The following is a 57,671-nucleotide window of genomic DNA, read 5'->3' on the forward strand; positions in this document are numbered from 1 at the left end:
ATTATAAAAAACCCCCATTCATATTAACCCCCCTTTTCGCCCGCCCCCCCCTCAACACCGCGCGTCTTATAAAAAAAAAAAACCCCCCCCCCCGTCTTTGGGCGGGCGCCCCCCCCCCACGACTGTTCTATTTCTATTTGTTCAATTGAAGAAAAATTTCGGTCAACACTGCCTTGTCGTCAAACGGCGCTTTCACGCCGCAAATTTCCTGGTAATTCTCGTGGCCCTTGCCCGCGACGAGCACAATGTCGTCGGCGCCGGCCAGCTCCACGGCGGCCCGGATGGCGGCGCGGCGGTCGGGCACGGTGCGCACCTTGGCCGCGTCGGGCGCCGTAACCCCGGCCTGCATTTGGGCCAGAATGTCGTCGGGGTCCTCGAAGCGCGGGTTGTCGGCGGTGAGAATGACTTTATTGGACAAACGCGCCGCCAGGTTGGCCATGATGGGCCGCTTGGCCGCGTCGCGGTTGCCGCCGCAGCCCACCACGGTAATGATTTGCTGGCTCGGCTGGCGGATTTCGAGCAGCGTCTGAAGCACGTTTTCCAGGGCGTCAGGCGTGTGGGCGTAGTCGATGATGCCGGTGACGCGCTGGGTGGCCGACACCACCGGCTCGAAACGGCCGGGCGCGGTGGTCAGGCCCGAGAGGATGGTGAGGCTTTCGGTGGGGTCCTCGCCCAGCAGCACGGCCGCCCCGTACACGGCCAGCAGGTTGTAGGCGTTGAACACGCCGATGAGGCGGAACAGGATTTCACGGCCGTCGATTTCGAGGTGCAGGCCGTGCACTTCGTTGGCCACCAGCTTGGCCCGAAACGTGGCCGCCCCGCGCAGGGAATAGGTTTCGCGGCGGGCGGCAGTGTTCTGCAGCATCACCGGCCCGCGCTTGTCGTCGGCATTGGTGAGGGCGAAGGCGGTTTTGGGCAATGTATCAAAAAAGGCTTTCTTGGCTTTCAGGTAGTTATCGAAGGTGCCGTGGTAGTCGAGGTGGTCGTGGGTGAGGTTGGTGAACACGCCCCCCGCGAAGCGCAGGCCCGTGACGCGGTGCTGGGCCACGGCGTGGCTGCTCACCTCCATGCAGGCGTGGGTGCAGCCGGCGGCCACCATGTGGGCCAGCAGCGCGTTCAGCCGGATGGCGTCGGGCGTGGTGTGGGTGGCGGGAATAATTTCCTCGTCAATCTGGTTCTGCACCGTGCTCAGCAGGCCGGCGTGGTAGCCCAGCTCGCGCAACAGCTTGTGCAAGAGCGTCGCGCACGAGGTTTTGCCGTTGGTCCCCGTAATGCCAACCAATTGCAGCTGCCGCGACGGGTGGCCGTGGTAGGCGGCCGCCACGTGGGCCAGCGCCACGGCGCTGTCGGCCACCCGCACGTAAGCCGTGGCCGGATTCAGCACCGCCGGCAGCTCTTCGCAGATGACGGCAGCCAGACCTTGCGCCACGGCGGTTTCGATGAACTTGTGGCCATCGGTGGCCGTGCCGCGCAAGGCGCAGAACGCCACGCCCGGCGCCGCCTCCCGCGAGTCGAGCGTGAGGCCGGTGATGGCCACGTCGGTAGGGCCGTGCTGGGCGAGCACGACCACGTCGGTGAGCAGGGAAAAGAGCGGCAGGGAAATCATTAGTCGAGCGGTCAGGCTTTGGTAGCAATATTTCAGACCAAATGCGCTGACGGGCAAAAGGGCGTTAGGCGCGGCGGATGACGGGTTTGGCCGGGTCCGTGGGCTTTTTTGAATGCTTGGGTGCTGGTTTGGCGGCGGCTTTGGTCTTCGCGGCGGCGCGGCTGGCGGCCGGGGCCGCCCCCTTGGCTTTGGCCGGGGCCGGCCGGGTAGCTGAGCTGACGGGCTTGGCTGCGCCCTTGGGGCCGATGCGGGCAGCAGCGGCCGGTTTGCTGCGGGCAGGCGCCATTGCCCGGGCCTTGGCGGCGGTAGCGAACGGCTTTGTGGCCAGTGGCTTCGCCAGCGGCTCGGGGTCGGCGGGGGTCAATAACTTGTTCTCGGCCAGGTCGGTGTGCTCGGGCTCGGGCAGGGCTTGGGGCGCGGCCAGGCGCGGACCCACTTCCGCCAAGGTCAGGGCAATAACCTCGCCCCGCTTGATGGGCGCCCCCACCGGCAGCGACTGCTCGCGCACCCGGCCCGTGCCCGAAGCGCGCACGTGCAAGCCCCGGTTTTCGAGCAGAAACAACGCATCCCGCAGGGTCAGGCCCCGTGCCTGCGGCACCCGGCCGGTGCGCACGGGGTTCACCACCAGCGCCACCGTGCGGGCGCGAAAAGCCGTGTCGGAAGCGGCCCGCACCCATTCTTCGCCGCCCGTGGCCTGGGTGTTGCCGGCCAGGCCCAGCTTCTGGCACACCAGGGCCAGCTCATCCTGCATGCCGGCGCGCACCAGGGGCACGCGGCTTTTGTTCAACCGGGCCTTGGCCAGCAGCGGGCGCTGGCTGAGCAGGTCGCGGGCCATGCACTTGTCGGCCACTTCCCGGAACACCGGCGCGGCCACGTCGGCGCCGTAGATGCGGCCGTTGCGGGGCGAGTCCACCACCACGATGCAGCTGTACTTGGGCTTGTCGGCTGGAAAATAGCCGCAGAAGCTGGTGGAATACGTCTTGGTGTACTGCCCGTTCTTAAACTTCCAGGCCGTGCCGGTTTTGCCGGCTATCGTGTAGTCCTTGGGCTTGATGCCGCGGGCCGTGCCTTCCTGCACCACGCCTTCCATCATGGCCTTCACCTTGGCCAGCGTGGCGTCGGTGCAAATTTTGGGGTTCAGCACCTTGGTTTCGTTGCGCTGCAGCACCTTGTCGGCCTGCTTGATTTCCTTCACGATGAGCGGCTGCACCTTCACGCCGCCGTTGGCAATGGCGTTGTAGAGCGCCAGCGTTTGCAGGGGCGCCAGCTTCAGCTCGTAGCCGATGCTCATCGTGGTGAGCGAGGTGCGGCTCCAGCTGCGGTCGGTGGGGTCCTTCACGTAAGGCCGCGCCTCGCCGGTCATCTGGAAGCCCAGCGGCTTGTCCAGGCCAAACTTCTTCAGGTAATCAGTATACTCCGAAGGGTTTTTGGCGAAGTTTTCGTGTACCAGCCGTGCCACGCCGATGTTCGACGACTTCTCAAACACCTGCTGCACCGTGATGCGGCCGTAGCCGTGCGAGTCCGACTTCACAGCCCCACCCACCAGCATCCGCCCGTTGCCAGTGTCCACGATGTCGTCGAGCTGAATTTCCGGCCGCGCCTCAAGCAGGGCCATCATCGAAGCCAGCTTGAAAGTGGAGCCCGGCTCGGTTCGTCCCTGGTCGGCAAAGGCGTAGTTGTAGTCCTCCTTGTACGTGCCGTCCGAGGCCTTGCCCAGGTTGGCCACGGCCTTGATTTCGCCGGTGGCCACTTCCATCAGAATCACGCAGCCATACTGGGCGTTGTTGTCCACCAGGGATTTGTACAGCGCGTTTTCGGCCACGTCCTGCAGGTTGATGTCGAGCGTCGTCTTCACGTCGTAGCCCGGCAGGGGCTTAACCTCGGTGCCGTCGTACACGGGCTTCACGCCACCCGGCACCCGCTCAAACAGCGCCTCGCCGGCCTTGCCCGCCAGGCTCTGCTCAAAAGTGTACTCCAGCCCGGCGCCGTGCCGGTCCTCGTTCACGAAGCCGATGGTGCGCTGGGCCAACCCACCGAAAGGCCGAAAACGCTTGTCCACCTTCTCAAAAATGGCCCCGCCCCGGTTCCGCTTGGCCCGGAAAATTGGCCAGTGGGCCAGCATTTTCTTCTCCTGAAAATTAATCTGGCGCGAGTTGAGGCGGATGTAGCGCAAAGCCGGCTCTTTGGCGCGGCGCGCGTTCACCAGGCGGCGGCGGTACTCCTGCACGCTGCGGTCGCCAAAAAAATGCGACAGGTGCCACGCCAGCGAATCCACGCCGGCCTTGAACACGGCGTCGTCCACCACGCCCGGGTCCCAGGCCACCCGGTAAAACGGCAGCGACGTGGCCATAATACTCTCGTTATCGGAGTAAATATTGCCGCGCGTGGCCGGCACCGGCTGGTAGCTGATGCGCCGCTCCTGCTCCAGCGCGCGCCACCTATTGCCCTCCTGGTACTGGATTTTAGTGGCCTTCCAAAAAATGGCGCACGAAAACACCGCCACCCCCAGAAAGGCCAGCCGCACCCGCGTCACAATCGACTTCTTAACGTTGCCTTTCATCGGGAATGAGGCTTAACGCCCTGCTTAGCTTTTACTTTACTCTTGGGCGAACTTATACTTTTTTGTGCTTTCCCTTTTCTGTTGGGCTTAGCTGGTCGAGCCTTTCTCTGTTGATTATTCGCCGCGGGCCTGGGAGCTGCGGCGCTAGCCGACGACGATGCAGCGCGGGGCGCCGGAGCAGTCCGCAGCACCGGAGCTTCGCGGGCGACGGTGTCACCGTTCAGGGGCTGGGGCGGGGCGATGATTTCCGGACCGGCGTCCACGTCGGCGCCATTGGGAGCAGTTCGCCGCCGGCCGGCCAGCACGTCGGCTCGCTGCGCCGCGGCGGAGTCGCGGGCGGCGCGGGCGGCCAGCGTGTCGGCCGTGAGCACGGGCATCAGCTCCAGTTCGGCCGCGTCGAGGTGGCCGGCGGGCACCGTGATGCGGAAGGGCGGCGAGGAGCTTTCGACCAGCCCAAAAGCCGCCACTTTGCGGGCCACCTCGCTCTGCTTGCTGGCTTCCATGTAGTCCGATTTCAGCGTGGTGTAGTCGGCTCGCAAGTCTTCGGTTTCTTGCTTGAGGCGCTGAATGTTGCGGTTCATGCGGTTGCCGTAGTGGGTGTTGCCGATGTAGAGCAGCGTGAGCAGCATCGCAAACAGCAGGTGCGGCAGGTAGCGCACCGGCAAGCCCTCCCGAAACAGCCCGTCCACGCTCGTGACGCGGTCCAGCAATGAAAACAGGCTCCATGAGCTGCGGGGGCGGGCGGGCGCCACGGGTCGGCGGGGCCGCTTTGCACGGATTGGCTCCGGCTCGGCCACCGGCACTTCCGCCACCACGGCTTCCGGCAGCGGCTCGGGCGCCGGCACCTCGCGGGGCACGTTGGCCCGGCGCGGAACGTCGGAAGGCTTGAGCGTGTTGGTGGCCATTTTTCTCTAATTAAAAATTATGAATTAAAGATTAAAGGACAGGCGCTTAGCTTAACATGGCCCATTTTCTCACTGGCCACCCCAGCCCCACCAGTTGCCGCCTGGGCAGCACAGATGGTACTCCGGGAGTTTATCAAAACAGAAAGCACATTCAAGCAAGGGCTCATTTTTAATTCTTCATTTTTAATTTTTAATTCCTCACCGCAACCCGCAATTTAGCACTTCGGGCGCGGCCGTTCAGAGCCACTTCAGCGGCGTCGGCTTCTTCGGGCTTGCGGTTCACCGCCTCAAAAGGTTTGCTCTCATTGCCAAAGAAGTCCTTTTCGACGGCGCCAAAAAACTTGCCCTTGCCGATAAAATTTTTCACCAGCCGGTCTTCCAGCGAGTGGTAGCTGAGCACAACCAGCCGCCCGCCGGGCCGTAGCACCTCGGCCGATTGCAGCAACATCTCCTGCAAGGCCTGCATCTCCTGATTCACCTCAATACGCAGAGCCTGAAATACTTGAGCGAGGTACTTGTTCTCCTTGCCGCGCGGTGTGCACGGCTGGATGGCTAGCTTGAGTTCCGCAATGGTTGCGAGGCGGTGGCCCCGGCGGGCAGCACCAACGGTATTAGCCAGGGTGCGGGCGTTGGTCACCTCGCCGTACATCCCAAAAATGCGGTGCAGGTCCGCTTCCCGGTAGTCGTTGAGAATGTCGGCCGCGGTGAGGGGGCCGTCGGGGTCCATGCGCATGTCCAGCGGCCCGTCGAAACGCGTGGAAAATCCCCGCTCCGGGGTATCGAACTGGTGCGAGCTCACGCCCAGGTCAGCCAACAGCCCATCCACGGGAACGGCATTAAGCTGCTGCAAATCAACCGCTAAGTTCCGAAAGTTTGCCTTTACAAATGTAAACTGGGGCCGCGCCAGCTTATGCGCTTCGGCCTCGGCATCAGCGTCTTGGTCGAAACTGTAGAGGTGGCCAGTGGTCAGCTTTTCCAGGATGCGGGACGAGTGGCCCCCGCCGCCAAACGTGACGTCGACGTAGCGGCCATCCGGTTGCAGGTCGAGCGCGGCCAGGCACTGGGCCAGCATTACCGGGCGGTGGTAGGCGCTATCGTTGCCGTACTCGCTCACGCCGCGGCGCCGCCGAGCGGCGGGGTTTCGACCGATAAAAATTTTTGCGCCAGCTTGCTAAAGCTCTGCTGGTCCTTGATAAGGAACTCGTCGTAGCGGGCCGGGTCCCAGACTTCGCAGCGGTTGCCCAGGCCCACGATGATGGCCTCTTTCTCAATGCCAGCGTAGCGTAACATGCTGCGCGGCAACATAAACCGGCTGATGGTGTCAAGCTCTACTTCGGTCATGCCCCGGAAGAAATTCCGCTGAAACTGCCGGTATTCCTCGTTGAACTCGTCCAGTGCCATCACCTTCTCGTGGATGATGCGCCACGCGGCCCGGGGGTACAGTACGAGGCAGGGCTCGAAGCCGCGCACCAGCACCAATTGGTTGCCCGACTGCTCGGGCAAATTGCCCTTCACTTTGGCCGGCAACACAAGCCGCCCCTTGGGGTCAAGCTTGCATTCGTATTCGCCGGACAACAGATTCATGGGCAGGCCGCCGGATGAACGGGAGCGGCACTGGCAAATGTACGGGAAGGCATTTATAAATCAACCACGATTTACCATTTCTTACCACAAATACAAAACCGCGTTCACGGTAGCATAAGGCCATTTTTAACCTGATTGACAAGAAATTCGGGTCATCTAGTCGATTGAACAGGGTGGTTTTTGCCAAAGTGGCAGAACAACGGGAGCCCTACCGAGGGGGTGGAGAGGAAATTGATTTTGACGGGATGCTGCACCCTCCACACCCTTTTTTCGGTACGCCTCGCCCCTGGCCCGGCCGTATCTTTGCTTTAGCTATGGCTTCTCATTCCATTCCCCGTCGCTTCATCAGCCCGTTACTAGCCGTACAGGCGTTCACCGCCTCGGTGGGTCTCACGGTGCAGCGAGCTGGGCTTCCTGCCGAATGATTGGCCGCAGCGCGGGGGACATAGAAATGGCCGTGCAAGGCCACGCAAGTTTGCTAAGTTGTTTCAATCAATTAATTACAGCCAATTCAGTTACTAAAAAATAATTGCGGTGATTAAAGTAGCCACACACACAACTTTTCGGCGTCAGCGCACGAACCGGTTGCACAGGTTACTGTACCGGTGCCGGACGAATTACTGGCGATTGCAACGCTCACCATTGCGTGGCCGCTAGCAGTTTACGGAGGCACCTTGGTGCCAGGTCCGCGCTGGCTTGCCGCCGATTCAGCGCCACCGCGAGGCGGACGAGGGCCATTGGCGTCTGGCTGTACCCTGGTGGCCTAGGGGTTTCTGACGCAGCCCTTGCCGCAACAACGGGACGTGACAGACGCTGCGGCGGGCGGCCTTTGTTTCGGAAATTCTTAACTTACAGACGATATGAGACCCCCTTGCGGAAAATTCACTCCGCTTCTTTTTACTATCATCTCACTGGCCGGACTGCTACCCGGCCGGGTACGGGCGCAGTCGGCAACCATTGCCCCGGTGCGGGGTGAAATCACGGAAGCCGGCAAAGCCACTCCCCTGCCCGGCGCGCTGGTGCGCTGGCTGCCTGACACCCCCGACGCCACCGCGCCGGCCATCACGGCCGTCTCCGACGCGGGGGGTAACTTCACCCTGGCCCGGCCGGCGCGGGCCGCCTCCCGCCTCGTGGTGCAGGCCCTGGGCTACGGGACCGACACATTGGCCGTGCCCGCCACCGGCGCGCCGTACCTGCGCGTGGCGCTGCGCGCGGGCCAGGAGCTGGGTGAAGTAACCGTGACGGCCCGCGGGCCCGCATACTCGGCCCTCACGCCAGCCAACGTGCAGGTGATTTCGGCCCGGGACCTGACCAAATCGGCCTGTTGCAACCTGGCCGAAAGCTTCGAAACCAACGCTTCCGTGGAAGTGACGACGAGCGACGCCGTGTCCGGGGCCAAGCAAATCCAATTACTGGGCCTCGACGGCAGTTATTCCTTGCTGACCGTGGACAACCAGCCGGCCCTGCGCGGGCTGGCCGCCCCGTACCGCCTCGGCTATCTGGCCGGGCCCTGGATTGAGAGCATCGAAATCATCAAGGGCACCGGCTCGGTGGTGAACGGCTACGAGGCCATCTCGGGCCAGGTGAACGTGAAGCTGAAGGAGCCCGAGAAAACGGACCAGCTGCTATTCAACGTCTACGGCAACGACCTGGGCAAATTCGATGTCAACCTCAACTCCTCGGCTCGCCTCAGCCCGAAATGGAGCAGCGTGCTCCTGCTCCACTCCGACCACCTGGGGCGGCGCGTGGACCGCAACAAAGACGGTTTCCTGGACTTGCCGCTGGCCACGCAGTTCAACGCGTTTAATAAGTGGAAGTACTTGTCCGGGCGCGGGCTGGTGAGCGAAGTGGGCGTGGGCGCCCTGCGCGAAACCCGGCAGGGCGGGCAGCTCGGTTTCCGCGAATCCGGCGACGGGGCGTTTGCGCAGCACTACGGCACCACGCAGGCCACCACCCGCTACACGGGCTACGCAAAAACGTCGTACACCTGGCCCTCCCGGCCCTTCCAAAGCCTGGGCTTGCTGCTGAGCGGCACCAACCACGCTTTTGCCTCCAAGTATTCGTACGGCTACCGCAGCGGCCAAGACCCGCAGGGCAACGAGCTGACCCAGCGCACCATCCGGCGCTACGATGGCACCCAACGCACGGGGCTGGGCACGCTGCTGTTTCAAAGCGTCCTCGGCAACACGGCCCACGTGTACCGCGCCGGGTTGAGCTTCCTGTACGACGATTATCAGGAGTTGCTCAGCGACGGCCGCCGCTACAGTTTCGAAAGCCCGGCCGACGCGTACGCCCGCGAAAACCGCACCCGGCGGGAGCTGGTGCCCGGCGCCTTCGCCGAATACACCTACCAGAACAGCCGCAACCTAACCGTGGTGGCCGGCCTGCGCACCGACCGCCACAACCTCTACGGCTGGCAGGTGACGCCCCGGCTGAACCTGAAATACGACGTGGCCAAAAACACCGTGCTGCGGGGGGCCGCCGGCCGGGGCTTCCGCGTGGCCAACCCCGTTGCCGACAACGCCGCCCTGCTGGCCAGCGCCCGCGAATTCGTCGTCGCCACCAACCTGCAGCCGGAGCGGGCCTGGAACTTCGGCGGCAGCGCCACCCAGTACTTCACGGCGCTGGGCCGGCCGGCCACATTCATCGTCGACTACTACCACACCAGGTTTGACAATCAGGTGGTGGCGAACATGTACACGGCCCCGCGCATCCTGAGTGTTGACAACCTGGAGCCCACGGGCCGGTCCTTTGCCCGCAGTTTTCAGGGCGAGGTGCAGCTGGAACCGGTAAAAGGCTTGCAGATGAAGGGCGCCTACAAGTACCTCGACGTGCGCACCACCTACGACGGCGTGCTGCTGCCCAAGCCCCTCACCCCGGCCCACCGCGCTTTCGTGAACCTGGGCTACGCCAGTGCTTTCGACAAGTGGCGGGGCGATTTCACGGTGCAGTGGTTTGGGCAGCGCCCGCTGGCGCACATCACCAGCGAGCACGAGCACGGCACCGGGCTGGAATACGACCCCGAACTGGCCCCCCGTTATGCCTTGCTCAACGCCCAAATCACCCGCGGGTTCAAACGCCTGGAGGTGTACGCGGGCGTGGAGAACCTGACCAACTACCGCCAGCTCAACCCCATCGAAGGCGCGACCAACCCATTTGGCCGGGATTTTGATGCGGCCATGGTGTGGGGCCCGGTGTACGGCCGCCTTAGCTACGCGGGCCTGCGCTACCGCATCGAGTAGCACCTGGCTCGTTCCGTTTGCTGTTCCTGAATCAACTTTTTTCAGCAGCAATTTTGTTGTTGCCGCTGATTAGCATCCTTCTTCTGACTCAATCCATGAAATTCCTCCTCGCCCTCTCGACACTGGCGCTGCTGAGCGGCGGCGCCCACGCGCAAACCACGCCCGTTAAAGCCGGTTCTGCCACCACCCAATTCAAAACCTCCGCCGTGTGCGACATGTGCAAAGCCCGCCTCGAAAAAAGCATGGCCTACGAAAAAGGGGTGCAAAGCGCTAACCTTGACGTAGCCAGCCAGGTCCTGAGCGTAACCTACCGGCCCGACAAAATCACCCCGGCCGCCTTGCGCACTGCGGTTCAGAAAACCGGCTACGACGCTGACGACCAACCAGCGGATGCCCGCGCCTACGGCCGGCTCCCGGACTGCTGCAAGAAAACCAACGCCGTACACTAGCCTGCGGTCAGTTTTTCGTTTGCCACAGGCGCCACCACGGGAGGTAGGGCTGGTCGTGATGCTCGTAGTGGTAGCCGAAAAAATAACAGCTCACAAAAGCCCACAAGTGGTGCCGAAACTGGCTGCGCGCCTTATGCGGGTTTTCGGGCGCGTGCTCGCCCCGGTGCGGCAGATAGGTGCCGAAGAAGAAGAGCTGGAGCGTGGCCAGTACCGCCGGCACCATCCAGAAAGCAACGACGTTGGCCTGCGGAAAGTAGTGCTTCAACACGTTGTAGGTCACGGCCATCAGCAGCACTTGCCACCACGTCACGTAGTTCCAGGCGAAGCGCAAAAACCACGGCAGAAAGCCGGGGTGGTGGCCGTCGTGGTAATCCGGGTCGTCCTGGGTGCCCACGTGGCGGTGGTGCGCGTGGTGCTTGGGCAGCTGCCCATGAAACCAGTTGAAGGCAAACAAGCCGGCAGCCAGGGTGCCCAGCGCATTATTCAGCCGCCGGTTCGGGCTCACCACGCCGTGCATGGCGTCGTGCGCCGTGATGAAAAGGCCGGTGTAGAGGTGCGTTTGCAGCAGCGCCAGCAAGTAGGGCGCCGGGCTGTGCCAATCAGGGCGGTACCATTTGAGGAGAAACGCCAACAGGCTTCCCCACGCCACCAGCACCACCAGCGCCACGGCGGCCCCGGTTATACCGACCGAAGCAGGGGCAACTTTCTTGGCTGAGGTAAAAGAAACGGTGGGGGTCACGCCGAATGCCGAATGATTAAAGCGCCAGAAGCCGGTCGCGCACCTGCTCCATCAGCCACATGGGCGTGCTGGTGGCCCCGCAAATGCCCACCGACTGGCCCGGCTGGAACCAGTTGGGCTGAATCTCGCCCACGTTGGAGATGAAATGCGTTTGCGGATTGGTTTCCAGGCACACTTGGTACAGCACCTTGCCGTTGGAGCTTTTGGTGCCCGATACAAACACAATCTGGTCAAACTGCGCCGCAAAGCGGCGCAGGTCCTTGTCGCGGTTGCTCACCTGCCGGCAGATGGTGTCGTTGGCATTCACCTGGTAGCCCCGGCCCTCCAGCTCGTTTTTGATGTTGTAAAAGCTGTTGGTGCTTTTGGTGGTCTGGCTGTAGAGGGTAATGTTCTCGGGCAGCTCGTGGCTCAGCAGCTCGGGCAGGTTTTCAAACACCACGGCGTTGCCGCTGGTTTGGCCAAGGAGGCCGAGCACTTCGGCGTGGCCGTGCTTGCCGTAAATAAAGATTTTCTCCTGCTTATCGTAGCTGGTTTTGATGCGGTTTTGCAGCTTCAGCACCACGGGACAGCTGGCATCAATCAGCGTCAGGTTGTTGGCCATGGCCATCTGGTAGGTGGCCGGCGGCTCGCCGTGCGCCCGGATGAGCACGGCTTCGTCGCGCAACTCGGCCAGCTGCTCGTGGCAGATGATGCGCAGGCCGCGGGCTTCCAGGCGCTGGACCTCTTCGTCGTTGTGCACGATGTCGCCCAGGCAATAGAGGTAGCCTTGCTCATCAAGCAAGTCTTCGGCCATCTGAATGGCGTAAATCACGCCGAAGCAGAAGCCGGAGTTGGGGTCGATGCGAACGCTGAGGTGCAAAGGAGCCATACGTGAGGTCAAACCGCGCAGACGCGGTTAAGGTTACGCCCCACCGCGTTTTCGGGCGGATGAAAACTACGGCTGCCCCGCCCGCGTCGGTTTGCGCGCTAGTCCCGGACCTTGTTCAGTCGCTGGGCGTCGCCGTCGCTCACGTGGCCGCGCTCCACCAAAAAGTCCCGCACCGTGCGGAAGGCCTCGCTGTCCAGTCCCGATTTAGGGTGGCTGAGGGCCGCTGTCAGCAGCAGGCCCTTGTCTTCGTCCACGTGCTTGCTCAAGCCCAAAAACGCGGGCAGGTTGCTTTCTACGGAGAAGCGCAGAAAGCGAATTTCGGGGTTCACCGGGTCGAGGCCGACGGCTTGCTCGAACGTGCGGGCGGCGTTCTGCACGTAAGTCAGCTTATTGAACATGGAAGCGTCGCGGGCCCGGATGGCCTCGGCCGCGGCTTTGTAGCCCAGCACCAGCGCGTCGCGGTCGTTGTAATCGGCCAGCAGCTTATAGAATTTTTCGCCGGCGGTTTTGTCGGCCGCGGCCAGCTCGTAGTGGCGGCGCAGGGTGGCGGGGTGGTACGGAGACGACACGTTTTTCTTAGCGAAGGTGGGGGAAGCGGGAATTGATGTCCGGGGAGGGGGCACCGTGGTAGAAATCCGCCCGGCGCCCCTCCCCGGCTTTCTACCTGTACGTAAGTCGGCCGCGGAAGAAAGGAAGCAAGCGCTTACCACAATAAAAAAAAGCAGCGAACCGGGAATCTTCATAATCGGCGAAAATACGGAGCACAAAACCAACGCAGGTTTTCTTTGGCAAAAGCCGTGCTCAAAATATTTCTCAAATGCGCGACAAACGGTACCGAAAATATGACCCCAATAAAAGGAGCACCTTGGTGTTATCGGGCACGCGCACCCGCTCGCCCAAAATGCGGGCGGCCGGCAACTGCTTTATCTTGTAAAACAGCTTCAGATAATAAACATAGGCCAGGTACACGCCCAGCTTTGCGGAGCGCGGCAGCCGCACGATGCCCGCGTAGGCCGCCTCAAAATCAGCCTTGATGTCGGCCTCAATCTCGGCCTTGGTCGCGTCGTTGAAGTGCTGGTACACCACGCCGGGGAAATACACGCGGCCCCGCTCCTCGTAGTCGGAGCGAATGTCGCGCAGGAAATTCACTTTCTGAAACGCCGCGCCCAGCCGTCGCGCCGGTTCGCGCAGCTGCTCAAATAAGGCGGCATCGCCGTCGCAGAAAATGCGCAGGCACATGAGTCCCACTACTTCGGCCGAGCCGTAGATGTATTCGTTGTAGAGGCCGGGGTGGTAGTTCTGGTCCTCCAAGTCCAGGGCCATGCTGTGCAAAAAGGCCTCGATAAATTCGTGGTCGATGCCGTAGCGGCGCACCACGTGCTGAAACGCGTGCAGCACCGGGTTGAAGCTGAGGCCAGTTTCGAGGGCCTCGTAGGTTTGGCGGCGGAAGTCGGCCAGCAGCGCGGCCTTGTCGTAGTCATGAAAAGTATCCACGATTTCGTCGGCCCATCGCACAAACCCATACACGGCGTACACGGGCAGGTGGAGCTTTTCGTCGAGCGTGCGGATGCCAAGCGTAAAGGAGGTGCTGTAGCGCCCCGTGATGAGCTTGCTGCACGCCAGGCTGGTATCGGTGAACAGTTTTACGTGGTCCATTTGACGAATTAAGAATTAAGAATTAAGAATTAAGAATCGTCTGGATGGCCGGACGCACTTAATTTTTAATTCTTAATTATCAATTATTAATTCTCTTTTAACACTTCTCCCGCCACCACTTGCCCCGAAATCAACGACGGCGGCACGCCGGGCCCGGGCACGGTGAGCTGCCCGGTGAAGTATAAATTACCAACTTTTCTGCTTTTAAGGGTGGGCTTCAAGTTGGCTGTTTGCTTCAGGGTGTTGGCCAGGCCATAGGCGTTGCCCTTAAAACTGTGGTAGTCGGCCGCGAAGTCGCGGTGGGCGTAGCTGCGCTTGTACACCACCGCGTCGCGGATGCCGTGGCCGCAATGGCGCTCCAGCCGGTCCATCAACCGGTCGTAGTACCGCTCGCGGGTCGCCTCGTCGTCGGTGAGGTCCGGCGCCACGGGGATGAGCAGGAACAAATTTTCCTGGCCTTCGGGCGCCACCGTGGGGTCGGTTTTGCTGGGCACCGAAGCGTAGAACAACGGCCGGCTGGGCCACTGGGGCTGCTCGTAAATCTCATGCGCGTGCCGGCCGAAATCCTCATCAAAAAACAAGTTGTGGTGCCGCAGCTTGTCCAGCTTTCTGTTCACGCCCAGGTAAAACAGCAGCGACGAGGGCGCCATGGTCCGCGAGGCCCAGTACCGCGCGTCGTAGTGGCGGTGTTCGGGCTTGAGCACCTGCTGCTCGATGTGGTGGTAGTCGGCGCCGGCCACCACGGCATCGGCAGCAAAAAAATCGGACGCCGTGCGCACGCCGGTGCTCCGGCCGTTCTCCACCACAATCTCGCGCACCTCCGCGTTGCAACGGATTTCCACGCCCAACTCCCGGGCCAGCTGCACCATGCCTTCCACTATCTTGTGCATGCCGCCCTTGGGGTACCACGTGCCCAGGGCCAGGTCGGCGTAGGTCATCAGTGAGTAGAGGGCGGGCGTGTTCTGGGGCGTGGCGCCCAAAAACAAGGTCGGAAACTCCACCAGCTCCTGCAGCTGCGGGCTGCGGAAGTACTTGGCCACGTGGGTGTGCATGCTTTGCAGCAGGTCGAGGCGGAAAGCCCCGCTTACGACTTCCCAATCGGCAAACTCCAGCACGGAACGGCCCGGCAGGTGCACGAACTTGTTCATGCCCACCTTGTATTTGTAGGCCGCCTGCTCCAGAAAGGCATCGAGCCGCGCGGCACTGCCGGGCTCGTAGCGCTCAAACAGGGCGCGCAGCTCGCTCATGGCGGCCGGAATGTCCACCGCTTCCGGGCCCTTAAAAATCACCTGGTACGAGGGGTCGAGCCGCTGCAGCTCGTAATAGTCCGACACCTGCTTGCCGAAGCGGGCGAAGTACTTCTCGAACACGTCGGGCATCCAGTACCAGCTCGGGCCCATGTCGAATGTGAAGCCCTGGGCTTCAAACACCCGGGCGCGGCCGCCGGGGCTCTCGTTTTTTTCGAGCACCGTGACGCGCCAGCCGGCCTGGGCCAGCGTGGTGGCCGCGGCCAGGCCCGCAAAGCCGGCGCCAATAACTATCGCCTGTTTAGGATTCTTGTTTTGCAACGGAAAAGTTAACTAGTCAGGGTTTGGATGGAAAGGCCGGTTTCGTAGCGGCAGCGTGGCGTTCACGTGCCCGCCGCGGACCCGGCCACAAAATAAACCGCCGGCCCCGCGCCGCAAGTGCAGCAGCAAGGCCGGCGGCCAAGTGGATAAGCAAGCGGGCTAGTCTTCAACCGTTTCGCTCAGGTCAGCCACCGAGGCACCCACGGGGGCATACACCTGCAATGCTGATTTCAGCTCCTTGCGGGCAATGTGAATGCGGTTTTTGACGGTGCCAATGGGAATTTGCAGCTTCTCAGCAATCTCCATGTACTTGTAGCCAATGTAGTACATCATGAACGGCGTACGGTAATCGGTGCCCAAGCCGGCAATGGCCTCGTTGATGTCGCGGACGACAAAGTCGGAAGTGGCGCCGTTGTGGGTGATGTAGTTCTGGTCGGTGTTGAAATACTGGAAATACTCCGTCGAATCAATGTTGGAGCTGCGCTTGGTAATCTTGTTGTAGTTGTTGATGAAGGTGTTGCGCATGATGGTGTACAACCACGCCTTCAGGTTGGTACCGGCCTTAAACTTATCCTTGTTGAGCAGGGCCTTGAGGAGGGTCTCCTGCACCAAATCCTTGGCATCATCGGCGTCCCGCGTCAGGTTCATGGCCGCGGGCCGGAGGGTGAGCGAAATCTTCTGCACTTGCGAGGTGAATTCGAGCGAGGTCATGCTGTTTAGCTTTTCGTGGCCGATTGTTAAACAAATATACGAGCCCGCCACAAAAAGAGACTGCGCCGCTCAAAAATAATTTGACTGGCGCGGTCCTCTCCTCTTCCGCAAGCGTGTCAAGGTACACCGTGCGAACGTTTTACTGCTTCGGGCAGCCATCATTCCGCGTTATTATTTTGTGAAGCGCAGCGCCCCCTCTCCGGCCCAACCACCCGCTCAGGCGGCTACGGCTACGGCTTCCAACTCGGCCACCAGCGCCAGAAAGTCGGTCATCAGTTCCGGCGAAACGCAGTTCTTTGGCAGCACGAGGCCTTCTTGCCGGGCCAGGGGGCCATAAAGCACCACCAGCTTGCCCGGGCAATACCCCGCCACTTCGCGCGCGAATTCGGCCACGCGGGCGCGCTCCGGCTGCGAAGTGAGCACCGCCACCACGACGTCGGGCTGGTAAGTTTCGTGCACCGTTTCCAAGTCGGCCGTGGGCAGGTTCTGGCCCAGGTACAACGTGTGCTGGCCCCGGGCCCGCAGCGCGTAGTTCATGAAGAGTAAGGCTAGTTCGTGCAGTTCTTCGGCCGGCAAAAACAGGGCCCAGCGCCGGGCCGTGGGCGACACGCCGGGCAGGGCGTCGGTGGCGGCCAGCATTTTCTGGCGCAGCAAGTGCGCCAGCAGGTGCTCCTGCGCCGGATTGACGGTGCCCGCCAGCCACATCAGCCCGATGCGTTGCAGCAGCGGATAGGCCACGTAGAGCATCATTTGCTCAAAGCCCAGGCTGTGGGCGGCCTCGCTGAACAACTGGTCGAGGCGCGGCTCGTCCAGCTCCAGCATGGCGGCCAGCAGGGCATTCACTTGCAGGTGGTAGTCGTGGGCGTCGTCGCAACAGGCCAGCACGGCCTCCTTCATTTCAGCGTCGTTGAGCCGGGCCACCTGCGAAATGCGCTGCCCCCGGGCACAGAGCGTGGTCACGTTGAGCAGACGGCGCAGGTCGTCGTTGCTGTAGGTGCGAATGTTGGTGGCCGTGCGCACGGGATGCAGCAGGCCATAGCGCTGTTCCCACATCCGAATAGTGTGCGCCTTGATGCCCGAAAGCTGCTCCAAGTCGCTGATGGAGAAGTTACCCATTATGAAATAAAATAGCTGCCTAAAGGATAATACTTGATGGATACCTGCTTAGGCATTTTCCTGCTTTGGGGCCTTCTTGCGGCGCGCGAGCTGCCAGTATTTGGGCGACACCCACAGCAGTCCAAATTCCGCCGAGCCGTCGCGGCCTCCGGTTTTGTGGTGGGTTTTGTGGGCCATGTTCAGGGCCCGCAGGTAGGTGTTCTGCGACTTTTTCCAGAAGCGCAGCCGGCCGTGAATCAGCACGTCGTGGACGAAAAAATAAACCGTGCCGTAGACCGCAATGCCCAGGCCCGCCCAGAACCACCAGCGGCCGCCGTTGCCGCCGGTAATGAAAAGGGCGGCCGAGAGCCCCCCGTAAATCAAAAAGAACAGGTCGTTGCGCTCCATCGGGTGCGGGTGCCGCACGTGGTGCGAGCGGTGCAGAAACCACAGCGGCCCGTGCTGCACAAACTTGTGCATGAACCACGCCCAGAATTCCATGAATCCGAACGTAGCAAGGGTAATGCCAATGGCGGCCAATATGCTCATGCGGGGATAACCGGGGTGGGGAAAGGGATGTTTGGAAACCCATGCTGAAACGCCGTCCGGCCCTCCTCAATTACGGGGGCTGGACGGCGCTTGGGTTTTTCAGGCCACGAAGAAATGTTCTCTTCGCCCTACCAGCCAATTTTTTCCTTGTTCAGAAAAGCGGCGATGCCCTTGCGGCAATCCTCCGAGCCCCGGGCTTCGGCGTTGCGCTGCGCGGCGTAGCGCAGGCCTTCTTCCAGGCCCAGTTCGGGCAGGTGGGCCAGCATTTCCTTGGTTACTTCCATGCTCTGGGCCGAGTTTTCGCGGCACAGGCGCTGGGCGTAGGTGCGCACGTTTTGCGCCAGCTCTTCTTTGCTGGCCAGGAAGGTGATGAGGCCCATGTCCAGCGCGGCCTGGGCCGGCACTACGTCGCCGCTGAGCAAAAGCTGCTTGGTGCGGGCCTCCCCGATTTTGCGCAGCAAAAACACGCTGACAATAGCCGGCAAGAAACCAATTTTCACCTCGGTGTAGCCAAACTTGGCCTCGGGCACGGCAAAGGTGAGGTCGCAGATGGCGGCCAGGCCACACCCGCCCGCCAGCGCGTGGCCCTGCACCTGACCAATAACCACTTTTTTGAGGGTATAAATCTGGTGGAAGAGCTGCATGAGGTGGGTGCTGTCCTCCAGGTTGTCGGTGTAGCCAAAGCCCTGCAGGTCCTGGATGTAAGCCAGGTCGGCCCCGGCGCAGAACACGTCGCCGGCGGCCCGCAGCACAATGACCTTGGCCGCCTCGTCGTTTTCGGCGAATTCAAACGCCTGCTTTAGCTCGGTCACCACGTCGGCGTTCAGGGCGTTGCGCTTGTCGGGGCGGTTGAGGGTAATGTAGCCGATGCGGTCCTCAACCGCGTAGCGGATGTAGCGAAGGGCTTCGAGTTCGGGAGTGAGCAGGTTTTCCATGGGAGGCGGGGGCGGCGCGGACGGATGGGTACGGCAAGGATGCCCGAGAGGGTGAAATGGTGGCATCCTCGTGGGCAATTAACGCAAAAAACGCGCAGTCGGACTGCTGGGCTCGACCAAACGGCCGGTCAAACCGCCGAAACCAACCGGTGGCCAAGCGGCTGGACGAATGGGCTCAACTCGGCTCCGATGGGCAGGAGGGTTGCCTGCGAACCGAGCTAAAATGCGCATACCGGAGGCTACTACTCCGGCGGCGGGCACCGGAACGCGCCCTGCGCCGTGACGTCCCAGGTGCGGAAGCCCCGGGCCCGCAGCGCGGAATCCTGGCGGGCCACGTACCAAATTTTGCAGCTGGAGTCGAATACCACCCGCACTTGCGGGCCAAACACGGCGGCCACGGTTTCGGGCCCGAGGCGGGCGTTGCGGCGCAGCACCAGCACGTCGACGGGCACGGGCCGGGTGGCGGCGGAAATTCGGTTGGCCACGAAGGCAATGCGCAGCCCCCGCCACTGGGCCAGCACCACGGGGCCGGGCCGCAAAAAAAGCCGTTCGTTGGCGCTGTCCGGGTCGGCCAGGCGCTGCACGGGCACGGTGGCGCCCTGCCAGCCCACGCGGTAGGCCGTGCGCCGGGCCGCCCGCCGAATGATGCCCGGCAGCAGGCGGTAGGTGCGCTCGGTTTCGGTGAGGGGCAGCGAATCGGGGGTGACGAACTCCGCCGCCGCGCCTTGCCAGAACCCCACCGCCGAGCGGCGCGGGATGCTGTACACGATGAATTCCTCGGTGGGGGCCACGGCGTGGGCTTCGGCCACGCGGCTACCGGCGTAAAGCACCAGCAGGGCCGCGGCCCCGCGCAGCCACACCAGGCGGCGGGTGCTGACCCAGGCCAGGCCCGCGCCGATGAGGCCGAAAAGCAACACCGTTTGCAGGGCCGACACGTGGATTTCGCGGATGACCCAGTCCGCAAAAACGCGGCTAATGAAAAAGATGTATTCGTTGAACGCCCACACCATTCCCTCGAACACCCAGGCCACGGCGCGGGGCAGCAGGTCGAGCCACCACGCGGCGCCCGCGGGCAGCAGCGCGCCCAAGCCGGCGGCTATTCCCTTCAGCCCCAGCAAGGCCAGGCCCACGTATACGGCCCCGCTGGAAATGGGCACGGCCACGAGGTTGGAAAACAGAAAGCTGAGCGGAAACTGGTGAAAATAAAACAGCCCCAACCCAAACGTGGCCACCTGCGCCGCCAACGACAGCGCCGTGGCCTGCCAGACTTTGTCCAGAAACCAGCCGCCGCCCCGCCAGCCCCACTGCTGCGCTTTGGGCTGCCAGGGCCGGCGCCGGGCGTAGCAGTACGCTTCCACGTCCAGCCACTGCGCGATTTTGGGCTGCAGGTACACGATGCTGAGCACCGCCAGAAACGAGAGCTGAAACCCCACGTCGGCCACCAGAAACGGGTTGAAAAGCAGCAGGAAAAAAGCCGCCACCCCCAGCGTATTAAAAATGGAGTCCTGCCGTTCCAGCGCCCGCCCGACGATGATGACCGTGAACATGACCGTGGCCCGCAGCACCGACGCCGACAGGCCCGTCAGAAACGCGTAGCTCCAAATCACCGCCAGCCCCACCAGCGCCGACCACAGCCGAAACCCGCGCATTTGCCCAAACACCCCCCGCAGCAGCCACGACATGGCCGCGAACAGCAGCCCCACCTGCAAGCCCGACACCGCCATGATGTGCGTGGTGCCGGTGGCGGTGTAGGCCTGCTTGGTGGCCACGTCCACGTCGTCTTTCATGCCCAGCACCAGGGCCGAGGCAATGGCGTACTCGCGCTTGGCCGTGATGTAGTGGCGGAACACCCCATCGAGCCGCGCCGCCACCCGCATGCTAATGGCCACCAAAATGTTGGGCGGCTGCAGCCGCAGCGTGCGGTATTGGTCGGGGTGGATGTATTGCTGGTGGTACACCTGGCGGTATTCCAGGTAGCGGCGGTAGTCGAACTCGCCGGGGTTGAGCGGCGGCTTGCTCGGGTCGGGGTGCCCGCGGACGAGCCACACTTCGCCGTAGCGCGGCTGGCCCACGCCCGCCACCCGCGGCAGCGACACCCGCACGCCGCCCCGGGCCGCGCGCCAGCGGCCCGCCACGCGCACGGCCCGCACCCGCAGCGTGGTGGCGTAGGTGGCGGCCCGCACCACGGTGTAGTCGTCCACCACGGCCTGGTAGCATTCTACTTGGCCAGCAAAGCGAAACAGGTGGTCGGCCCGGCGGCTTTCGGTGGCCCGCTGGGTGAGAGCGGCCCCGAGCACGGCAATGGCCAGCAGCGCCAGGGCCCCGGCCGCGTCGGTGGCCACCGGGCCCTGCTGGCGGCGGGCCCAGGCAATGAGCAGCACGGCCACCACCGCCAGCGTAGCGGCCCAGGGCCACAGTTCTGGCCAGGCCTCCCCAAGGTGGAGGTAGGCCTCAATACCAATAATCAGCGCGGGCGTATACCGCACGAAAGGAAAGGTCGCCCAGGCAATCATCGGCAGAAACAGGGAGGGTAATGAACTGGCAATGTAGGTCTTTCTTCAGAAAGCTCCCTGCTTACCTCTCCCCGAGACGAAGCACTACGCTGCGCTACCGCGCCAGTACCATTTTATAGTGTTGGATGTCGGCTTCCTCAAACATTTCTCCTTCTTTCCTGAACCCGTGCCGCTCGTAAAAAGGAATGGCGCGCAGCTGCGCATTGAGGTAGACTACCGCGTCCGGCAGCTCGGCTTGCACGTCGGCCAGCACGGCGTGCAGCAGGGCCGCTCCTATTTCCTGGTTGCGGAAATCGGCCAGCACGGCGAAGCGTTCCAGCTTCACGCCGTGGTTGGTTTCGCGCCAGCGGGCGGCCCCGGCGGGGGTGCCGTCGGCGGCGCGGGCCAGGTAGTGGCGGGCGCCGCGGCGGTCGTGCTCGTCGTGCTCTTTGGCGGCGGGCACGCCCTGCTCCTCCTGGAAAACCCGTTCGCGGATGGTGAAAGCGGCGTCGAGGTCGCGCAGGTCGGTAACACGGAAGGCGGTGGCGGGCATGGGGCGATAAGGCGGCAGGGCGCGTTTAATCGTAACGAAAAGATAAAGCACAAAAAAAGGCGCGAACAGTGGTTCGCGCCTTTTCTGAATCCATTGATTACAACGGCTGCTCCTGGTTCACGGGCAGCTCCGGTTCGGGCAGCAGGCCGAGGCTGGCCTCCTGCTGCTCGCGCAGGCGGCGCTCGTGGCGCTCGTCGCGGCGCGGGCCGCTGCCATTTTGCAGAGCCTGCCGGTTCATTTCCTCGTTGTCGTACTGGTCGTAAGCCTCCACGATGTCTTTGACCAGCCGGTGGCGCACCACGTCTTCCGACGTCATCTCGACGTAGCCGATGCCCTGCACGTTACGCAGGATGTCGAGGGCCTGCATCAGTCCCGATTTCTGGCGGGTGGGCAGGTCAATCTGGCTGCGGTCGCCGTTCACCATCACCTTGGCGGTGGGGCCCATGCGGGTCAGAAACATCTTAATCTGACTCGGCGTGGTGTTTTGGGCCTCGTCGAGCAGCACGAAGGCGTTGTTCAGGGTCCGGCCGCGCATGTAAGCCAGCGGGGCAATTTCGATGATTTTATTTTCCTGGTAGAACTTCAGCTTTTCGGCCGGAATCATGTCCTCCAGGGCGTCGTAGATGGGCCGCAGGTAGGGGTCCACCTTGTCCTTCATGTCGCCGGGCAGGAAGCCCAGGCTTTCGCCGGCCTCCACCACGGGGCGCGAGATGATGATTTTCTTCACCTCCTTGTTCTTGAGCGCGCGCACGGCCAGGGCCACCGAAATGTAGGTTTTACCGGTGCCGGCGGGGCCCAGCGTGAACGTCAAATCGTGCGCCATCACGGTGTCGACCAGCTTTTGCTGGTTGGGCGTTTTGGCCTTGATGACGCCGCCCTTGGCCCCGAACAGGATGACGTCGGGCGAGGCGGCCAGCACCCGGCCCTCGGCCTCCTCGCTGGTGGCGGAAAGGTACTGGTTGACGGTTTTGTCGGTAATCTGGCCGTACTGGTGGTAGTGCTCAATGAGCGAGGAGAGCAAGTCGTTGATGCGGGCAATGACTTCCGTCTGGCCCTGGATTTTGATTTCGTTGCCGCGGCTGATGATTTTCGAACCCGGAAAGGCCGCGGCTAACTGACGGATATTCTGGTTGTCGGGGCCGAGGAAATCGACCAGAGACATGTTTTCGAGGGTGATGATTTTTTCGACCAAGTGGGGAGATTGGGGGGAAGAAAGCGAAGGAAACACCAAAAAAGAGACGGGCCCATCCGCCCAAACCGGCTACTTTTGCCCTGGTCCGGGCGGGCTAACAATACTACAAAAAATTACCGAACGGGGGCATGGGCTTGATTACGTTGCTGACCGATTTTGGCTACCGAGACCATTACGTGGCGGCGCTGAAGGCGCGGCTGCTGCAACTGGCCCCGGCCACGGCCGTGGTCGACATCAGCCACGGCGTCGAGCCTTTCAACATCGCGCACGCCGTTCACGTTCTCCGGGCCGTGTTTCGGGATTTTCCGGCGGGCACCGTCCACGTCATCGGCGTCGACGACCACGGCGCCGGCCCCGAGCCGGGCTGGCAGGCGGCCCGGCACGAAGGACATTATTTCGTAACCGGCGACAACGGCATCCTGGCCCTGCTCTGCCACGGCGCCCCCGAGGAGCTGGTGGCCCTGCCGGCCGCCATCACCCCCTCGCCCACCCGCGACGTGCTGCTGCCCGCCGCCGTGGCCCTGGCCCAGGGCGAGCCCCTGCGCAGCCTCGGCCCCGTCGTGACGGAGTTTCACCAGCTCAACAACCGCCAGCTGCGCTTGCAGGACCACCGCATCACCGGGCACGTGGCCCACGTGGACCACTACGGCAACTTGGTCACCAACATTTCGCGCACCGCCGTGGAGGCCGTGGGCCACGGCCGGGGCTTCGCCGTGCACTTTGGCCGCGACGTGGTGCGGGAGCTTCACCTCCACTTTTCAGCGGCTCCTCCCGGCGAGGCCGTGGCCGTGTTCAACAGCCAGGACTGCCTGTGCCTGGGCATCTGCCAGGGCAATGCGTCGGAGCTGCTGGGCCTGCACTTTGACTCGCAGGTGGACGTGCGATTTCCGAGCGAGTAGGGGCGAAATGAGCACGGCTGGGTCAATCCAGCAGCAAAAAAACGGCCTGCCCATCTGGCGGCCTTAAGTAGTCGTCCAGAAGTAAACGAGTTGCTCGTTGTTCGTTATTAGTCAGATATTTATCAAAGGGCTAACAACTAACAACTAATGCCTGACAACTTATAATTGCGCCAGCTGCATCATTTTGCCAGCTGAATCGGCGGCTTACTTCAGCGCGCCCTTTAGGTCCGCCACGGCCACGCCCTGGGCTTCGTCGGCCTGGGGCACCACGCCGGCCATGCCGAAGAATTCGTGGGTTGTGCCGTCGTATTTTTTGTAGTTGACCTTCACGCCGGCAGCTTCGAGCTTATCGGCCAGCGTCTTGCATTCGCTCGTCAAGGGGTCGTACTCCGCGGCGATGATGGTGGTGGGGGGGCAGGCCTTTCAGGTTGGCCGCCACCAGGTTGATGCGCGGGTCCTGGCCGTCGGCCGGGGTGCGCAGGTAATTTTTGAAAAACCAGCCCATGCCGGCCTTGTTGAGCGGCGCGGTTTCGGTGTTGGCCTGGTAAGAGGGCGTGTTTTGGTCGTAGCCGGCAATGGGGTACACCAGCACCTGGTACTTGGGCAGGGCCACTTTGCGGTCGCGCGCCATCATGCTCACGGCGCACGCCAGGCCGCCGCCGGCGCTTTCGCCCACCACGGCCACCTTGTTGGGGTCGCCCTTCATGCTGGCCGCGTTCTTGAGCACGTACTGGTAGGCGGCAAAAGCGTCGTCGTGCGCCGCCGGAAACTTGTGCTCGGGGCCCTTGCGGTATTCCACCGCCACCACCACGGCCCCGGTTTTCTCCGCCAGGGCCTGGGCCGAGGCGTGGTACGTGTCGATGGTGGCAATGACCCAGCCTCCGCCGTGGCAGTACACAATCACGGGCATGGGCGCCGCGCCGCCCCTGGGCGTGTAGATGCGCGCTTTCACGCCGGGCAGCAGGGTTTTGCTCGCCGTGTCCACGTTCAGGGGCGGCGCGGGGATGTTGCTCGCGCGCATCTGCTTCAGGGCGGCGTCGGCGGGGCTGGGCTGCTTGCGGGCCTGGGCGGCGGTAAGCTCGGGCAGGGGCTTATTTTTGAAGCTCATGAGCTGCTCGATGACGGCCTGCATCTCGGGCGTGAGGTTGGGGCCCCAAGTGGGCTTGGCACCGGTGGGCTTCACGGCCCCGGGCGCGCCGGAAGCCGAGGCCGTGGTGGCGGCGCTATCAGAAGCCGCGTTGGTGTCGCTGGCCACGACGGTAGCCGTTTGGTCGGTTTCGGTGGCGGTGGGCTGGCTGTTGCAGCTGCTCAGGAGCAAGCCGGCGGCCAAGGTTACTGTCCAAGCGAAAGGATTGGTGCGGGGAGCGGGAAAGGAAAATTTCATGGGTGCGATTGGTAAGGGGCGGCGGGTGCGGGGCCGGCAAATATTTACGGTGGGGTTGCGTTGCGAGTTGGTATTATTGTAATTTTTCTGAGGAATCACTCATTTCTTCCAATCCGAACCACCATCATTTTTATGCTCATTCGCATTGTTCGCATGACCTTTGCGCCCGCCCGGGTGCCCGAGTTCCTAGCGCTTTTCCGGGAAACCGAGCACCGCATCCGCCAGCAGCCCGGGTGCCGCCACCTGGAGCTGTGGCAGGACGCCGACCACCCCGCCACTTACTGCACCCACAGCCGCTGGGACGACGCGGCCGCGCTCGATGCCTACCGCCAGTCGGCGCTGTTCGGCGCGGTCTGGCCGGCCACCAAGCAATTATTCGCGGCGCCGGCCGTGGCCTTTTCGGTGGTTCCGGCGTAGTAGCCGTACTGTTTTCCCACTGTCTGATACCGCGCCGCCCCCACCATGTCCCCCGACTACTTCGCCTTCTACGGCCTCCCCGAATCCTTTCAGCCCGACGAGGCGGCGCTCAAACGGCTCTACTACGCCAAGAGCCGCGAAACGCACCCTGATTTTCACGCCACTTCGTCGGCCGATAACCAGGCCGCGATGCTGCAGCAGGCCACGCTCAACACCGATGCCTACCGCACCCTAACCGACCCCGACCAGCGCATGGCTTACCTGCTGCGCCGCCACGGCGTGCTAGAGGAAAGCAAGCAGGAGCCGCTGCCGCCCGATTTTCTGATGGACATGCTGGACCTCAACGAGCAGCTCATGGACCTGGAAACCGCGCCCGATGCTGCCGCCCAAGCCCAGGTAGCCGCTGAGGTGACGGCCCTGGCTGCCACGCTCGACGCTGGCATTCAACCCGTACTGGCGGGCTACGATGGACTACCGGCCGACCACCGCCCCGCCGCGCTCCAGCAAATCCGCACCTACTACCTAAAGAAGCGGTATCTGTTGCGCATTCAGCAGCAAGTGGCTACCTTTGCGGCCCGCTCCTGATACCGGCAGAGCGGAATTTTCTGCATTTGCCCAGATGGCGGAACCGGTAGACGCGTTGGTCTCAAACACCAATACCGCAAGGTGTGCCGGTTCGACTCCGGCTCTGGGTACAGCGGTAGGGGTCGGGCCACCCACCACCAACTAGCCGCGAGAGCCGTAAACCTGACAACAGGTTTACGCTCTCGCGGCTTTTTTTTGCGCGGCCGGGCTATTTGACCCGGCTCGCCAGCGCCAAAGCCCTGACTTGCCCGCGGGCTTTGGCCGCTTTTTTACCTCGGGAAAATTTGTTTGGCCGGCGGCGCAGCAATGGCGGCTTTCGGCCCGCCAAGGCCCCCGCTTGCCCCAAAGTTCTTTCCATGACGCAACTACTGCCATTTAACGGCACCATCGGTCCCGGCAACCTACTCGGCTTGGTGCGCAATACCGCGCCTTTTCTGTTCGACCCGGCGTATGAATTTCCCGAACCCCGGGCGCAAGGGCGGTTAATTGCCCTCGGCGGCCATCCGTACGGCTGGCTCGACATCCTGCGCGCGGCGGATGCGCTGCCCGCCACGCCCTCGCCCTCGGCCGAGGAGCGGGAGGACTACTTCGCACTGTGCCTGGCCGCCCACCACGCCACGGTCGCCACGTTCGTCCCCACCGACGTGGACAGCAAGATTCGCGGGGGGCTGTGGCAGCCGCGCCTGGACCCCGCCAGCCGGCGGCGCATGCTCGACCTTGGGCTGCACGCGCTGACCTGGGACCTCACGCGCCTCTCCACGCGCACGACGGAACTGGCCGGCGTCGGGCCCGTGAGCGGGCACAACGGCGAAATACTGGGCGTACTGGCCGGCGCGTTGGGCTCGTTCGTGCGGCACGGAGACGACGAATACGCGCAAAAAGCCGCCGACGCCATCGAGGCGGAACTTCGGCGCGAGGCGCACGAGTTTAACTTCGCGCTCCGGCAACCCGGCCAGGAAATTAAAGTGTTGCGGCTGGCCATGAGCCTGACGCACAACTGTGGCGATTTGGACCAGGGCATTGCTTTTTGGACGCCGGACGCCGCCAACGATGCCAACCGCGCGCGGTTTGCCCGGCTGGCGCACGACAATGCGGCGCCCTACGGGGGCACGTACCAAGTGGCGGCGCGGCTGTACAAGCGCCTGCTGGCGGCCGAGGGCCACCGGCACTACCCCTTGCGCGACGTGCGGTGCCTGCGCCAATCGCCGGATTTCCTGCTGCCGCTGGGCCCGTTTTTCGACGAGTGGGGCGAGGGCATCGCCGCCCACCCGGCCCTATCCCTGGCTGACCGGGCGGAAATTCTGGCGGCGCTGCTGGCCGGCTGCAAAAAAATACCCGGGCAGGTGGGCTACTTCCGCGCCGTGAGCGGCCTGGCGCGCGGCGTGGGCGGACTGGAGAAATTCGCGGCGCTCCTGCCCGCCTCGATTCGGCAGGAGCTGAAAAACCCGGAGGTGAAACGGCACGTGGGGCTGTCCCGGGCCTCGTTCGAAGCCAGCATACGCAAACGGGCCCGGCAGGTGCTCGCCGGCCAGTAACTTGCCGAAAGCCTCGACCACTCGGACCATGCGCAACAACGGCGGGTGGCCTACCGACGAGGGCCGTGGAAAATGAGAGGCCGGGCGGGGCCCGGGGCGTTGGCCGGGTTGATTATTTTTGCTGATTCGCTTTTCCGACCCGTTCCAATGCGCAACCGACGCCTGGGCTTAGCCCTTACCCACCTCATGTACAACCTGCGGGGGGGATTTTTGGTCCGGCCGCTGCTGATTGCTTTGTCGCTGGGCGCCGTGGGGGCCGGGCTGTCGACTTTGGAAGAAGGGCACCCCCGGATGAGCACCTGGGTGCCGGCCCTGTTGTTCCCCTCGAACGAGGACCCGCAGACCGCGCAGCTCATCCTGAGCAGCATCGCGACGTCGATGATGACGGTGGTGTCCATCGTATTCGCCATTCTGCTGATGACCCTGACGCTGGCCTCGATGCAGTTTTCGCCCCGCATCATCGTCACCTTCGTCGGCGACCGGGTCACGCAGCAGACGCTGGGCATTTTCCTGGGGACCTTTTTGTACTGCCTGGCCGCCCTGCCCGCGGCCCGCACGCTGCCCGCTCCGTTTTCGCCGGTGCTCACAGTGCTGGGCGCCATGGGGCTGGCGGTGGCCTGCGTGGGCTGGCTGCTTTACTTCATCAACCACATTTCGCAGGCCATCAGCGTCAACCACATCGTGGACCGCCTGGCGCGCGAAACCGAGGCAATGATTGACGGCATGATGCCCAAGCGCCGCGGCACGGGCCCGGCCCCGGTGCTGGTGCCCGACGAGCCCGGCCCCTGGGAAGCCCCCGTGCTGGGGACCGTTTCGGGCTACGTGCGCACCATCGACACCGGCGAGCTGCTGCGGGTGGCCAAGGCCAATCGCCTGCGGGTGCGGATTCTGCGGCGCGTGGGGCACTTCGTGCCGGCGGGTGTGCCGCTGCTCACCGTCTCCAAGGGCCAGCGGCTCACGCCCGAACTGGGCCAGGAGCTGCACCGGGCGTTTCAGTTCGGCCCGACCCGCACCCTGGAGCAGGACATCGAATACGGCATTCTGCAAATTGTGGATATTGCGCTGAAGGCCATTTCGCCCGCCGTGAACGACCCCAGCACCGCCGTCAGCTGCGTAGACCAGCTCAGCAGCATCCTGATTCGCTTCGCTTCGCGGAGCACCCCGCCCACCCAGCTGTTTGACCCGCCCGGCACGCTCCGGGTCAGCGTGTCTTACCTGGGCTTCGACCGGCTGGCCGAGTCGGCGTTTGAGCAAATTCGCACCTATTCGCGCACCGACGTGGCCGTGAGCCTGCGGCTGATGCGGGCCTTCACCGACATTGCCTGGACCCTGCCGGAGGGGCCGGACCGCCACTTGCTGGCCGAGCTGGGCCGGCGGTTGGTGGCGGGCTTCAACGAAGTGCCGGGCGAGGACGAACTAAAAGAGCTGCGCCACCGCCTGGGCGCGCTGGAAAACTTAGCGAGGCTGGCAACGGACTCGCACCAGCCGGAGAACTTTCATTGATTAATCCTTCTGCCAGCGGGCGGCGCTGAAAAACCGGGGGCGCAGTCTACGGCAGCGCCTAAGAACACGGAAGAACTAAACTTAGGCGGCAGCGGGCGAGCTGTTCCCGGGGCCGCCGTTGAAAGCCGCCGGGAGGCGAAATGGCCGCTGGCCTGTTTATTTCCGGGGCCGTCCCCGCTTCACTCAACCCCAACTCCCCAAGCCCCATGGACCCCATTCATTCTTTAGCTAACCTGTTGGCTAGCCCTGGCCTGCCACCCGAAGCCCGCCTGCAACGCACGTTGGAAGCCGTCGGCCACCACCTGGACGTTGACCGCTGCTTTTTGTACGTGCGCAACCCGGCCCGCGGGCGGGGGCGCATTGCGCTGGTCTGGCGCCGCGACGATGCCGTGCCGGACCCGCGCCACCCCTGGCAGGACGACACCGGTACCTTGCCGCATCAGGACCCGTTGTTTCGGGCGGCGCTGGCGGCCCGGCCTTCGGTATATGTCGAGGACGTAGAAACCGCCGGCCCCGAAATACTGAACCGCGAGTTTGAGCACCAGACCTTTGGCCACCGCGCCCTGGTGCACGCCCACATTGTGGCGGACCAAACGCTCTGGGGCATTTTGCAGCCCTGCGTGTTCGGCCGGCCCCGCCCCTGGACGGCCGCCGAGCGGGCCTACCTCGGAGCCCTGCTGCCCCCGTTGCAGCCGGTGGTGGAAGCCTACATGGCCGGCCAATCAGTAGATTAAGTAACTGCTATTACGCAGTCCGTCGGCGCGCGTCTCCGGCGCGGACGGGGCGTTGCAAACGCCAGCCCAAGCAGCAGCGCGTCGGAGACGCGCGCCGGCGCCGGCGGACTGCGTAACACCAAGTTAAGTAACCAGAATTAAGTCATCCGATATCTGACTAACAAGAAGCTGTTTGAGTTATTTTTTGGTGGCATGAGGACGATGTAGAGACGCATCCTTGCGTCTCGTCGTGCGCGCAGTTCGGCCAATTTCGTTCAACGACAAGACACAAGGATGCGTCTCTACATCGACCAGCGGCTAATTCAAATAGCTTCTTAACGAAGCCCTGGGGAAAGATAACTGCCCGGGCCCGGCGGTTCCGGCTGAGCTGGCGCGCATCGGCCGACCATTCGGGCACTGGCGGAAGCTTCTGCAAGGGGGGCTGCGCCGCATGGCGGGTTGGAATAACCCATTAAAAGGGGTTGAGCAGCGTGAAACAGGCTGCGTTACTATATTTAGCCGTTCAAATGTTTAATGCCGCCCTGGCTTTACCATGAAAAACCTCCTTTTATTCTGCGTGGCCGCGACCTTCGCCTTCGTCCTCGCCAGCTGCGAGCAAGCCCAGGAAGCCAAAAATGCCTACAGCGCCGTGGTAACCACGGCCAAAGCGGCCGAAGAAATAGGCAAGAACATGGAAGCGGCGCAGTCGCGCCAAGTGACCCGCCGGAAACAAGGCGATACGCTGGCCCTGAACTACAAGGAGCTGCAAAAATACCTGCCGGCCAGCCCCGCCGGTTTTGCCGCCGAGGGCACGCCCGAGGGCCAGAGCACGAATATGGCGGGCATGCACATGGCCACTTCCTCGCAGGAATACAAGAAAGGCGACCAGAGCCTTGAGGTAACCCTGGTGGACTACAACGGGGCCGGCGCGCTCTTCATGGGCGCCACCGCGATGATGAGCAGCGGGATGGAAATTGAAGACGATAACCAACTCATGCGCGGCATTAAAACGAAGCAGGCGGGCGTGAAGGGCATGGAAACTTTCGATAAGAAAGACCACAAGGCCACGGTCATGCTGGCCGTCGGCGACCGGTTTCTGCTCACCGTGGAAGCTACCGGCCAAAACGACACCGAGCTGGTGAAATCGGTGGCCACCGGCATGAACCTCGAAGCCCTGGCTAAGCGGTAACCGACTCGCATTTTTGGTCCGGGTATTCCCCGCTTGCGGCCCTTTCGGACGGGATGGCCGGCGAAAGTTCGTTCCCGAAGCGGCCGGGCGCCGGGGCGGGCAACCAACGAACCGGGGCGCTCGTGAGCCAGGGGCGGCGGCAGTTGCGATTTTTCGAGCGATGCAGCGCGCAGTGCCCGGATTGTTGCACATTTGCGGCCCTCACCTTCCCCCGGCTTCCGATGACCATTGCCCCTTCCTTTCTCCGCCAGCGTTTGTCTTTCGCGCGTTTTTCGCTTGTTTTGGCAGCGGTGGCCTTTGCCGGAACCTCCGGTTGCACGCGGCGGCCCGGGACTGACGGCGCGAAGGACTACCTGGTGTACGTGGGCACCAACGTGGCTTCGGAGCAGGAAAATACCATTTTTCTGTATCGCCTCTCCCCGGCCACCGGCGCCCTCACCCGCGTGAGCGCGCAGCGCGGCGGCGCCAACCCCACCTACCTCGCCATGCCCGCCGGGCGGCGCTTCCTGTACGCGGTGAGCGAAACCCAAACGTTCCGCGGGGCGGCGGGCGGCGGCGTCAGCGCCTTTGCCGTGGACCCGCGCACCGGCGCCCTCACCGCCTTGAACCAGCAGCCTTCCGCCGGCGCCTCGCCCTGCTACGTCAGCCTCGACCGCACCGGCAAAGCCGCGCTGGTGGCCAACTACTCGGCCGGCAACGTGAGCCTGCTGCCGGTGGCCGCCGACGGGCAGCTGGCCGCCCCCAGCGCCACGGCCCAGCACACGGGCAGCGGCCCCCACCCCAACCAGACCAGCCCCCACGCCCACTGCTTCATCCCCGACCCGGCCAACGCCTACGCGTTCGCGGTGGACCTGGGCACCGACCAGGTGGTGGGCTACCGCCTGAACCCGGCCGCGGGCCAGCTCACCCGGCAGGCCGAGCCGGCCTTCGTGGCGCGGCCCGGCGCGGGGCCGCGCCACCTCGTGTTCCACCCCAACGGCAAGCGGGCCTACCTCATCAACGAGCTGAACTCGACGGTGACGGCGCTGGCCTACGACGCGGCCGCAGGCCGGTTCCGGGAGCTGCAAACCGTGTCGACGCTGCCGGCCGGCTACGCGGGGCCCAACTCCTGCGCCGACATCCACGTGGCGCCCAACGGCTTGTTTTTGTACGCTTCCAACCGGGGCCACAACAGCATCGCCGTGTTTGCCATCGACAGCGGCAGCGGCGTCCTGCTGCCCGTGCAGGACGTGGACACCCAGGGCCAGACGCCCCGCAACTTCTCCCTCGACCCCTCCGGGCAAGTGCTGCTGGTGGCCAATCAGAACTCCAACAACCTGGTGAGCTTCCGGGTGGACCCGCAGTCGGGCCAGCTCACGCCCACCGGCCAGACGGCGGAAGTGCCCGCGCCCATGTTTGTGCAGGTGGTGGAGGACTTTACGCGCTGAGGCCCCGCGGCCTTGCTCAAGCGGCGCTGGCTGCGTGCTCGGACGGCACGTGCCCGAACTGCTCGCGGAAGCATTTGCTGAAGTACGACAGGTTGGTGAAGCCCACCTGGTAGGCCACGTCGGCCACGTTGCCGGCCTGGGCGGCCAGCAGTTGGGCGGCCCGGCGCAGGCGGAGGGTGCGCACAAAATCGGTGGGCGCCTGGTCGGTGAGGGCCTTGAGCTTGCGGTAGAGCTGGATGCGGCTCAGGTGCAGGGCGGCGGCGAACTGCTCCACGTCGAAATCGGCGTTGGCCAGCTCACGCTCCACCACGGCCAGGGCGCGGGTCAGGAAGGCTTCGTCGGCCGAGGTGATGGCGATGTCGCGGGGCTGCAAGGTGACCTCGCGGGCGAAGCGGCGGCGCAGCAGCTCGCGCTGGCGCAGCAGGTTGCGCACCCGGGCGCGCAGCTCCTGGGGCCGGAAGGGCTTGGTGAGGTAGTCGTCGGCGCCCAGCTCCAGGCCGGCCAGGCGGCTGTCGTCGGCGGTGCGGGCCGTGAGCAGCACCACCGGAATGTGGCTGGTGCGCTCGTCGGTTTTGAGGCGGCGGCACAGCTCCAGGCCGTCCAGCCCGGGCATCATCAGGTCGCTCACCACCAAATCGGGCAGGGTGTCGGTAATCTGGGCCAGGCCGGCTTCGCCCTCGGCGGCGGTCAGCACCCGGAACTCGGCCCCCAGGCACTGGGCCACGTAGGCGCGCATGTCGGCGTGGTCGTCCACCACGAGCACCAGAGGAGACGCTGCGCTGGACGCTTCGCTTAATGAAGAATTAGGAATGAGGAATGAGGAGTTCTGGTTCATAGCCGCCTGATTCTCCGCTAGCAACTCCTCTCTCTCAGTTTCTACCATTGGCCTGCTGGATGCTGGTAGTTCCTTATTAAGTATGGGGCTTAATTCTTCATTCTTCATTCTTAATTCTTCATTAATTATGGGTAGGCGCACGACGAACGTGGTGCCCATGCCTTCGGTGCTTTGCACCGTGACGGTGCCGTGGTGCAGGTTCACCAGCTCTTTCACCAGGGCCAGGCCGATGCCGGAGCCGGGGTGGCGGCGGCCGGGCGAGTCATCCACCTGGTGGAAGCGGTCGAATATCAGCGGCAGGTGGGCGGCCGGGATGCCCGGCCCGGTATCGGCCACGGTGAGCACGGCGTGGGCGCTCTCGGCCCGGAGGTCCACCTGCACCTTGCCGCCGGCGGGCGTGAACTTGAGGGCGTTGCCGAGCAGGTTGGTCAGCACTTTTTCGAGCTGGTCGGGGTCCACGTCCGCCCGGAGCGCGGCGGGCACCACGGCCCGCAGCTGCAGGCCGCGCGCGGCGGCCAGCGAGTCGAACGCCGCCACGCTGCTGCGCACGAAGGCCGGGAGGTCGGTGGGGCGGGCGTGCAGCCGCAGCTGGCCGGCTTCGAGGCGGGCAATGTCGAGCAGCTGGTTGATGAGCTCCAGGAGGCGGGCGGCGTGGCGGTGCATGAGGGCATGCTGCGCGGCGAGGGCCGCCGGGGCGGGCGGGGTGCCGGTCAGCAGTTCGTCCAGGGGGCCCAGAATGAGGGTGAGCGGGGTGCGCAGCTCGTGGCTGATGTTGGTGAAAAAGCGCGTTTTCAGCTCGTCGAGCTCCTGCAGGCGGCCGGTGGTACGCAGGCTTTCCTGCAGCTCGGAGTAGGCCTGCTGCAGCTCGCGGGCCCGCTGGCTCAGGGTTTCGTTGGCGCGTTGCTGCACTTCGTCCTTCTCCTGCCAGGCGGCCAGGGCCTGCCGCTGGGCCGCTTGCCGCTCCTGCCGGGCCAGGTTGATGCGGTCGGCCAGGCCGATGGACAGCAGAATAACTTCGAGCGCCGAGGCCATGCGCACCCCGTGCTCGGTGAGGAAGCTGACGGGCAGCACCCCCATCGTGCGCAGGTAGTAGACCACGATGGCCCCCACCAACAGCGCCCAGCCGGCCATGAAGTAACGAGCCGGGCGGTAGCCGGCCCCCAGCTGCCACAGGCCGGCCGCAATCAGCAGGATGCACACCAGCAGCGGCACCACCAGCGGCACGTAGGCCGCTGCCGCCACGGGCAGCCAGCACGCCAGCACCGGCAGCGGCGTGAGCAACAGCGCGGCCCGCAGCAGCCGGTCCACGCGGGGCAGCAGGCGGGCGGTGTCGAGGAAGGCACGGGCCATTTGGATGCCGGCCGCCAGGTTGATGCCCAGCAGTACTTCCTGCACCACGGTTTGCTGCGCCCCGTCGAGCCCGGTGAGCCAGAGCTGCTGCAGGTAGCCCATCATGTGGGCCTGCACCAGGCCAAAGCTCAGGGTGAAGAGCACGTAGTAGCCGTAGCCGCGGTCGCGCACCGAAAAGAAGAGGAGCAAGTTGTACGCCGCCAGGGCCAGCAGGATGCCGAAGTACACGGCCGAGCGCACGTCCCACTCGCGGTTGACTTGCAGGAAATGGCTGCGCTCGGTGATGTTGAACGAGAACAGGTCGGCCCAGCCGTGCACGTAGAGCGCGTAGTTGCGGCCCGGCCGCAGCGGCAGGGCCACGTTGACCACCCGGCTGGGCACGGCGTGGGTGCGGGCCAGGTAAGCGCCGTCCTCCACCACCTGCCGGAAAAGCTGGCCGTCGTCGCGCACCAGCAGGACCTCGAAGGTGCGGACGTTGGAAACGCCCACGTTCAGAATCCAGGCGGTGGCGGCGCGGCCGTCGTTGCGCACCTGACAGTGCAGCCAGTAGTCGGCCGGGTCGGCGTTGCGGTTGGGCACGTCCTCGGTGCTGGGCCGGAACCGGGCAGCGTAGGGCGGGGCCTGCACCTGGGCCAGGGTGAGGGGGTGCGCGTAGGCGTCGGGCCGGCGGTCGGCCAGCAGGCTCCAGTGCCGACCCAGCGGATAGACCCGGGCCGTGTCGCGCAGCACCAGCAGCCCGGCGGGCCCGACCGGCGGGCCCGGCGCGGCGCGGGCCAGCAGGCCCAGCCCGCTGCTGAGCAGCAGCAAAAGCAACGAGACGAACTGCTTCATGGAGGAGAGCAAAGCGGCAAGTTGGCAAAGGAACACGAAATCAAATGAATTTCTATAAAATATTTATTCCTTCATATTCAATGGTATATACTCGTTACTGCAACTAGCCTGTCAGGATTTGTTCGGTTTGTGGCAATCAAAAAATATGACAATGAAACGAGGGTATTGGTTTTTGAACAGGGAGTGCTAACAGACTAGCATGGATTAAAGATTGATTTGCAGCAGCTTAAGCCGGACCCCTCGACGGTGCCGGCACGACCCGGCGCATTCCTTTATTTTTTCCCAAAACCCTTCTGCAAAACCCATGAAGACTAACCTTACCCCCGCCCTGGCGCCCCCGCGGTCTGCCCGCCCCGAAGCGCCCGCGCCAACCGAGCGGCTGCTCACCTGGCTTTTTGTGCTGGTGTGGCTTATTGTGCTGGGGCTGGCCCTGCCCCTGAGCAGCCGCGCCCAGCTCGTGGCCAACTACGCCTTCGCCCCGAGCACTGGCACGTTCACCGAGCTGGCGGGCCCCACCCTCACGCCGGGGCTGCGCGTGGACACGGGCAACACGCCGGCCATCCCGCTGGGCTTCACCTTTCAGTTTGAGGGCGTGAACTACACCTCGGTCATCGCCACCTCGGACGGGTACCTCACGTTCAACCCGGCCCTGAACAACTCCACCTTTGGCAACGGATTCGCCTTCGTGACCCCGGCCAGCGACCCGCTCATCGCCGGCCTCTGGGACGACCTACAAGGGGCGGTGCCCAACAGCCGGGCGAGCTACGCGACGACGGGCGCCCCCGGCAGTCGGGTCTTCACCTTTGAGTGGCTCAACTGGGGCTGGAACTACCAGGCCACGGCCGGCAGCGTGTCCTTCCAAATAAAGCTACGCGAGGGCAGCAACCAGGTCGAGCTGGTGTACCGGCCCGAGGCCGGCGCGGTGGTGGGGGCGAGTGCCTCGGTGGGGCTGCGGTCGGCGGGCGGCCAAGGGCCAGGCACGTTCCTCTCGGTGAGTAGCCTCGACGGCGGGGCCGCGGTCAGCAGCACCGTGGCCGCCGACAACCTGGCGGCCAAGCCCGCCAGCGGGCTCACCTTCACCTTCACGCCCCCGCCCTGCACCACGCCGCCCACCTACGCCACGCTGCCCGTGAACCAGAGCTTCGAAGCCGCCTGGACCGACGCCTGCGCCACCCGCAACGCGGCCGGGGCCAGCTGGCGCACCTTCCCGCTCATCGGCGACCAGTCGTGGCGGCGCGACGACGACGGGGACGCCGCCGCCTGGCGCAGCCCCACCAGCTACCTGCCCACGCCCCGGGCCAGCCAGGGCAGCCGCGCCGCCATTTTCCACAGCGCCTACGCCAATGCCGGCACCCTCGGCAGCCTCGATTTGTACGTGGACCTGAGCGCGGGCGGCACCAAGACGCTATCCTTCGACTACGTGAACGCGGCCACCGTGACCGGCGGCAACCCCGAAAAGCTGGAAGTCCTGCTCAGCACCGACGGCGGGGCCACCTTCGGCGCTACGCCGCTGCTCACCCTGACCGTGGCCGCCGCCTACACGCCCCAGAGCGTGACGGTGCCCAGCACCTCGGCCACCAGCGTCATCCGGTTTCGGGGCACCGGCGAATTCGGCAACACCGACATCGGGATTGACAACGTGCGGGTGGAAGCCGCGGAATGCGCCCCGCCCACAGCCCCGGTTATCAGCGCCATCACCAGCACCGGGGCTAGCCTGAGCTTCGCGGCCAGCGCCTCGGCCAGCGCCTACACCGTGACCTACCAAGCCCAGGGCGGCCCGGCCCAGACCGTGAGCCCCAACCCCACCGCCTCGCCGGTGGCGCTGACCGGCCTCACGCCGGCCACCATCTACTCGGTGTCGGCCGTGAGCAACTGCGGGGCCGGAGCCACTTCGCCGGCCACGCCCACGGTGACGTTCACCACGGCGCCGGCTAACGACTTGTGCGCGAATGCCCAGCCCCTGACGCCGGCCTCGCCCTGCGCGGGCACGCCCGGTACCGTGGGTGGGGCCACCGCCGCCGGCCCGTCTGCGGCCACCGGCACGGCCGACGACGACGTGTGGTATTCCTTCGTGGCCACCAGCGCCCAGCACCGCATCACGATGACGGAAAACGTGTACACCAACGACACCGACCTCGTGCACGAATTATTTGGCCCCGGCAGCTGCCCCGGGGCCAGCGCCACGCCGCTCTTCAGCTCTGATACGCCCGACATGCTGGCCACCGGCCTCGTCGTGGGCCAGACGTACTACGTGCGGGTGTTCAGCTACTACGCCCTGCCGCTTACGCCCACGGCGGGCGCCTTCACCATCTGCGTGGACCAGCCCAGCAACGTGCCGGCCAACGACGAGTGCGCGGCGGCCACGGTGTTGACCCAGGCCACCACCACCGCCTGCACGCCCACCAGCGGCACCGTGTTCGGGGCCACGCAGTCGGGGGTGAGCGGCGGCGGCACCGGCACGGCCGATGACGACGTGTGGTACTCCTTCGTGGCGACCGGCCCCGCCGCCGCCGTGGCCCTGACCAACACCGGCGGGCTGGATTTGGTGGTAAACTTGCGCACCGGCCCCTGCACCAGCGGCACCAACCTGGACGTTGGCGACCAGGCCGGGGCCACCGCCGGGGCCATCGACAGCGTCATTGTGCGCAACCTAACCGCCGGGCAGACCTATTACGTGCGGGTGTATTCCTACGCGGCTACGCCCGCCACGGCCGCCAACGGGACGTTCACACTGTGCGTGACCACGCCCCCGGCCCTGCCCAGCACCTGCGCCCCGCCCACGGCCCTGACCGCGGCCAACATCACGACGACCAGCGCCCAGCTGACCTGGACCCCGGGGGCCAGCGCGACCGAGTACACCCTGGAGTACGGCCTGAGCGGCTTCACGCCCGGCTCGGCGGGCGGCACCGTGGTGCCCAACCTACCGTTTCCGAACCTGACCGCCGGCGGCCTGACCCCGGCCACGGCCTACCAGTTCTACGTGACCCAGACCTGCGCCTCGGGCCAGAACAGCGTCCGCGTCGGGCCGGTGAGCTTCACTACCCTGGGTGCGGCACCCGTCTGTGCTCCGCCCACCGTGCTGACTTCGGCCAACATCACCACCACCAGCGCCGACCTGGGCTGGACCCCTGGGGCCAACGCGGCGACTTACGCCGTGGAATACGGCCTCGCGGGCTTTGTGCCCGGCTCGGCCGGCGGCACCACGGTGGGTAACCTGACTTCGCCCACGCTGGCCCTCAACGGCCTGACCCCGGCCACTGCTTACCAGTTCTACGTGACCCAGACCTGCGCTTCGAGCCAGGCCAGCGTCCAAGTCGGGCCGGCCAACTTCACCACCCTGGGTGCGGCGGCCAACAACCTTATTGTGAGCACGACCCAGACCGTGCAGGGCACCTACGACAACGTGACCGTGACCCCCACGGGCGTGGCCACGCTCGGCGGCGGGCTGGTGGTGAACCAGGCCCTCGTCGTGCAGGACGGCGGCCGGCTGAACGACAACTGCGAGTTTATTTCCGGCCCCGGCAGCTTCACGCTCGCGGCGGGCGGCACGCTGGGCATCTGCGACTTGCAGGGCATCGCGCAGACCGGGAACATCGGCGCGGTGCGGGTGACGGGCGCCCGCTCGTTCAGCACCGACGCGCGCTACGTGTACAACAACCCGTCCGCCTCCACGCAGGTCACCGGGCAGGGCTTGCCCGGCCGGGTGCGCGAGCTGGTCGTCGACCACGCCGCCGGGGTGCTGCTCAACAACATCAACGGCAACCCCGGCCTGGAGGTGGCCCAGGTGCTGCGCCTGACCAGCGGCAACCTCGCCCTCGGCACCCAGACGCTGCGGCTGCTCTCCGGGCCGACCGGCACGGCCCTGGTTGACAACACCGGCGGCATCGTGGACGGCACCGCGCAGGTGCAGCGCTACGTGAGCAGCGCGCTGAACGCGGGGCTGGGCTACCGCCACTTCAGCGCGCCGGTGGGAGGCGCGCCGGTCAGCCAGTTGGCCACGGGCGGCTCGCCGGTGGTCGTGAACGCGGCCTTCAACGCGGCGTCGGCCCTGGTGCGGCCCACCGTCGTGCCCTTCCCCACGGCCTTTACCTACGACCAGACCCAGGTGCCGGCCACCGGCGCCCTGGTCGCCTTCGACCAGGGCTGGACGTCCCCCACCACCCTCGGCAGCCCGATGAGCCCCGCGCAGGGCCTCACCAAGCAGGCCGGCGGGGCCGAAACCGTGACCTTCCAGGGGCCGCTGAACAACGGGCCCGTGCTGGTGCCCAACCTGGGCTACGGCGCCAACGCCGCGCAGGCCGGCTGGCACCTGCTGGGCAACCCCTACCCCAGCCCGCTGGACTGGAGCACGCTCACGGTGGGCCCCGGCGGAGCCGACAACCTGCAGAATCTGAACGGGGCCGTGTACGTTTTTCAGAGCAGCGGTCCGTACGCCGGCACCTACCGCAGCTACCAGAATGGCGTCGGCGACCCGCTCATTGCCAGCGGGCAGGGATTCTTCGTGCGCACGGCCGGCACGGGCCAAAACGGCACGCTTCGCCTGAGCAACGCCAACCGCGTTACTACCTGGTCGGCTACCAATTCCGTCCTCAACCGCTCCGCTATCGACCCGCGGCCCCTGGCCCGGCTCAGCGTGCGCGGCCAGGCGGCGGGTTCCGCCTCTGACCAGACCACGGTGTACTTCGAGGCCGGAGCCACGGCCGGGGCCGATGCCCGCTTCGACGCCTACAAGCTGGCCAACCCCGGCGCGGCCGTGAACTTCTTTAGCCGGGCCGGGGCCGACGAGCTGAGCATCAACGGCCTGCCCGAGCTGGGCGCACAGTTCCGCACCGTGCCGCTGGGCCTGCGCGTGCCCCAGCCCGGCACCTACGCGTTGGCCGCCGACGAGCTGCGAAACTTCGGCCCGGTGGCGGTTTACCTGCGTGATGCCCTCACCGGCGCGCTCGTCGACCTGAGCCAGCAGCCCGACTACGCCTTCCAGGTGGCCGCGGGGGGGCTTGACAGCGGCTCCCGCTTCGCGCTGGAGTTCCGCCCCGGCACCGTGACGGCCACCCGCGGCGGCCTCCAAGCCGACCAAGTCAGCCTGTTCCCGAACCCGGCGCGGCAGGAGTTCACCGTGGTGCTGCCGGCCGGGCCCGCGGCCCAAGCCGTGACGGCGCAGCTTGTCAACGCCCTGGGCCAAACGGTGCTTACGCGCCGCCTGGCCCTGACCAGCACGGGGGCCACCGCCCGCTTCGACGTGCGCGGCCTAGCCACCGGGGTGTACGCGCTCCGCCTCACGAGCGGGGCCGAAGCGCCGGTAATCAAGCGGCTCGTCATCGAATAATTCTTCCTTTCCAGCACCGGGCCGCTCCGGGTGCAGGCGCTCACGAGGCGCAACCGGAGCGGCCCAATCTGGCCCACTTCATCTTTTCTCCAACATGAAAAAGCACCTGATTTTCAACCTGCGTAATGCCCGGATTTTCGTTGGCAGCGCGGCCCTGCTTTTTGCCATGGCGGCGCCCGCGGGGGCCCAGCCGGGCGGCGGCGGGCCCCTGCCCGAGCCCGGTAATCCCGGCGGCAACCCCACCGACATTCCCCTCGACGGCGGGGTTTCGCTGCTGCTCGCCGCCGGCGTGGGCCTGGGCCTGAAGCGCCTGCGAAAGCACCGGCGCCCCTCGCCGCCCGCCGCCAACTGAGCGCCCATCTTTCCATTACTCTTTACTCTCACCTATTTTCTGCAAATACCAAAAGCCCCGACGCTTTGCGCCGGGGCTTTTGACGTGCGCCCACTGGCAGCGGCCGGCTCAACGCAAGCGCAGCGAATGCTGAGGCGTGAAGCACTTATCCTTGCTTCACAGCAGTTTGCGGGTTCAGGTACGTTGTTGGAAGCAGTTAAAAGTTGAGAGTTAAAAGTTAAAAAATCAGGTAAGCAACATTTTAACTCTTAACTCTTAACTTTTAACTCCTCTACCCGAGGGTAGGAAAGCTGCTCCATCAGTCCAACGCCAGTTCCGCCGTTACGGCGGTGCTGCCGCCCGCGTCGTCGTCGGTCACGAGCAGCAGCTCCCAGCGGCCGGGGCCCAGGGCGCGGCGCACCGCCAAGCCCTCTACTTTACCGCGGTAGGCGCGCCCGTCGGCCCAGGCCAGCAGGCCGAACGTGGCCGCTTGGGCGGCCAGGTCCACCAGGCCGACAAAGGAGCCGAGCACCGTCCCGTCGAGCACCGCATCGGCCGTGTCTTCCACCGAAGCCGTGACGAAGAGCAAATCATCCGCGAACGTAGCGCCCGAAAAGCCGGCCGGGCAGCCGGCCAGGCTCGGCAACTGCACCAGCAGCGGCCGCACGGCCGGCGCCTCGGCAGCGGTTCCGCTTTGCAAAAATGCCAGCGTGGCCGCCAGCGGCAGGCGAAACACGATAGCCGCGTCGGCCCGCCCCACGGTGCGCTGAAACAGCAGCAGCTCAGTGGCCGAGGTGGCGGCGGCCTCCAGGTTGAGCACCGCGCCGGCCGGCAGGTAAGGCCGCAGCCGGGCGTAGAGGGGCGCCAGGTCCAGGGCTTCGGGCAGATGGTCCTCGGCGGTGGGCACAAACCAGCCCCGGGCCCGGTTGGGCAGGCTGCCCGAGCCCAGCAGCAGCAGCCCGGCCCGGCCGTCGGGCCACGTCACGGCCGCCAGGCCTTCCAGGTCGGGCTTGTCGTACTTGGGCAGGCGGGCCGAAGCGGTAGAGGCTGCATCAAGCAAGCGGACCTGTCCCGTGGGCGCCAGGGTAGCGGCATCCAGCAAATGCAGCCGGGCCGAGTCGTCGCCGATTACGTAGGCGGTGTCGCCGATAATCTCGACCCCGGAAGCCGAGGGCAGGCCGGTAACAGCGGTTTCGGACAGGATGGTGACGGTCATGAGCAAGCAAGCAAGGCGGCGCGGAAGCTGGCCCCGTAGCGGCGCTTACCGGCGCGGGAGCACCGGCAAAGGTCGGCGCAAACACCCGCCGGGCGGCCGGGAATGCCGAGCCCAGGAGCAGGCAGCGCAATCAAGCGCGGGTGGGTGCGGAGCGGCCATGCCCGGGTTTCGCGCAGCGCCGTCGGCTTGCAAAACTGTTTTTTTCTCAACAATTAATATTGTATATTATAAATATTTATGCACCTTTGCCCCCCTTCCCACTCCCGCTTTTCTTCTCATCTTACCCTGCTCCGCAATGGCTACCCCATATCCGGTGTGGTTTCTACCATTCACGCGCCAGCACGCCCGCCTGGCCGAGGTCATCACCCAACTGGAAAAAGCCGGCCTCGACCTGCGCCCCCGCCGCCCCCACGACGCGCCCGGCGGCGCGGGCATCCTGTTCCTGGACCCGCTCTCGTCGGGGCCCGAAGTGCTGGAGGCCGTGGCCGAAGCCCGCCGCGCACCCGATGCCAACGTGCTGGCCGTGAGCGTGGGCGTGTTGTCGAGCACCAGCACCTGGGCCCTGCTGCGCAGCGGCGTAGCCGATGTATTCTCCTGGTTCGACGTGGACCATCCGGTCGAAATCATCGTCTCGCGCCTCGCCTACTGGCAGGACCTCGACGCCCAGGTGGCCGACCTGCAGCGGCGCCTGGTGGGCCGCAGTGAGCGCTGGCGCGACGCCCTGCGCCAGGTCGTGGACATGGCCCTTTCCAGCTGCCAGGTGCTGATAACCGGCGAAAGCGGCACCGGCAAGGAGCTGGTGGCCCGGGAGATTCACCGCCTCGACCCGCGCCCCACCAAGCGCGACTGCGTGGTGGTGGACTGCACCAACCTGATTCCGGGCCTGTCGGGCAGCGAGCTGTTCGGGCACGAAAAAGGGGCCTTCACCAACGCCATCAGCACCCGCGACGGGGCCGTGGCCCTGGCCCACGAAGGCACTTTGTTTCTGGACGAACTGGGCGAGCTGCCCCTGGCGCTGCAGGCCGAGTTTCTGCGGGCGCTGCAGGAGGGCACCTACAAGCGGGTGGGCAGCAACACCTGGCGGCAGGCCCGCTTCCGGCTGGTGAGCGCCACCAACCGCGACCTGCTGGCCGAGGTGCACAAGGGCGCGTTCCGGCAGGATTTGTACTACCGCGTGTCGGGCTGGACCTGCCACCTACCGCCGCTGCGCGAGCGCAAAGAGGACATCGTGCCCCTGGCCGAACATTTCTTCACCCAGCAGCACGGCATCCGCCAGCCGGTGGACCGCCAAGTTTACGACTTCCTGCAACTGCGCGACTACCCCGGCAACGTGCGCGAGCTGCAGCAGCTCATCACCCGCATTGCCAGCAAGCACCTGGGCGAGGGGCCCATCACCATCGGCGACATTCCGCGCGCCGACTGGCCCGACTTTGCGCAGTTGGGGGCCGCCGGCCCGGCCGGCAATGAGCTGGAAGCCGGCGTCACGACCCTGCTCTACCAGGGCCTGGGGCTGAAAGAAATCAAAGACCAGGTCACCGAAATTGCCAAAAAAGTGGCCATCACGCACGAGTGCGGCAACCTCAAGCTGGCCGCCGTGCGCCTGCGGTGCAGCGAGCGAATCCTGCAGATGCACCGCCGCGACGAGCCCGAAGGCCAGCTGCGGCTGGTGTAAGGTGTAGAACGCAGCCTTTGCTGCGTCGGCCGCCCGCGCCGCCACCGCCCCAGCCGCATCCCAACTGGCGGAGCGAAGGCTCCGCCCTACCTTGCACCTGGCGGAGCAAAGGCTCCGCCCTACTTTCCCCGCGCTGCCTGTGCACACGCAATACCGCCGGCACTTGCCGCACATACATCCACCGGGTGCAGCCTTGTTTCTGACCATGCGCCTGGCCGGTTCTCTGCCCCAAACCGTGCTGGAGGACGTGCGAACTTCAGCCGCCGATTTGCCTTCGCAATGCCAACGCTTTGCCAGCTACGAGCAGCAACTGGAAACCGGCAGCTACGGGCCCACCTGGCTGCGCCAGCCGGTGGTTGCGGCCTTGGTGCTGGCCGGCCTGCGCCAACAGGCCGCCAACGGCCACTACGAACTTACGGCGGCCTGCGCCATGCCCAACCACTTGCACGTGGTGCTCCGGCTGCCGCTGGCCAGCCCGGAAGCTTTTTACCGCGTGCTGCAACGGTTCAAGAGCACTACGGCCGTATTGGCCAACCGTGCATTGGGCCGCAACGGCCGGTTCTGGCAAGATGAAAGCTACGACCACGTGGTGCGCGAAGGACAGCCCGAGGCTCTGGCACGAGCGGTCCGCTACACGGTGCATAACCCGGTAAAAGCTGGACTATGCTCACAATGGCAAGCATGGGAAGGCACGTACTTAGCCCAAGAGTGGCACGAACTGGTGTGAGTGGGACGCCGCCTTTGCTGCGTCAACCGGGCGGCACGGCAGTGGGACGCAGCCTTTGCTGCGTCAGGCGCCTGGCAGGTGCGGACGATTACCGTGCCATACTCGACGCAGCAAAGGCTGCGTCCCACTGCGTTTTGCTGCGCGGATGACCACGGCCTAGTCTTGGGCCACCAGCCACGGGTCGCGCCAGGCGGCGCCAGCGGCTTCGGCGGCCACGGCCACGCGCTGCTGGGCGCCTTCCCCCACTTCCCGCCGCACCCGGCCAATGAGGCGCAGCAGGTTGCCGGCCAGCACGAGTTGGGCTTCGGCCGGGGCCAGGTGCAGGGCGTGAATTTTGCTGAGCTCCACGCCCGGGTGCAGCCACGGGCCGTCGGAGCCGAAGAGAAACTTGGTGGGCCCGGCCCGCTCCACGGCCCGCAGCAGGATGTCGAAGCGGCGCACGCCCGAGGTGTCGGCGTAGATGTTGGGATAGCGCACGAGGTAGTCGATGAGGCCGGTTTGGGCCCGCCAATCGTCGGAGAACGAGCCCAGGTGCGGGATGATGAAGTTCACGTCCGGGTACTGCGTGGCCAGCAGGTCCACCACCGAGACTTCGCCCACCACGTCGTAGAGCACCGGCAGGCGAAAGACCCGGGCCACGTCGCACACCTCCCGGCTGATGCGGGCGTCGAAGCGGTGCAGCTTGATGCCAACGAAGCCGTACTCCTCCACGGCGGTGCGCACCATGGCCAGCACCCGGCCCCGGTCGCGCTGGGCGTGCACGAAGGCGAAGCCGTAGAACCGCTCCGGCTGCTGGCGCACCAGCTGCGCCACCCGGCGGTTGGCCGCGGCGTAGTCGGAATGGAACGCGGCGAAGAGCACCGTGCGCTGAATCCCGGCCTCGTCGGCCCAGGCCAGGTAGGGCTTGAGCGGCGCGTCGGTGTCCCAGGGCCCGGTCAGGCCGTCGCCGCGCCCGGCGTGGCAGTGGCAGTCGATGATGAGCATGGCAAAAAATGTAGGACGCAGCCTTCGCTGCGTCAGGCGTTAAGGAAAATCGGCAACAACGGCAATGAAACCAGTTGATGAGACTACGGCCAGGACTTACAGTTATTGAGTGATTGGCTCGGCAAATACCTCCCGCTCCTGTCCCGATGATTGACGCAGCAAAGGCTGCGTCCCACTACGAAGGCGGCCTAATGCGCCCAGCTCGCGCATGAAGGCCAGGCTGGTTTGGATGCCGCGCCAGAAGTTGGGCAGGTGCAGGAATTCGTCGGGGCCGTGCTTGCGGTCGTCGGGCAGCCCAAAGCCCATGAGCACGGTGGGGATGCCCAGTTCTTCCTCAAAAAGCGTGACGACCGGGATTGTGCCGCCGGAGCGCTGCAGCACCGGCCGCCGCCCGAAGCCGGTGGCGTAGGCGCGGCCCGCGGCCCGCATGACCGGGTGGGTGGGCGCCACGGTGTAGGGCCGGGCGTGGAGCTGGGCCGTGAGCGTGGCCCGCACCTGCGGAGGCGTGCGGCGGGCCAGGTACTGCCGCAGCTGCCGCTCCACGGCGTGCGGGTCCTGGCCGGGGGCGAGCCGGAAGCTCAGCTTGGCCGCAGCCCGCGGCGGAATCACCGACTTGATGCCCGCGCCCTGGTAGCCCCCGCCGAGCCCCGTGATGCTGAGCGAGGGCCGCAGGGTGGTGCGCTCGTATAAGCTGTAGCCGGCCTCGCCCCAGCCCTGCCCGACCTGCGCCTCGCGCAGCAGCTGCGCATCGGGCGGGCCGTGGCGCCGCAGGTAGGCGCGCTCGGCCGGCGCGGCCGGCCGCACGGCGTCGTAAAACCCGGGCAGGGCCACGCGGCCGTGCCGGTCGTGCAGCCCGGCCAGCAGCTCGCACAGCGCTTGCAGGGGGTTGAGCACGGCCCCGCCGAAGATGCCGGAGTGCAGCTCGGCCGCGGGCCCGTGCACTTCCAGCTCGGCGCTTAGGCTGCCGCGCAGGCCGTAAGTCAGCGCCGGCTGCGCGGCCGACAGCAGGTTGGTGTCCGAGAGCACGGCCCAGTCGGCGCGCAGCCGGTCGCGGTGCTCTCGAATGAAAGCGCCCAGGTGCGGACTGCCAATTTCCTCCTCGCCTTCGAGCAGCACTTTCACGTTGAGGGGCAGCGGGCGGCCGGTTTGCAACAGGATTTCGAGGGCCTTGAGGTGGGTAAAGAACTGACCTTTGTCATCGGAGGCGCCGCGACCGTAGAGGCGCGGGCCGCGCACGAGGCCGCCGAAGGGCGGCACCGTCCAGGCAGCAGCCGGGGCCACGGGCTGCACGTCGTAGTGCCCGTAGATGAGCAGCGTGGGCCGGGCCGGATGCACCCGCTTTTCAGCGTACACCACCGGGTGACGCGGCGTCTCGAATACGCGCACGCCGTCGAGGCCCAGGCCGCGCAGGTGCCGGGCCAGCCAGTCCGCGCAGGCCCGCACCGCCCCGGCGTACTGCGGGTCGGTGCTGATGCTGGGGAAGGCCACGAGCTCTTGCAGCTCGGCCAGAAACCGGGACGACCAAGCGGCAGGCCCACGGCTCGGCGGCGGATGAACAGGCGCGCCCACCGGGGCAACGCGGGGAGCGGCGGCTTGAAGAATTGACGAGGCCATGGCGAGTTGAGAAAAATAGCGGCCCGACGGCGCAAGCAGTGGCCCGCGGGCATTAAATCACCAGCCGCAGCCGAAAAATTGCCGACGAATTGCCTGGTTCGGTGGCCGGAATGGTCGTGCCGGTCTGGGCCATCCAGGCCTGGCGGGGGGTGAGGGCGGGGTTGGCCAGTTTGGCGTCGCGCACCCGCACCAGCATCTGCCAGGCTTGCCGCAGCGCAGGGTCGAGCACGGCGGCGTTGCTGCGGATGCTGTCGCGGAACACCAGCAGGTACCGGAAGGGGCCGCTGGGCAGGGCCGGGTCGGCCCACACCAGCAGGGCCGTTCTTATTTCCTTGTCGCTGCCAAGCACCTGCCACCAGCCCTTGCCGCGCCGGCGGGCCCAGAGCGCGGGCGCGCGCTCGTCTTCTTTGTAAATGCCGTTGAGGCCGAGCGGCCCCTGGCGTTTCACCGCCGCCAGCATGGCCAGGGCGTCGCCGCGCTCCCCCAGGCTGTCGCTGCGCAACATGCGCTGCAAGGCATACTGCGCAAACACGTCGATGCGCGCATCGATTACGGGCGGCGCTTCCAGCTCGTACCCAAACTCAAATTCCTCGGCCAGCGCGCGCCCCAATTCGGAGCTGCCCGCCCTTTCGTTCAGCTCCTCCCGGCCCGGGTCGGGGCGCTGGGGCGTGTTGTCGTCCACGGCCTGCTGCCGTTTGCGGCGTTCGGCCTGGGCCGTGGCGGCGGCTTTGGCCATGTTGTACACGGGCTGGGGCAACACCCTGGGACCGAGGGCCAGCGCGCCCGTGAGCACGGCGGCCCGGCCCAAATCTTTGGCCCGCTCCCACCAGCCCTCGGCTTCAAGCTCACTTTCGAAAAGAACCTCGTCGAGGAGCAATTTGCCAAACCGCCGGGGAACGGCCCCGCCGCAACCGCACCGGCCCCAGCAGCCGCAGCCGCCCGGCGCGGGCCCGGCCGGGCGCAGGCGCAGCTTGCCGGCCAGGTGGAAGCGGCCCAGGTAGCGGGCCAGCGCCCGGTAGCAGCTGGCGCACAGCGGCTCGCCGGTAATGAGCAAGATGCTTTTGACCTGCGCCGGGAAGCCCGGCCGGGCCGCCATCATGCGGTTGAACCAGGTAATAAACTGGCGCTCGGGGTGCTGCTGGCAGCCGTGCGCCCCGCCGGTGCGGGTGCGGCGCAGGGGCACGCGCAACACATTGCCCACCTTGAGGTAGATGATGGCCACGGCGGCGCGCGCGGCGAGGCTGGGGCGGCTGCGGCGGGCCGAAACGGTGGAAGTTGGATTCATGGCGAGGGAGAGACAGGGGTTGAGGCAGTAAACCAATCGGAGCGGCGGGCCAGGGCCGCCAACGCGGCAGTGGCCCGGCTGATGTCGGCCGCGGAGTGGTCGGCGCGCAGGCAAAAGGCTATTTCGGGCACGCCGGGTCGCGCTTCGCCGGCCAGCAGCACGGTGGCCAAGCCGGCCTGGCGCAGCTGCTGGTGCAGGCCGAGGGCCGCCGTGGTGCGGGCCAGCACCAGCTTCTGCACCGGAAACAGCCCGCCGCGCGGCCGCAGCCCGGCCCGCGTCAGCTCCCGCCGAAACTGCGCAATGCGCCGGCCCAGGTGGCGGCGGGCGGCGTCGCCGCGGCGGGCATCGTGGCGCAGGGCGGCCTGGGCGGCCCAGGCGTGCCACCCCGACACGGGGCTGGTGTGCACCCGCGTCTCGGAGTGCCGCCGGAACTGCGCCACCCGGGCGGCGCGGCCGGCCAGCACGGCCACCGGCACCCCCAAGCCTTTGGCCAGCGAGGTGATGGTGAGCAGCTCGGGCGGGCCGGCCTCCGCGGCCAGGCCGGCCCACGACAGGCTGCCGCCCCCGCCCTGCCCCAGCAGCTGGCCCGGGCCCGGCCGGGCCCCCAGCACGCCGAAAGCCTGGGTGTCGTCGAGCAGCAGCACGGCGCCGGGGTGGGGCGCCAGCAGGTCGCGGTACCGGGCCAGCGGGGCGGCACCCCGGCCGGGGCGCCAGCCGTCGGACACGAGCCAGGGCGTGCGGCCCTGCTGCCCGTAAGCGTGCAGCACGCGGGCCAGGCCAGCCTGGTCATCGGCCCGAAACTGCACCACCGGCCGGCCGAGCGCACGGGCGCGCAGGCCGCCCCATTGCCCCACCGGGTACAGCGCCCGGTCGAGCAGCAGCACCCCGTGGGGCGGCATGAGCCCGAACACGTCCCAGAACAAGTGCAGCGTGGACGGGGCCAACAGGCCCGCTTCCAGCCCCTGCCGCCGGGCCACGGTTTGGGCCACTTCCCGGGCCCGGTCGTCCTCGCCCAGTGCGGCCGGGCGGCCGGTGGTCAGCACGAGGCCCGCGGGCGGTGGCAGCACCCGCGGGCCCAGGTACAGGGCGGAAGTGAAATCCAGCATGGGCGCCTGTGGATTAATGAAGAATGAGGAATGAGGAATGAGGAATTATTAGGACGTCGCGCTTGTGTGGCGGCCGCGCGGCGCAGCATCTTGCCTGCTGACTAATCCCGGTGGCCAAACGGTCGAATTACTTTTTCTGGCAGGATGCTGCGCCGCGCGCTGCACGGCCGCCGCTCAATTCCTCATTCTTCATTCCTCATTCCTCATTAAGATGAAGCCGCAGGCGTCAGTCGTTAATGGCCGGGCGGCGCGGCACCGGGGCCATGATGGGGCGGGGCGGGGTGGCCTGGCCGTTTTGCCCGTTGAGCTGGCGGTTGCGGCGGAGCTGGCCTTGCTGCAGCGCGTTCTGGCGCTCGATGAGCTGGGCCGGCTGCAGGTAGCGCTCCTCGTTGTCGGGGGCGGCCTGGCGCACGTCGCCCAGGTCGGTGGCCAGGTCGATGCCCGTCACGGCTTTGTAGGCGTGGATGTAGCGCTGGATTTCCTCGCGCCAGTAGTGGGCCCAGTTGGCGGCGTTGGTGCCGCCCACGGCCGGGCTGTTCCAGGAGCCGTACCGGATGCTCAGCAGCAGTTGCTCGCCGAACGCGCCCAGGTCGCGGAAGTGGGTGATGTTGGTCGAGGTCCAGCCCTGCAAGCTCTTCATGTTGTCGACGCGGTCCATCCACGGCTCGGTGTAGGGCACCATGATGCGGCCGCCCAGGAACTCGCGCACCTCGGGCCGGGCCAGTATCCACTGCTGGGTGAGCATCTCCACGCGGGCCGTCCAGGGCAGGTCGCCGTACTGGTTGTGGGCGCCTTCGGCCAGGGTCAGGTGCACCTCGCGCAGGTGGTTGAGGATGGGAAAGCCGTCGGGAATCACGGTGGTGAAGTTGGCCTGCTGGTAAAACTCGGTGCAGGCCCGCAGCAGGCTGTGGAAGCCCCGCAGGAAGAACGTGCGGTGCTCGGCGGCGGCAATGTTCTGCACCCCGCGCCCAATCAGCCCGAAGCCGTACTCGTACTGGTACTCCAGGTTGCGGCGGTTCATGGTCAGGCGGTTGCGCTCGTCCTCGATGTAGCCCCAGATGATGTTGCTCAGGGGCCGCAGCGGGTCGATGGCCATGCCGGCCAGCGGGTCGGCCCCGGCCCCGGCGCGGCGCACGTTCTGAAAGCGCAGGCTGATGGCGTTCATGGTTTGCACCAGGCCGCCCTCCTCGTGCCAGTACGACCAAATCAGCTCCATGAGCGGCGGCGCCTGCAGCTTCGACTTCAGGATGCCGTAGCACACGTCGTCGCCCCCGGCCAGGTCCTGCGGGTCCTTCAAGGGCACTTCCGAGAGCTTCTCGCGGATGATTTTGAAGTACGGCAGCACCTTGCCCTCCTCGTTTTCGAGCTGTTCGAGGTAGTCCTCGCGCAGGGCCCCGATGCCGAAGGCCGGCCCGCCCAGGCGGCGGGCCTCGGCGGTGTCGCCGCGGCGGTCGGGGCGGGTGAAGTTGAGGTTGCCGGCGCGGCCGGCGCTTTCGCCGTCGATGGCCAGCCCGGCTTCCTGCATCACGAAAAACTCGGTGGCGTACTTCAGCATGGAGTACGAGGCCGAGCGGCTGAACGGCAGCTGGCGGGCGCTGGCAAACTTGCGGGCGTCCTGGCTCTCGGCGCCCTCCCGGGTGCACAGCACCCGGTCAATAAAGCCGCGGTACGCGCTGAAGTTGAGGGTGCGGCGGCGGATGAGCCCCCACAGGGCCTGGTCGAAGGTTTGTTCGCGCTTGGCCTCGTTCATGGTCACGCGCACGGGCGGGGTTTCCTCGTCCTCCTGCACGCGCAGCTTGAGCGGGCCGAAGTCGAAGATGGAGGCGTTCACGGCGGCGTCGCGGCCGAAGCGCCCGCGCGGGGGCACCTGCCCGCCGCCGGCCACGGCCCCGGCAATGGTGAACGTGCCGGGCGCGTCCCAGGTGCGCACGTCCCACACCAGGTCCACGCTGAGCTGGTCGGCCAGCGACACCTTTTTCGACACCACCGCCAGCTTGCCAAACAGCACGAGCCCGTCGGTGGGCTCGGGGCCGACTTTGAGGTGGAGCTGGTCGTTGTCGACGGTGTAGGTGAACAGGTGCGACTGGGCCGCCCGGCCGTCGGCCAGGTGGTCAAAGTTCAGGCTGACGGTGCCGCGCTGGCCCAGCGCGTCGGCCAGCGACTTGCCTTCGGGGTCGGTGCTGAGCGTCAGGGTCAGGGTGGAGTCGTCGCCGAGCGCCACCTGCGAGGCGTCAATGCTTAATTCGCGGAGCATGGGTACGGGGTTTTAGGGTTAAAGTGGAACGGGGGGCGGCGGGCGGCGGCAGGGCCGGCGCGGCGCAGTAGTTGCGGGCCCGGTTCAGGGCCCAGTGCGAGAGCATGTGCGAGAGCACGCGCACCTCCTCGTCGGTCGAGATGCGGCCGTCGGCCTTGGCCTGGCCCACCACGGCAAACACCAGCGAGGGGGCGCTTTGCTCGCGCTGGCCGGCCTGCTGCTGCCAGGCATCGTAGAGGGCACGGAGCTGGTCGGGCTGCCGCTCGTTTGCGGGAAAAACGTCGGCCACCCGCCGCCCGCGCAGGGCCGCCGGCCGGTGGCCCAGCACGAGGCCGGCGAAGGCGGGCAGCACGGCTTCGAGCCGCCGGATGAGGTCACGCTTGTCGGCGCTCAGCTCGGTGGTCGGGTAGAGGGCTTCCCACTGCCGGCCGAGGGCGGCCCACTGCGGGTGCGGAAACAGGGCCGCGCCCAGCGCCAGGCTGATTTTCACCCGAATCCAAGGGAAGGGGTGCGGGCCGTCGGTGCCGATGCGGAACACGAAGTAGCTGGGCAGGCTCACCACGCTCAGCAGGCCGTAGGTGGCCGTGATGCCCAGGTGGCCCAGGGCCCAGCAGTCCGAGAGGATTTCGTTGAGCCAGCGGCTGAGCAGCTGCCAGGGCAGGGCCTCGGCCTTGGGCCCGGCGGCCATCCGCTGCTCCAGCACCTGCTTGAGCGAGGTGGTCAGGCCCAGCAATTCCGAGCCCTGATGGCCTACTTCGTGGATGAGCGAAGAGGCAATGCCCGAGCCTATCATGCGCTCGCGCGGAATCTGAATCACGCCCACCGGGTTCTGGTCGCCGCCCGGCAGACGGGTGCGGGCCCGCCGGATGGCCGCCCCGTGCCCGCGCTCCAGGAAGCACACCAGCGGCGGCGGGGTATAGTAGCCGCCGGGCAGGGCCAGGGCGTCCTCGGCCAGCACGTCGAGCCCCGCCACCCAGGTGCCGATGCCGTGCTCGCTGCGCTGGCTCAGCACGTCGGCGAAGATGTCGACCTGGTCGAGCAGGTTGTTGAAGCGCAGCTTGAGCAGCACGTAGCGGGCCTGGGTTTGGGCCGCGCTCAGCCCGGCGCTATCCGGGCTGCGCAGCCAGGCCACGAAGGCGCGCAGCTTGCGGCGCAGGTCGAACGCCACGTGGGCCAAGTGGGCATTGATGGCCGCCTGGGCCGGCGCCGACACCGCCGCCGCGAGCACCATGGGCGTGCTCAGCGAAAACGAGCGCACGGTTCGCAGGCGGCTGACCAGGGCCAGCGTTTCGTTCACCAGAAACCGGGTAGCGTCGGCGGAGCGCATGGCGTCGAAAGAGTTGAGAGAGGAAAAAGAAGAGGGAAGGAATGAGGGAACGGGCAGCGGTTTTTTCTAGGCTTAGCCGCGGCGCAGGCAGCCGCCCGCGCGCTGTTCGCTCGTTCCCTCTGCACTCACAGCTGAATAATCAGCGTGCGGCCCCGGCGCATCCAGGTGCCGCGGGTGCCGCCCCCGCCGCCGCCTACCGACGAGTAGTCGCCCGGGTCGGCGCCGCCGTCATAGCCGGACGGGTCGTAGCCGTTGCCGCCCTGGTCGGCGCCGTAATCGGAGGCCGCGTAGGCTTGGCTCGGGCCCGGGCTGGCCGAGTACCCGTAGGCCGGCCGGCCCCCGCCCGCGTAGGCCGGGCGCCGGCCGCCCGATGACGTACGCCGGGCCCCGCCCTGCGCGGGCCGGCGCCCGGCCTGAGCCTGGCCCTGGCCCGGCCGGCCAGCGCCCGAGCGGAACGTACCGTTGGCGTTGCGGGGGCGCAGCAGGCCGGGGGCGTGCTGGCGCGCGGCGCCGGTCAGGGCCTGGCGCACCACGGCCGGCGCGGGCGTGCCGCGGCGCTGGCTCTGCAGGGCGGCGGCGCGGCTGGCGGCCGAGTTGGCGAAGCGCACGTAGGCGCGGGCCGTTTCAAATTCCTGGTCTTCGGGGCTGAGGCCCTCCAGCTCCAGCTCGAAGAGGTTGCCGGCCATCGCGCCCAGCTTGCTGCCCACCGAGGCCCCCAGCGGCCCGCCGAAGAAGGTGCCCAGCGCGCCGCCCGCAATGGGCAGGGCCTTTTTGGCCACCGTCTTGAGCACGCCGCCAATGGCGCGGCCCACGCCGGACTTGGCGAAGTTGCCGATGGCCCGGCCGGCGCCCTTGATGAGCTTGCCCAGGAACAGGTTCAGCTCCTCCTCGTTGCTGACTTCGAGCAGTTCATGGGCCAGCTCCATTTCCAGCGTCTCGTTGAGCTCGCCGCTCATCTCGCCATTGTATTCGCCATTGTATTCGCCGTTGTACTCGCCGTTCATTTCGAACGACTCACCCTGAGCCTCACCGGTGGTTTCGCCCATGAATTCGGGGCTAAACTCGTAGGTTTCCATGGCCTGGCCGCCGGCTTCCAGTTCCTGGCCGATGGCTTGCTCAAATTCCTGAGAAAATTCGTTGTTATACATGGCATTGGGGGTAAGTGAAGAGTGAAAAAAGTAGAGAGTGGCCCGGTGCATTCGCCCCGGCAACCGTGGCGGAAAATCGTTGAATCAGGGCCGGGGCCGCTACACGTTGTGGAGGACCACCGTGCCGCCGCGCCGCTCCCAGGTGCCGCGGCGGGCCCGACGGGCGGGCCCGCTGAGCTGCTGCAGGGCCCCGGTCATGAGGCCCGGGGCGTGGGCGGGCGCCGAGGCGCTGAGCACCTGCCGCCCCAGGGCGCCGAGGCTGAGGTTGGGGTTGCGGTTCAGGGCCTGGTTGGCGCGGCGCGTGACGTCGGTGGCAAAGCGCACGAACGAGCGGGCAATTTCCAGCTCCTGGTTTTCGGGGCTGAGGGCTTCCAGCTCCAGGCCGAACACGCGCTTGGCGTTGTCGGCCACCCAGTTGCCGGCTTGGGTGCCGGCCCACTGCCCGGCCTGGGTGCCGGCGTAGCCGCCCGCTTTGCCCCCCAGCCAGCCCCCGGCGCGGGCGCCCACGGGGCCCAGCCGCCCGCCCAGGGCCGAGCCGGCCCGGCTGCCGAGCGCGGCGCCCGCCTGCCCGCCGTACTGCCCGCCCAGTTGCGGCAGGGTCTTGGTGCCGAAATTAACCAGGTAGCGGCCCACGCTTTGCCCGGCCGGCGAGCTGATGAGGCGCGAGGCGGCGCCCGCGGCCTGGCCCATGAGGTCGCCCAGGAACAGGTTCAGCTCCTGCTCGTTGGTCACTTCCAGCAGCTGGACCGCCATTTCCTCCTCGCCGTTCAGCTCAAAGTTCTCGTTGCTGAATTCGCCGCTGAATTCCTGGCCAAACTCCTGCCCCATTTCCTGGCCGTATTCCTGGGCGTACTCGCCGTTGGTTTCGTAGCTGTTTTCAAATTCGCCGTTGGCGGCGGCCCCGGATTCGAACTCCTGAAGGGTGCGGTCGATGTTGTGCATGGCTGACAAGGAATGAATGAGAGATGCCTCCCTGTTTTCAATCCCAGTGCCAATTCCGCCAACCGCGTTTCCAGCCTCCTACGCGGGGTGCCACCCGAAATAAATTTCGGACAAACGCCAAACGGCCGGTTTCGGCGAAAATCGTTTCGCTGAAACCGGCCGTTTGGCGGGGTTCCCAGACAACCCACGTTGCGGGCTACCGACCTGCCGCCCCGCGTAGGCTTGACCGGATGGGTCCGCAACTTGGGTTAGGCAAGAAACTCCCAACCTAACACGGTTCTCCGGTCCCGTTTATGGCGCGGCCGGCGGAACCTCACGGGACCCCTGCGGGGCGGACGAGTGCAGGTACTTGCGCAACCGCGCCAAAGGCGCGCAACACTCTCCCAGAACCTACTTCACAATCACCAGCTCCACGCGGCGGTTCAGGCGGCGGGTTTCTTCGCGCTCGTTGCCGAACTTGGGTTTCGAGCCCCCAAAGCCTACGGTGGTGATGCGCTTTTCCCCCACGCCCCGGCCCACGAGGTAACGCTTCACCTCGGCCACCCGGTCTTCGGAAAGCTGCTGGTTTTTGTCGGCCGGGCCCACGTTATCGGTGTGGCCTTCGAGGCGTACCTCTGTGCCCGGGTTCGCCTGCAGCGTAATGGCGAGGCGGTTCAGCTCCGTAAAAGAGGAGCCCAGCAGGCCGGCTTTGCCCTGGGCGAAGATGATGGTGGGCAACTCCAGCGTGGCCCCCACGGCGGCGGGCAGCAGCAGCAGGTCGCGCCGGGGCGAGCCGCGGGCCACCAGCGTGTCGCTCACCGTGAGGAAGCCGCCGCCGGTGGCCGCGAGGTAGTACCGGCCCGGCAGCAGCGACATCTGGTAGCCGCCCGTGTTGTCGGCCCGGCTGGTGGCGTTGAACTGGGTGCCCGCGGCGTTGGCCAGCAGGTTGGCCTTCACCACGGCGCCCGGCACCGGCTGGCGGGTGCGGGCGTCCAGCACGCGCCCGCTCACGAAGGCCCGGGCCGAGGCCTCCGTGACCACCGCGGCCACCGGCGCCGGCAGCGAGTCGGCGGGCGCGGCGCGGCCCGTGCGGTAAATGTCCTTGGTGCCGTTGGCCGTGGCCGAGGACGAAAAATAGGCCGTCTTGCCGTCGGGCGTGAGCGTCAGGTAGGCGTTGAAGCCGGGGCCGTTCAGGGCCGGGCCCAGGTTGCGGGGCTCGCTCCAGCGGGTCCAGGTGTTGTCGAGGCGCTGGCTCACAAAAATATCGGCCGAGCCGTAGCCCATGTGGCCGTAGGAAGCGAAGTACAGCGTCTTGCCATCGGGCGCCAGCCAGGGGGCAAAGTCGAAGCCGGGCGAGTTCAGCACCGGGCCCAGGCTGAGGGGCTCGGTGTAGGCGTTGCTGGCATTGCGGCGGCACAGGTAGAGGTCGTTGCTGCCTTCGGAGTCGCCGCGTTCCAGCGAGAGCAGCAGCAGCGGGTCGTCCGGCCCGGTGGTCGAGCTCCTGAAAAATCCCGTAGCCGGCGTGGCCGAATAGAAATTGGGGATGGCCACCGGCGCCGGCCGCACCCCCTTGGCCGAGCCGTTGGTGGCCGCCGCGCGCGTCACCACGCTCAGGCCCTCGTCGCGGAAGCCGCCGGTTTCGTAGGTGCCGCGCAAAAACAAGTCCTCGCCAATGGCGGCCACCACCTCGTTGTTCTGGGGGGTGTTGATGGCGTCGAGGCGCTCGGGCGGGCCCCAGCTCTGGCCCTTGTCGGGGCTGTGGCTCAGCCAGGCGTCGCCGGATTCGGTGCTGCCCTCCACGTTGCCGGCAAACTTGGTGCGCGCAAAGTAGAGCGTGTTGCCGTCGGGGCTCAGCAGCGGGTGCACCTCGTTGCCGGGCGAGTTCACGGGGCCGGCCAGCGGCTGGGGCGCGCCGAACGGGGCCGGCCCTTCCAGCACGTTGAGGCGCAGCCGGAACAGGCGCCACTGCTGGCTGGCCCGCCCGTTGGCCTTTTGGGCCAGCACCGGCGTGCCGTTGAATTTATCGGCGCCGGCCAGCGCCGCGGTTAGTCCTTCGCTCTTGTTTTCGAGCTGGAAGCTGCCCAGCGGGCCGGCCGGCACCAGGCGCCACTGCTGCTCGGCGCTGCCCTGGAAGGGGCGCTGCACCAAAGCCGCGTTTTCGCCGGCCTTGCTCAGGGTGAGGCACTGGCCGCTGTGGCGGGCCTCGATGCGGTAGTACTCGCTGCCGGCGCGCAGCGGCACGAAGCGCCACTGCTGGCTGTTGGCGTGGGTAAATTCCCACTGCACGCCGGGCGCGCCGCTGGTGGTGCTGGCGTTGGCCACGTCGAGGCAGCGCCCGCTGCCGCGGTTAATCACGCCGTAAAAGGCCCGCTCGTCGGGCACGAACGG

Annotated in this window: 44 protein-coding genes and 1 tRNA gene (1 of these 45 running past the window's edge); 15 read left to right on the forward strand and 30 right to left on the reverse strand. The window is 65.9% G+C overall.

The features are described from left to right. Window positions 1–133: 133 nt before the first annotated feature. From RMO51_RS12025 to mraZ, 5 genes are all read right to left on the reverse strand, one after another. Window positions 134–1,606 carry a UDP-N-acetylmuramoyl-L-alanyl-D-glutamate--2,6-diaminopimelate ligase gene (locus tag RMO51_RS12025; RefSeq protein ID WP_310394932.1) on the reverse strand — a complete coding sequence of 491 codons (1,473 nt, stop codon included), beginning with the start codon at window positions 1,604–1,606 and terminating at the stop codon, window positions 134–136. 64 nt (window positions 1,607–1,670) lie between these two features. After that, entirely contained in the window at window positions 1,671–4,166 is a 2,496-nt protein-coding gene (locus tag RMO51_RS12030; protein ID WP_310394934.1) for a penicillin-binding protein, read from the reverse strand. Further along, window positions 4,163–5,071: an FtsL-like putative cell division protein gene (locus tag RMO51_RS12035; protein WP_310394936.1), complete on the reverse strand. Its 909-nt coding sequence runs from the start codon at window positions 5,069–5,071 to the stop codon at window positions 4,163–4,165. The genes RMO51_RS12030 and RMO51_RS12035 overlap by 4 nt, the downstream gene beginning before the upstream one ends. Before the next feature lie 190 nt (window positions 5,072–5,261). After that, window positions 5,262–6,185 carry a 16S rRNA (cytosine(1402)-N(4))-methyltransferase RsmH gene (gene rsmH / locus RMO51_RS12040; protein ID WP_310394938.1) on the reverse strand — a complete coding sequence of 308 codons (924 nt, stop codon included), beginning with the start codon at window positions 6,183–6,185 and terminating at the stop codon, window positions 5,262–5,264. After that, a complete protein-coding gene (gene mraZ / locus RMO51_RS12045) occupies window positions 6,182–6,655 on the reverse strand; it encodes a division/cell wall cluster transcriptional repressor MraZ (protein WP_310394940.1) in 474 nt (157 codons plus the stop codon). Before mraZ ends, rsmH begins: the two co-directional genes overlap by 4 nt. A gap of 860 nt (window positions 6,656–7,515) precedes the next feature. Here mraZ and RMO51_RS12050 point away from each other — a divergent pair. After that, window positions 7,516–9,897, forward strand: coding sequence for a TonB-dependent receptor domain-containing protein (locus tag RMO51_RS12050; protein WP_310394942.1), 2,382 nt, complete (start codon window positions 7,516–7,518; stop codon window positions 9,895–9,897). A gap of 95 nt (window positions 9,898–9,992) precedes the next feature. Further along, window positions 9,993–10,346 (forward strand): heavy metal-associated domain-containing protein, encoded by a 354-nt coding sequence (locus RMO51_RS12055; protein ID WP_310394943.1) that lies wholly within the window; start codon window positions 9,993–9,995, stop codon window positions 10,344–10,346. Between the two features lie 7 nt (window positions 10,347–10,353). On the opposite strand, the gene RMO51_RS12060 is transcribed toward RMO51_RS12055, so the two are convergent. The 12 genes from RMO51_RS12060 to RMO51_RS12115 all read right to left on the reverse strand — a co-directional run bounded on the left by RMO51_RS12060 (window position 10,354) and on the right by RMO51_RS12115 (window position 22,704). Continuing rightward, a complete protein-coding gene (locus RMO51_RS12060) occupies window positions 10,354–11,028 on the reverse strand; it encodes a fatty acid desaturase (RefSeq protein ID WP_310395207.1) in 675 nt (224 codons plus the stop codon). A gap of 73 nt (window positions 11,029–11,101) precedes the next feature. Beyond that, window positions 11,102–11,953, reverse strand: coding sequence for a 4-hydroxy-3-methylbut-2-enyl diphosphate reductase (locus tag RMO51_RS12065; RefSeq protein ID WP_310394945.1), 852 nt, complete (start codon window positions 11,951–11,953; stop codon window positions 11,102–11,104). Window positions 11,954–12,051: 98 nt separating this feature from the next. Then, the gene (locus RMO51_RS12070) at window positions 12,052–12,522 is read right to left on the reverse strand and encodes a hypothetical protein (protein WP_310394947.1); all 471 of its coding nucleotides are present in this window, start codon (window positions 12,520–12,522) and stop codon (window positions 12,052–12,054) included. 244 nt (window positions 12,523–12,766) lie between these two features. After that, window positions 12,767–13,609: a phytoene/squalene synthase family protein gene (locus RMO51_RS12075; protein WP_310394950.1), complete on the reverse strand. Its 843-nt coding sequence runs from the start codon at window positions 13,607–13,609 to the stop codon at window positions 12,767–12,769. A gap of 86 nt (window positions 13,610–13,695) precedes the next feature. Beyond that, window positions 13,696–15,177, reverse strand: a complete 1,482-nt coding sequence (locus RMO51_RS12080) for a phytoene desaturase family protein (RefSeq protein ID WP_310394951.1) — start codon at window positions 15,175–15,177, stop codon at window positions 13,696–13,698. A gap of 159 nt (window positions 15,178–15,336) precedes the next feature. Further along, window positions 15,337–15,888: a sigma-70 family RNA polymerase sigma factor gene (locus tag RMO51_RS12085; RefSeq protein ID WP_310394953.1), complete on the reverse strand. Its 552-nt coding sequence runs from the start codon at window positions 15,886–15,888 to the stop codon at window positions 15,337–15,339. 216 nt (window positions 15,889–16,104) lie between these two features. Continuing rightward, window positions 16,105–17,004, reverse strand: coding sequence for a MerR family transcriptional regulator (locus tag RMO51_RS12090; protein WP_310394955.1), 900 nt, complete (start codon window positions 17,002–17,004; stop codon window positions 16,105–16,107). Between the two features lie 48 nt (window positions 17,005–17,052). Then, window positions 17,053–17,532, reverse strand: coding sequence for a sterol desaturase family protein (locus tag RMO51_RS12095; protein WP_310394956.1), 480 nt, complete (start codon window positions 17,530–17,532; stop codon window positions 17,053–17,055). Window positions 17,533–17,660: 128 nt separating this feature from the next. Further along, entirely contained in the window at window positions 17,661–18,467 is an 807-nt protein-coding gene (locus RMO51_RS12100; RefSeq protein WP_310394958.1) for an enoyl-CoA hydratase/isomerase family protein, read from the reverse strand. 242 nt (window positions 18,468–18,709) lie between these two features. Next, window positions 18,710–20,980 (reverse strand): ComEC/Rec2 family competence protein, encoded by a 2,271-nt coding sequence (locus tag RMO51_RS12105; protein WP_310394960.1) that lies wholly within the window; start codon window positions 20,978–20,980, stop codon window positions 18,710–18,712. A gap of 94 nt (window positions 20,981–21,074) precedes the next feature. Continuing rightward, window positions 21,075–21,512 (reverse strand): GNAT family N-acetyltransferase, encoded by a 438-nt coding sequence (locus RMO51_RS12110; protein WP_310394962.1) that lies wholly within the window; start codon window positions 21,510–21,512, stop codon window positions 21,075–21,077. Between the two features lie 97 nt (window positions 21,513–21,609). Continuing rightward, the gene (locus RMO51_RS12115; protein WP_310394964.1) at window positions 21,610–22,704 is read right to left on the reverse strand and encodes a PhoH family protein; all 1,095 of its coding nucleotides are present in this window, start codon (window positions 22,702–22,704) and stop codon (window positions 21,610–21,612) included. 128 nt (window positions 22,705–22,832) lie between these two features. Here RMO51_RS12115 and RMO51_RS12120 point away from each other — a divergent pair, with 128 nt between their 5' ends. Then, window positions 22,833–23,603, forward strand: a complete 771-nt coding sequence (locus RMO51_RS12120; protein WP_310394966.1) for an SAM-dependent chlorinase/fluorinase — start codon at window positions 22,833–22,835, stop codon at window positions 23,601–23,603. A 204-nt stretch (window positions 23,604–23,807) separates the two neighbouring features. Here RMO51_RS12120 and RMO51_RS12125 read toward each other — a convergent pair whose 3' ends face one another. Both RMO51_RS12125 and RMO51_RS12130 read right to left on the reverse strand, forming a co-directional pair. Continuing rightward, window positions 23,808–23,981, reverse strand: coding sequence for a hypothetical protein (locus tag RMO51_RS12125; protein ID WP_310394968.1), 174 nt, complete (start codon window positions 23,979–23,981; stop codon window positions 23,808–23,810). Continuing rightward, entirely contained in the window at window positions 23,950–24,987 is a 1,038-nt protein-coding gene (locus tag RMO51_RS12130; RefSeq protein ID WP_310394969.1) for an alpha/beta hydrolase, read from the reverse strand. Before RMO51_RS12130 ends, RMO51_RS12125 begins: the two co-directional genes overlap by 32 nt. A gap of 132 nt (window positions 24,988–25,119) precedes the next feature. Here RMO51_RS12130 and RMO51_RS12135 point away from each other — a divergent pair, with 132 nt between their 5' ends. The 8 genes from RMO51_RS12135 to RMO51_RS12170 all read left to right on the forward strand — a co-directional run bounded on the left by RMO51_RS12135 (window position 25,120) and on the right by RMO51_RS12170 (window position 32,356). Then, a complete protein-coding gene (locus RMO51_RS12135; protein WP_310394970.1) occupies window positions 25,120–25,404 on the forward strand; it encodes an antibiotic biosynthesis monooxygenase family protein in 285 nt (94 codons plus the stop codon). Between the two features lie 45 nt (window positions 25,405–25,449). Then, window positions 25,450–25,989, forward strand: coding sequence for an iron-sulfur cluster co-chaperone HscB C-terminal domain-containing protein (locus RMO51_RS12140; RefSeq protein WP_310394972.1), 540 nt, complete (start codon window positions 25,450–25,452; stop codon window positions 25,987–25,989). 28 nt (window positions 25,990–26,017) lie between these two features. Beyond that, window positions 26,018–26,099 (forward strand) — tRNA-Leu (locus RMO51_RS12145). 246 nt (window positions 26,100–26,345) lie between these two features. After that, the gene (locus RMO51_RS12150; protein ID WP_310394973.1) at window positions 26,346–27,524 is read left to right on the forward strand and encodes a hypothetical protein; all 1,179 of its coding nucleotides are present in this window, start codon (window positions 26,346–26,348) and stop codon (window positions 27,522–27,524) included. 147 nt (window positions 27,525–27,671) lie between these two features. Then, the gene (locus RMO51_RS12155) at window positions 27,672–29,027 is read left to right on the forward strand and encodes a DUF2254 domain-containing protein (RefSeq protein ID WP_310394975.1); all 1,356 of its coding nucleotides are present in this window, start codon (window positions 27,672–27,674) and stop codon (window positions 29,025–29,027) included. A 206-nt stretch (window positions 29,028–29,233) separates the two neighbouring features. Continuing rightward, the gene (locus RMO51_RS12160; RefSeq protein ID WP_310394977.1) at window positions 29,234–29,761 is read left to right on the forward strand and encodes a GAF domain-containing protein; all 528 of its coding nucleotides are present in this window, start codon (window positions 29,234–29,236) and stop codon (window positions 29,759–29,761) included. Window positions 29,762–30,293: 532 nt separating this feature from the next. After that, window positions 30,294–30,929, forward strand: a complete 636-nt coding sequence (locus RMO51_RS12165; RefSeq protein WP_310394979.1) for a hypothetical protein — start codon at window positions 30,294–30,296, stop codon at window positions 30,927–30,929. A gap of 221 nt (window positions 30,930–31,150) precedes the next feature. Then, window positions 31,151–32,356, forward strand: a complete 1,206-nt coding sequence (locus RMO51_RS12170) for a lactonase family protein (protein WP_310394981.1) — start codon at window positions 31,151–31,153, stop codon at window positions 32,354–32,356. 16 nt (window positions 32,357–32,372) lie between these two features. On the opposite strand, the gene RMO51_RS12175 is transcribed toward RMO51_RS12170, so the two are convergent. Further along, entirely contained in the window at window positions 32,373–35,372 is a 3,000-nt protein-coding gene (locus tag RMO51_RS12175; protein WP_310394983.1) for a 7TM diverse intracellular signaling domain-containing protein, read from the reverse strand. A 304-nt stretch (window positions 35,373–35,676) separates the two neighbouring features. On the opposite strand from RMO51_RS12175, the gene RMO51_RS12180 reads away from it, so the two are divergent. Both RMO51_RS12180 and RMO51_RS12185 read left to right on the forward strand, forming a co-directional pair. Continuing rightward, entirely contained in the window at window positions 35,677–40,698 is a 5,022-nt protein-coding gene (locus RMO51_RS12180) for a fibronectin type III domain-containing protein (protein ID WP_310394984.1), read from the forward strand. Window positions 40,699–40,792: 94 nt separating this feature from the next. Next, a complete protein-coding gene (locus RMO51_RS12185) occupies window positions 40,793–41,050 on the forward strand; it encodes a PID-CTERM protein-sorting domain-containing protein (protein WP_310394985.1) in 258 nt (85 codons plus the stop codon). 298 nt (window positions 41,051–41,348) lie between these two features. Here RMO51_RS12185 and RMO51_RS12190 read toward each other — a convergent pair whose 3' ends face one another. Continuing rightward, a complete protein-coding gene (locus RMO51_RS12190) occupies window positions 41,349–42,245 on the reverse strand; it encodes a DUF6929 family protein (RefSeq protein WP_310394987.1) in 897 nt (298 codons plus the stop codon). A 295-nt stretch (window positions 42,246–42,540) separates the two neighbouring features. On the opposite strand from RMO51_RS12190, the gene RMO51_RS12195 reads away from it, so the two are divergent. Continuing rightward, entirely contained in the window at window positions 42,541–43,917 is a 1,377-nt protein-coding gene (locus RMO51_RS12195; protein WP_310394989.1) for a sigma 54-interacting transcriptional regulator, read from the forward strand. 139 nt (window positions 43,918–44,056) lie between these two features. Next, entirely contained in the window at window positions 44,057–44,644 is a 588-nt protein-coding gene (locus RMO51_RS12200; protein WP_310394990.1) for a transposase, read from the forward strand. A 156-nt stretch (window positions 44,645–44,800) separates the two neighbouring features. On the opposite strand, the gene RMO51_RS12205 is transcribed toward RMO51_RS12200, so the two are convergent. The 9 genes from RMO51_RS12205 to RMO51_RS12245 all read right to left on the reverse strand — a co-directional run. Further along, on the reverse strand, window positions 44,801–45,628 hold the full coding sequence (locus RMO51_RS12205; protein WP_310394992.1) for an amidohydrolase family protein: 828 nt from the start codon (window positions 45,626–45,628) through the stop codon (window positions 44,801–44,803). A gap of 102 nt (window positions 45,629–45,730) precedes the next feature. Continuing rightward, entirely contained in the window at window positions 45,731–47,242 is a 1,512-nt protein-coding gene (locus RMO51_RS12210; RefSeq protein ID WP_310394994.1) for a dipeptidase, read from the reverse strand. A 52-nt stretch (window positions 47,243–47,294) separates the two neighbouring features. Next, window positions 47,295–48,527: a hypothetical protein gene (locus RMO51_RS12215; RefSeq protein ID WP_310394996.1), complete on the reverse strand. Its 1,233-nt coding sequence runs from the start codon at window positions 48,525–48,527 to the stop codon at window positions 47,295–47,297. Further along, a complete protein-coding gene (locus RMO51_RS12220; protein ID WP_310394997.1) occupies window positions 48,524–49,633 on the reverse strand; it encodes an aminotransferase class I/II-fold pyridoxal phosphate-dependent enzyme in 1,110 nt (369 codons plus the stop codon). The genes RMO51_RS12215 and RMO51_RS12220 overlap by 4 nt, the downstream gene beginning before the upstream one ends. A 226-nt stretch (window positions 49,634–49,859) precedes the next feature. Continuing rightward, complete coding sequence (locus RMO51_RS12225) at window positions 49,860–51,887, reverse strand: hypothetical protein (RefSeq protein WP_310394998.1); 2,028 nt, start codon at window positions 51,885–51,887, stop codon at window positions 49,860–49,862. Beyond that, window positions 51,865–53,214, reverse strand: coding sequence for a hypothetical protein (locus tag RMO51_RS12230; RefSeq protein WP_310395000.1), 1,350 nt, complete (start codon window positions 53,212–53,214; stop codon window positions 51,865–51,867). The genes RMO51_RS12225 and RMO51_RS12230 overlap by 23 nt, the downstream gene beginning before the upstream one ends. 125 nt (window positions 53,215–53,339) lie before the next feature. Then, window positions 53,340–54,362 carry a hypothetical protein gene (locus tag RMO51_RS12235; RefSeq protein ID WP_310395003.1) on the reverse strand — a complete coding sequence of 341 codons (1,023 nt, stop codon included), beginning with the start codon at window positions 54,360–54,362 and terminating at the stop codon, window positions 53,340–53,342. A gap of 99 nt (window positions 54,363–54,461) precedes the next feature. Beyond that, window positions 54,462–55,304, reverse strand: a complete 843-nt coding sequence (locus RMO51_RS12240; RefSeq protein ID WP_310395005.1) for a hypothetical protein — start codon at window positions 55,302–55,304, stop codon at window positions 54,462–54,464. Between the two features lie 390 nt (window positions 55,305–55,694). Beyond that, window positions 55,695–57,671 carry the 3' portion of an RICIN domain-containing protein gene (locus tag RMO51_RS12245; RefSeq protein ID WP_310395007.1) on the reverse strand. 27 nt of this gene lie beyond the right edge of the window, so only the last 1,977 of its 2,004 coding nucleotides appear in the window; its start codon lies beyond the right edge, outside the window; the stop codon is at window positions 55,695–55,697.

The organism is Hymenobacter sp., assembly GCF_031398885.1.
In the GTDB taxonomy this organism is placed as follows: domain Bacteria; phylum Bacteroidota; class Bacteroidia; order Cytophagales; family Hymenobacteraceae; genus Hymenobacter.

Excerpts from the sequence above, each read along its gene's own strand:
- RMO51_RS12025 (WP_310394932.1), bottom strand. The coding sequence starts at position 1,606 with ATGATTTCCCTGCCGCTCTTTTCCCTGCTCACCGACGTGGTCGTGCTC.
- RMO51_RS12030 (WP_310394934.1), bottom strand. The coding sequence starts at position 4,166 with ATGAAAGGCAACGTTAAGAAGTCGATTGTGACGCGGGTGCGGCTGGCC.
- RMO51_RS12035 (WP_310394936.1), bottom strand. The coding sequence starts at position 5,071 with ATGGCCACCAACACGCTCAAGCCTTCCGACGTTCCGCGCCGGGCCAAC.
- mraZ (WP_310394940.1), bottom strand. The coding sequence starts at position 6,655 with ATGAATCTGTTGTCCGGCGAATACGAATGCAAGCTTGACCCCAAGGGG.
- RMO51_RS12050 (WP_310394942.1), top strand. The coding sequence starts at position 7,516 with ATGAGACCCCCTTGCGGAAAATTCACTCCGCTTCTTTTTACTATCATC.
- RMO51_RS12055 (WP_310394943.1), top strand. The coding sequence starts at position 9,993 with ATGAAATTCCTCCTCGCCCTCTCGACACTGGCGCTGCTGAGCGGCGGC.
- RMO51_RS12065 (WP_310394945.1), bottom strand. The coding sequence starts at position 11,953 with ATGGCTCCTTTGCACCTCAGCGTTCGCATCGACCCCAACTCCGGCTTC.
- RMO51_RS12075 (WP_310394950.1), bottom strand. The coding sequence starts at position 13,609 with ATGGACCACGTAAAACTGTTCACCGATACCAGCCTGGCGTGCAGCAAG.
- RMO51_RS12085 (WP_310394953.1), bottom strand. The coding sequence starts at position 15,888 with ATGACCTCGCTCGAATTCACCTCGCAAGTGCAGAAGATTTCGCTCACC.
- RMO51_RS12090 (WP_310394955.1), bottom strand. The coding sequence starts at position 17,004 with ATGGGTAACTTCTCCATCAGCGACTTGGAGCAGCTTTCGGGCATCAAG.
- RMO51_RS12095 (WP_310394956.1), bottom strand. The coding sequence starts at position 17,532 with ATGAGCATATTGGCCGCCATTGGCATTACCCTTGCTACGTTCGGATTC.
- RMO51_RS12100 (WP_310394958.1), bottom strand. The coding sequence starts at position 18,467 with ATGGAAAACCTGCTCACTCCCGAACTCGAAGCCCTTCGCTACATCCGC.
- RMO51_RS12105 (WP_310394960.1), bottom strand. The coding sequence starts at position 20,980 with ATGATTGCCTGGGCGACCTTTCCTTTCGTGCGGTATACGCCCGCGCTG.
- RMO51_RS12110 (WP_310394962.1), bottom strand. The coding sequence starts at position 21,512 with ATGCCCGCCACCGCCTTCCGTGTTACCGACCTGCGCGACCTCGACGCC.
- RMO51_RS12120 (WP_310394966.1), top strand. The coding sequence starts at position 22,833 with ATGGGCTTGATTACGTTGCTGACCGATTTTGGCTACCGAGACCATTAC.
- RMO51_RS12130 (WP_310394969.1), bottom strand. The coding sequence starts at position 24,987 with ATGAAATTTTCCTTTCCCGCTCCCCGCACCAATCCTTTCGCTTGGACA.
- RMO51_RS12135 (WP_310394970.1), top strand. The coding sequence starts at position 25,120 with ATGCTCATTCGCATTGTTCGCATGACCTTTGCGCCCGCCCGGGTGCCC.
- RMO51_RS12140 (WP_310394972.1), top strand. The coding sequence starts at position 25,450 with ATGTCCCCCGACTACTTCGCCTTCTACGGCCTCCCCGAATCCTTTCAG.
- RMO51_RS12150 (WP_310394973.1), top strand. The coding sequence starts at position 26,346 with ATGACGCAACTACTGCCATTTAACGGCACCATCGGTCCCGGCAACCTA.
- RMO51_RS12155 (WP_310394975.1), top strand. The coding sequence starts at position 27,672 with ATGCGCAACCGACGCCTGGGCTTAGCCCTTACCCACCTCATGTACAAC.
- RMO51_RS12160 (WP_310394977.1), top strand. The coding sequence starts at position 29,234 with ATGGACCCCATTCATTCTTTAGCTAACCTGTTGGCTAGCCCTGGCCTG.
- RMO51_RS12165 (WP_310394979.1), top strand. The coding sequence starts at position 30,294 with ATGAAAAACCTCCTTTTATTCTGCGTGGCCGCGACCTTCGCCTTCGTC.
- RMO51_RS12170 (WP_310394981.1), top strand. The coding sequence starts at position 31,151 with ATGACCATTGCCCCTTCCTTTCTCCGCCAGCGTTTGTCTTTCGCGCGT.
- RMO51_RS12175 (WP_310394983.1), bottom strand. The coding sequence starts at position 35,372 with ATGAAGCAGTTCGTCTCGTTGCTTTTGCTGCTGCTCAGCAGCGGGCTG.
- RMO51_RS12180 (WP_310394984.1), top strand. The coding sequence starts at position 35,677 with ATGAAGACTAACCTTACCCCCGCCCTGGCGCCCCCGCGGTCTGCCCGC.
- RMO51_RS12185 (WP_310394985.1), top strand. The coding sequence starts at position 40,793 with ATGAAAAAGCACCTGATTTTCAACCTGCGTAATGCCCGGATTTTCGTT.
- RMO51_RS12190 (WP_310394987.1), bottom strand. The coding sequence starts at position 42,245 with ATGACCGTCACCATCCTGTCCGAAACCGCTGTTACCGGCCTGCCCTCG.
- RMO51_RS12195 (WP_310394989.1), top strand. The coding sequence starts at position 42,541 with ATGGCTACCCCATATCCGGTGTGGTTTCTACCATTCACGCGCCAGCAC.
- RMO51_RS12205 (WP_310394992.1), bottom strand. The coding sequence starts at position 45,628 with ATGCTCATCATCGACTGCCACTGCCACGCCGGGCGCGGCGACGGCCTG.
- RMO51_RS12210 (WP_310394994.1), bottom strand. The coding sequence starts at position 47,242 with ATGGCCTCGTCAATTCTTCAAGCCGCCGCTCCCCGCGTTGCCCCGGTG.
- RMO51_RS12215 (WP_310394996.1), bottom strand. The coding sequence starts at position 48,527 with ATGAATCCAACTTCCACCGTTTCGGCCCGCCGCAGCCGCCCCAGCCTC.
- RMO51_RS12220 (WP_310394997.1), bottom strand. The coding sequence starts at position 49,633 with ATGCTGGATTTCACTTCCGCCCTGTACCTGGGCCCGCGGGTGCTGCCA.
- RMO51_RS12225 (WP_310394998.1), bottom strand. The coding sequence starts at position 51,887 with ATGCTCCGCGAATTAAGCATTGACGCCTCGCAGGTGGCGCTCGGCGAC.
- RMO51_RS12230 (WP_310395000.1), bottom strand. The coding sequence starts at position 53,214 with ATGCGCTCCGCCGACGCTACCCGGTTTCTGGTGAACGAAACGCTGGCC.
- RMO51_RS12235 (WP_310395003.1), bottom strand. The coding sequence starts at position 54,362 with ATGTATAACAACGAATTTTCTCAGGAATTTGAGCAAGCCATCGGCCAG.
- RMO51_RS12240 (WP_310395005.1), bottom strand. The coding sequence starts at position 55,304 with ATGCACAACATCGACCGCACCCTTCAGGAGTTCGAATCCGGGGCCGCC.